Origin of the sequence: Pseudomonas sp. GL-R-19 (assembly GCF_019956375.1) — a bacterium.
Taxonomy (GTDB): Bacteria; Pseudomonadota; Gammaproteobacteria; order Pseudomonadales; family Pseudomonadaceae; genus Aquipseudomonas.
On the sequence record NZ_JAHBDJ010000010.1, the window covers coordinates 1 to 57,537 of the forward strand.

Here is a 57,537-nt window from a genome sequence, read left to right on the forward strand (position 1 = left end):
GCGAAAAGCCGCAGCCGACAGTTACGCGCCTTGGAACACAAGGCGCGCAAGCTGGGCATGCAGTTGGTGATGGCTGGATAATTTTTAGAGCAAAAACAATGGGTTATTTTTTGTTTGATAAGAGCTGCCGCAGGCTGCGATCTTTTGAGCATCCCGCCAAACGATCAGAACAGGTACGATACCCGTTATCTTTTTCCAGTCCTGTTTTCGGAGTTGCCCATGAGCGCCGTCAATCGCGCAGCGGTGGAAGCCGTCCTTCGCCAATACACCGACCCATACCTGAACCAGGACCCGGTCAGCGCCGGGTGCGTGCGCAACATCGACATCCAGGGTGACCGCGTCAGCGTTCAGCTGGAATTGGGATACGCCGCCGGCCTGTTCAAGAGTGGTTGGGCACAAATGCTGGAAATGGCTATTCAGGGGCTGGATGGCGTAGCCAGTGCCAAGGTCGACATCACCAGCGTGATTGCTGCACACAAGGCCCAGGCACAGATTCCGGGCCTGGCGAACGTTAAAAACGTGGTGGCCGTGGCGTCTGGCAAGGGCGGCGTGGGCAAATCCACCACGGCGGCCAACCTGGCCCTGGCCCTGGCCCGCGAAGGCGCCAAGGTCGGGATTCTCGATGCAGACATCTACGGACCGAGCCAAGGCATCATGTTCGGCATCCCTGAGCGCACCCGCCCTGAAGTCAAGGATCAGAAGTGGTTCGTGCCGCTCAAGTCCCATGGCGTCGAAGTGATGTCCATGGCGTTCCTCACCGATGACAACACACCGATGGTCTGGCGTGGTCCGATGGTCTCCGGCGCCTTGTTGCAATTGGTGACCCAGACTGCCTGGGGCGACCTGGACTACCTGGTCATCGACATGCCGCCAGGCACCGGTGACATCCAGCTGACCCTGGCGCAGAAAGTGCCTGTGGCCGGTGCGGTCATCGTGACCACTCCGCAGGACCTGGCATTGCTGGACGCGCGCAAGGGCGTGGAAATGTTCCGCAAGGTCAACATTCCGGTGCTGGGCGTGGTGGAAAACATGGCCGTGCACATCTGCTCCAATTGCGGACATGCCGAACATCTGTTCGGTGAGGGCGGTGGCGTGAAACTGGCCAACCAGTATGGCGTCGAACTGCTGGCCTCGTTGCCGCTGTCGATGGTCATCCGCGAACAGGCCGATGGCGGCAAGCCAACGGTGATCGCCGAGCCTGACAGCCAGATCGCCATGGTCTACCAGGAACTGGCCCGCCATGTCGGTGCGCGGATCGTATTGCAGGAAGCGTTGACGCCGGCGATGCCGAACATCAGCGTCAGCGACGACTAATAAGCTGAAATACGAATCCCTGTAGGAGCGAGCCTGCTCGCGATGGTGTATCAGTCGACACCGCGACGCCTGACACACCTTCGCGAGCAGGCTCGCTCCTACAGTTGTTCTTTGTCGCGTCTTAGATCCGTAACCCGCCATCCATCTCCAGAATCCGACCGGTGTAATAGTCGTTCTCGAAGATGTACGCCGCCGAATGGGCGATTTCCTCAGGCTTGCCCATACGCTTGAGCGGGATCCCGGCGGTCATTTTTTCCAGCGCTTCAGGCTTCATGCCCAGAGTCATTTCGGTTTCGATGAAGCCCGGTGCAATCCCGGCGACGCGAATGCCGTAGCGCGCCAGTTCCTTGGCCCAGGTCACAGTCGCCGCAGCGACACCGGCCTTGGCTGCCGAGTAGTTGGTCTGACCGACGTTGCCTGCGCGGGAAATCGACGAGATATTGATGATCGCGCCGCTGTTGTTCAGCTCGACCATTTTCGCCGCGACTTCACGGGTGCACAGGAACACGCCGGTCAGGTTGACGTCGATGACCGCCTGCCACTGGGCCAGGCTCATTTTGGTCATTTCGCCATCCTTGACCTTGAGCAACAGGCCGTCGCGCAGGATCCCGGCGTTGTTGATCAAACCATGAATCGCGCCGAAGTCTTCAGCGACCTGGGCAACCATGTGGGTCACTTGCTCTTCGTTGGCCACGTTGCACAGGTAGGCGCGGGCCTCGACACCTTGCGCCTTGCAGGCCGCGACGGCATCGTCGAGTTTTTCCTGATTGAGGTCGACCAGCGCGAGTTTCGCGCCAAGGCCTGCGAAATACTCGGCCATGGAACGGCCCAAACCCTGGCAACCGCCCGTGATAATGATTACTTTGTCAGTGAGTTGCATTCGCATGCCCCCGGTAGCAGATCTGAGTGGTTTCCTTGTAGAGAGCCTCTCGATCTGCGCCTGACGTGGCCCGGCTGCACATGAGAACTGCCCCGATGGCGTGCTGGGACTTTCACCAGCAGCTCGTCCGTTTTTATGACGGATTCTATTTAAGGAGTCATAAATTGAGCGTTGAAGCGGCTAAGCATGCACGAGAATTGCTCCTCAAGGAATACCGTGGGGTGCTCTCGACGCACTCCAAATCGATGCCCGGTTTTCCATTCGGCTCCGTGGTCCCGTACTGCCTGGACGAGCAGGGCCGGCCGCTGATCCTGATCAGCCGCATCGCCCAGCACACTCACAATTTGCAGAAAGACCCGAAATGTTCGCTGTTCGTGGGCGAGCGTGGGGCTGAAGATGTCCAGGCCGTTGGTCGGCTGACTTACCTGGCTGAGGCACAGCAGCTCGAAGACGAAGCCGCCATTGAAGCCGCCTCCGAGCGTTACTACCGCTACTTCCCCGAGTCGCAGGGCTATCACAAGGCCCACGATTTCGACTTCTGGGTGCTCAAGCCAGTGCGCCACCGTTACATCGGCGGTTTTGGCGCGATTCATTGGGTCAACGACCTGACCCTGGCCAACCCGTTCGCCGGCAAGGCCGAAGTGAGCATGGTCGAGCACATGAACGCCGATCACGCCAAGGCCATCGCCCATTACGTCGAGCTGGCCGGACTGCCGAAAAACGTACCGGCGCAAATGGCCGGTATCGATAGCGAAGGCATGCACCTGCGTATCGGTCAAAGCCTGTACTGGTTGCCGTTTCAAGCGCCTTGTAATACGCCGACACAAGTTCGCGAGGCCTTGGTTTCTCTGGCCCACGCCGGGCATTGGCCGAAAAATGAAGTGGCCGATGCTTGAATTCACGAAACGGCGACGTCATTTAAGGTGAACTGGCAAGGCATTCTTGCGTTGAGGAACCATTTGATGCGCCCTTTTTTGTTGCTCTTTCTGCTGTTCCCGGTGTTGGAGCTGTTCGTATTCGTCAAGGTGGCAGGGTCTATCGGGTTTTTCCCGGCCCTGCTGCTGATCATTCTCGGCTCGATGTTCGGCGTGTTCGTGCTGCGCGTCGCCGGCCTGGCCACGGCCCTGCGTGCCCGTGAAAGCCTGAACCGCGGCGAGCTGCCGGCCCAGACCATGCTCGAAGGCCTGATGCTGGCATTGGCCGGTGGCCTGCTGATTCTTCCCGGTTTCATCAGCGATGCGATCGGCCTGTTCATGCTGCTGCCGTTCAGTCGTCGCCTGCTGGCCAATAAAATGCGCCAGCGCGCCGAAGAGCAGGCGATGCGTCAGCGAGCGTTTGCCGACGACCTCCAGGCCCGTGGCGGCCCGGTGCCTCGCGAGCCGCTGGGTCGTGAACCCAACGTGATCGAAGGCGAGTTCGAACACCGCGATACCAAGTAATACGCACATCGACACGGCACCTTCGGGTGCCGTGTTCGTTTGCGGGGGCAGCGAACTGAAATTTTTTCGATCCCCGCCCTTGTAATAAGCTTATGCGCCCTTATGTAACGGTCACCGCAAGGTTTCTGGCGAACACGCCAGACAGACTTCCGCGGTTCGTTGACGAACCGCACCCGGCACCGCCGGACTTTGTTAAACCCGCCGGGACTACACCGGCCGATGAAAACCACAATTAGGAGAGATCGACAATGAAGCTTCGTCCTCTGCATGACCGCGTCGTCATCCGTCGCAGCGAAGAAGAAAAGAAAACCGCTGGCGGTATCGTCCTGCCAGGTTCGGCTGCTGAAAAAGCCAACAGCGGCGAAATCCTCGCTGTCGGCACCGGCCGCGTACTGGAAAACGGTGAAGTGCGTGCACTGTCCGTGAAAGTGGGCGACAAGGTTGTGTTCGGTCCTTACTCCGGCAGCAACACTGTGAAAGTCGACGGCGAAGACCTGCTGGTAATGAGCGAGAACGAAATCCTCGCTGTTATCGAAGGCTGATACCCCCGTCCATTTTCCGCTACTACAAAGTATTTAAGGAATATCGATCATGGCTGCTAAAGAAGTTCTGTTTGGCGATTCCGCCCGCAAGAAAATGCTCAAAGGCGTCAACGTCCTGGCTGACGCGGTAAAAGCGACCCTGGGCCCGAAAGGCCGTAACGTGATCATCGAGAAGAGCTTCGGCGCTCCGACCATCACCAAGGACGGCGTTTCCGTCGCCAAAGAAATCGAACTGGATGACCGTTTCGAAAACATGGGCGCGCAGCTGGTCAAAGACGTTGCCTCCCGTGCCAACGATGACGCTGGTGACGGTACTACCACCGCTACCGTCCTGGCTCAATCGATCGTCAACGAAGGCCTGAAAGCCGTCGCTGCCGGCATGAACCCGATGGATCTGAAGCGCGGCATCGACAAGGCGACCATCGCCATCGTCAAAGAGCTGAAAAACCTGTCCAAGCCATGCGCTGACACCAAGGCTATCGCTCAGGTAGGTACCATCTCCGCCAACTCCGACAACTCCATCGGCGACATCATTGCCGAAGCCATGGAAAAGGTCGGTAAAGAAGGCGTGATCACCGTTGAAGAAGGCACTGGCCTGGAAAACGAACTGTCGGTTGTAGAAGGCATGCAGTTCGACCGTGGCTACCTGTCCCCGTACTTCGTCAACAAGCCGGAAACCATGGTTGCCGAGCTGGACAACCCGCTGGTTCTGCTGGTCGACAAAAAGATCTCGAACATCCGCGAAATGCTGCCAGTGCTGGAAGCCGTTGCCAAAGCTGGCCGTCCACTGCTGATCGTTTCCGAAGACGTTGAAGGCGAAGCCCTGGCGACTCTGGTCGTGAACAACATGCGTGGCATCGTTAAAGTCGCAGCCGTCAAGGCTCCAGGCTTCGGCGACCGTCGCAAGGCCATGCTGCAGGACATCGCCGTTCTGACCGGCGGTACCGTTATCTCCGAAGAGATCGGCCTGAGCCTGGAAAGCGCCACCCTGGAAAACCTGGGCAGCGCCAAGCGTGTGACCATCTCCAAGGAAAACACCATCATCGTTGACGGTGCTGGCGTAGCAGGCGACATCGAGTCCCGCATTGCTCAGATCCGTGCTCAGGTTGCCGAAACTTCCTCGGACTACGACCGTGAAAAACTGCAAGAGCGTCTGGCCAAGCTGTCCGGCGGCGTTGCAGTGATCAAGGTTGGCGCTGGTTCCGAAGTAGAAATGAAAGAGAAGAAAGCCCGCGTTGAAGACGCCCTGCACGCAACCCGTGCAGCCGTTGAAGAAGGCGTGGTACCTGGCGGTGGCGTTGCGCTGATCCGTGCTCTGGAAGCAATCCTCGACCTGAAAGGCGACAACGCCGACCAGGACGTGGGTATCGCCGTTCTGCGTCGTGCCATCGAAGCACCGCTGCGTCAGATCGCTGCCAACAGCGGTGACGAGCCAAGCGTTGTGGTCAATGAAGTCAAGAACGGCAAAGGTAACTTCGGTTACAACGCTGCGACTGGCGAATACGGCGACATGATCGAAATGGGTATCCTGGATCCGACCAAGGTCACCCGTTCCGCGCTGCAAGCTGCATCGTCGATCGGCGGTCTGATCCTGACCACCGAAGCTGCTGTTGCTGATGCACCGAAGAAAGACGGCGGTGCTGGCGGCGGTATGCCAGACATGGGCGGTATGGGCGGCATGGGCGGCATGATGTAAGCCAGCCTTACCCCTGTACGAAAAAACCCCGCCTGCGAAAGCAGGCGGGGTTTTTTATGGCCCGGATTCCGATGGTCACATCGATCTATTGTGGGAGCGAGCCTGCTCGCGAAAGCAATGTGTCAGTCAACATCATCGTTGAATGTTGAGCTGCTTCGCGAGCAGGCTCGCTCCCACATTATTTGATTTGTGCTTCAGACGGCTACAGGTTCTGCAGTGGTCCCGCGTTCAGTCCTCAAAGCCGGTCGATACAGAACGTAGTAATACGATCCCAGACAAATCAGCCAACAGAACACCGCCGTCCACACGTTGTGCGAGAAGAAGTGCGCACCCTGCATCATTCGTCCGATGGAGAACACCGAGCCGAGGGCGAAGGCGAAGACAAACGCTGCGCGAGCCATGCGCGGGCGACGGTCACGCAATACGAAAAACAGGGCAAACAGGGTGAAACCGGTGGCCGCATGGCCGCCGGGCCAGCAACGTCCCGGTTTTTCGGTGTGCGGGCGATGGCTCAACAGTTCGCTGTACGTCTCGTGACCGCCGAATTGCTCTAGGCTCCAGGGGCATTGCACCGCGGTCACCGCTTTCATGGGCGTGACAAAGGAAGTCGCCAGGCCCAGGGACAGCACCAGGCAACCCAGTTCGCGCTTGTACGGCTTGAGTTTTGCCATGAAAAACGAAGCGATATAGCCGAGGACGGCGAACACCGAAAATGCAATGACGACCTGCTTGGCGCGGGTATGCAGGATGTTTTCCAGGAAGTAACTGTGCCGTCCGATGAAGTCTCCCGCGACCGGGTCGTAGAACAGCTTGGCAAGGTCCATGTCCAGTGAGGTCAGTTCGAGCAACACCAGAACGATCGCCGCAACGGCGGGAACCCCCAGGCACACCCGGAAGTTGAGCGGGCGAGGGGCAGGGCGGACAGCGGTTGATGACATGGTGGATCCTGAACAAAGGAACAAGCCCCGGGGCATCAGCCCGGGGCGATTCGGTTAACGTTCGCCGACTTGACCGGCACCCTCCTTGGGCGCCTTCCAGCCAAGCAGCTGTTGCTTGAAGCCATAACTGGCGGTTTGGTAATAGGTGATTGCGCGGGTAATCAGCGGGTCATCGGCGCTGGACCGGGACTCGCGGCTTTCGGTCAGTGCGTCATCGTGACGACGCAATCCCTGGCGAGGGCTCAAAATCGCCAGGTCCTTGCCGTCGAACAACCCCAGGTGCTGGTAGTTACCGACCACCACTCGTGGCGGCAGCGGGTTGTCCTGCAACAGGTTACGGCCAAAGAACGTCGACTCATAATCCAGATTGAGCAAGCCCAGCAACGTCGGCGCCAGATCGATCTGGCTGGCCAATTGCGCAGTTTCCCGAGCTTCGATCAACTTGGGCGCATAGATGAACAGCGGAATCTGATAGTTGGCGATGGGCAGGTCTTCCTTACCGGCGCTGCCTGCGGTGTGGTCGGCGACAAAGACGAAGATTGTATTGTCAAACCAGGGCTTTTGACGCGCCTGATCGAGAAACTGACCAATGGCGTAGTCGGTGTATTTCACCGCGCCGTCACGGCCGTTGCCGGACTTGATGTCGATGCGGTTGTCCGGATAGGTGTAAGGGCGGTGGTTGGACGTCGTCATCAGTTGCAGCAGGAATGGTTGCTGCCTGGCATAGTCGGCATCGGCCAGTTTCAGTGTCTGGTTGTAGAGATCCTCGTCTGCCATGCCCCAGGCATTCTTGAAGTGAATCTCCGACTCCTTGACGCTGCTCTGGTCCACGATGCGGTAGCCATTGCCGCTGAAGAACGCATTCATGTTGTCGAAGTAACCGCGACCGCCATAGACGAACACACTGTCGTAGCCCACGGCATTGAGTTGCTGGCCAAGGCTGGCAAAGCCGCTTTCGCGCCCCACGCGCTTGACGATCGAGCGACCGGGTGTCGGCGGAATCGCCAGGGTGATGGCTTCCAGGCCGCGATCGGTGCGGGTGCCGGTGGCGTAGAAATTATTGAAGTACAGGCTCTGCTTGCGCAGGGCATCAAGGTTGGGTGTCAGGTTGCGGGTATCGCCGTTGCTGCCCATGTACTTGGCGCTGAAGCTTTCAATGGTAACCAGTACAATGTTGGGCTTGCGCGGTGCGCCCGGGTTATCGATCTGCCGGCGAATGTCCTGCGGGTCCTCACCCACGAAGCGGGCATTGGGTTCTGCCAGTTCGGCGTGAATCTGTTGGGCAACCACGGCCGATGGCAGCGTGCTGTAGAATTGCGGGTAGTCCAGTTCGTTGTTACGGAACGCGGCGAAGAATTGGTAGGGGCCATTGCTCGCCAGTTCGTTCTGATAAGCGTTGCCGCCCTGGGCGCGCGGAGCGTCCTGGCTGAGCAGTTGCATGCTCAGGCCGGCGACGATCAACAAACCGAGTGCATTGAGCAAGCGACCACGTAGCGGCGGCAACGGCGCATCGAGTGCAACAGTGAACGCTTTACGTAATGCAAGACTCAGGACCACGGCCAGCACGGCGAGGATGCTCAGCAGCGTGCCGATCGGGTATGACTCCAGCAGGTTGTTCAATACTTCGTCGGAATACACCAGATAGTCGACGGCGATGAAATTGAAGCGAACGCCGAATTCATCCCAGAACAGCCACTCGGCCACCGAGGTGAACAGCATCGCGAACAGACTGACCGTCAGCAGACCTTGAAGAAACCAGCGGTGCCCACGACTGCGCCACAAGACCGGTGGGCACAGCAATAGGTAGAGGCCCATGGGCAATGCTGCGTAGGCAATGAAACCCATGTCGTACAGCAGGCCGATGCCGAACACCGACAGGAAGCCGCTTCCGGCCTCATCCAGATGAGTGAGAAGCAGGACTGTTCGAGTCAGAAAAAAAATCACCAGCCAGGAGCCAGTCACCAGTAGCAAAAAGCGCATGGGTGCCGTCTTCAAATAGTCCATTTTTTGCATTCCTTTTTATCAACCGCATGAAAGTCTCGGCTGACCACTGTAGTCAGCGCGTGAATCGATAGTGAAAAACTTGTCAATCATACCTATCAGTTGATCGAATTGATTCACCCATGGCCTTCCCCTAGCCGTGGGCCACACTTGGCCTTAAGCTGCGCGGGCCATGACGGCCGTTACTGTGGACGGAGAGATACCCATGCGAATTCTATTGGTTGAAGACAACCGCGATATCCTGGCCAACCTGGCCGATTACCTGGGGCTCAAAGGCTATACCGTGGATTGCGCGCAGGACGGTCTTTCGGGTCTGCATCTGGCGGCCACCGAGCATTACGATTTGATCGTGCTCGATATCATGCTACCCGGCATCGATGGCTACACCCTGTGCAAGCGTCTGCGCGAAGATGCCCGACGCGATACGCCGGTGATCATGCTCACGGCCCGCGATCAACTGGATGACCGTCTGCAAGGCTTCAAATCCGGCGCCGATGACTACCTGATCAAACCGTTCGCCCTGTCTGAGCTGGCGGCGCGTATCGAAGCGGTCATGCGCCGTACCCAGGGCGGCGGACGGCGGACCTTGCAGGTCGGCGACCTGAGCTACGACCTCGACACCCTGGAAGTCACTCGCGAAGGCCGCTTGCTGAAACTCAACCCGGTCGGCCTGAAGCTGCTGGCCGTGTTGATGCAGAAAAGCCCGCATGTATTGCGCCGTGAAATTCTTGAAGAAGCGCTCTGGGGCGACGACTGCCCGGACAGCGACAGCCTGCGCAGCCATGTCCACCAACTGCGCCAGGTGATCGACAAGCCGTTCGCCAAGCCATTGCTGCAAACCGTGCACGGTGTGGGGTATCGCTTGGCCGAGGGGCGTGATGGAGTTTAAGCAGAGCCTTTCTCAACGCATCATCATTGCCTTTGCGCTGATGAGCGCACTGGTGGCGGGTGCCTTTGCCATGGGCATTGTGGCGACCGTGCACCTGGTGGAAGAAAAACTGATTTCGGCAGGTCTGGGTGGCGACTTGCAGCGCCTGTTGCTGATGGACAATGTCACGGACTGGCGCCATCGTCCCGAACCGGACCAATTGTTCTACTTCAGCAGCGGGCCAGGCGATTTCAGATTGCCCAAGGATTTGCGGCACCTGGAGCCGGGTTTCCATGAAGTGTTCCGTGAAAACCTGTCGTACCACGCCATGGTCGAAATCGTCGACGGCCGACGTTACGTGCTGTTGCAGGACCAGAGCGACTTCGAAGAGCGTGAGCGGGTGCTGTTTGCCGTGGTGCTGGTGGGTTTCGTCCTGAGCCTGGCGCTGGCGGTATTTCTCGGCTGGGTCCTGGCCCGCAAGGTCATGGCGCCGGTGGTGCGGTTGGCCCGCCAGGTACGCCATCGTGATCAACTGCTCGGTTTGGCTCCTCCGTTGGCTCCGGACTATGCCGCTGACGAAGTGGGCGAACTGGCCGTGGCCTTCGACGCCACCCTCGGGCGCTTGCGTCAGGCCTTGACCCGCGAGCGGTTGTTCACCAGCGACGTTAGCCACGAATTGCGTACGCCCCTGATGGTATTGGCCAGTTCCTGCGAGTTGTTGCTGGAAAACCCCGGTATCGATCAGCGCGGCCGCGCTCAGGTCGAGCGCATTGCCCGGGCGTGCGAAGAAATGCGTGAGCTGGTGCAAACCTTCCTGATGCTGGCCCGTGCCCAACGCGAAGACGCCAGCATGTCGCCGCAGCAGTCCCTTAGCCAGGTGGCCGATGGCCTGCTCGGTCTGTGGCGCGAGCCCATTGAAAGCAAGGGGTTGAAGCTGATCTTCGAACCGGGCAACCCCGAGGCCAAGGGCTACAACGCGACGTTCTTGCACGCGGTGATGGGTAACTTGCTGCGCAATGCCTTGCATTACACCGAGCAGGGCTTCATCCGCCTGACCCTGACGGCTACGGGCTTTCTGGTCGAAGACAGTGGCGTGGGCATTCCCGAGGAAAAACGCGAGGCGATGTTCGAACCGTTCGTTCGGGGCGACGAAAAACGCGGGGAAGGCTTGGGCCTGGGGCTTTCACTGGTGCAGCGGATCTGTGAAAACCAGGGCTGGAGCGTCAGCCTGACAACCATGGAACCTAGTGGCTGCCGTTTTCAGGTGGAGTTGTCCTGAATTTGATCAGTTGAGTCGGGCGTTCAGCAAACGCTACCTGTTCTGTAAAGTCCTGTAACATTTTTGGGTTTTCCGTGACAATTTTTTCACAAGTGGATCACCTGTCGCCGACAGCCCAAAACCTAAGGTAGTTGCTATCAGAAGTTCAGGAGACCTGATGATGGACGGCCCGGTCAAACTCGATTTTTCCGAAAAGTACGACGCTCAGCACGCGCAACGCTATTTGCGCAAACATCAGGAGGGTCTCGGCCGTCGACTGTCCCATTGGCGTGACGAACAACTGGCGCGCAAGGCGCTGGCCCTGGCTGGCGAGCCTGGCCTGGTCCTCGATTTGCCGTGCGGTGCAGGGCGTTTCTGGCCCTTGCTGGCGGAAAAATCCAACCGCGTGATCGTCGGTGCCGATAACTCGGAGTCCATGCTGAAGATCGCAACCCGGGCGCAACCTGCCGACGTGGTGAAACGGGTACAACCCTTGCACACGTCTGCATTCGACATCGCTTTGCCGGACAACTCCGTCGACAGCATTTTTTGCATGCGCTTGCTCCACCACATCGGTGAAGCCGAGCATCGCATGGCCATTTTGCGCGAATTCGAGCGAGTTTCCCGTGACAGCGTGATCCTTTCGCTGTGGGTCGATGGCAACTTCAAGGCCTGGAAACGCAAGCGTTCGGAGAAAACCCGTGGGCAGGAAGGTTACCAAAACCGGTTTGTGTTACCGGTCGCTACCGTAGAAAAGGAATTTGAGCAGGCGGGGTTCCGCATCCAGGAACAACTGGACTTTTTGCCGCTCTATGCGATGTGGCGAGTTTACGTATTACGCAAGAGGTAACAGGATGGCAGTGCAGTATGCAGCAGAAACGGAAGTCGCTCCCCAGGACCGCTTCGATTACTTTTGGAATCAGCGCGGTGAATGGGTGGAAGAACCCAACGTCCGTCGCGGCGGGGAAAGCGGTGTTCAACGGGTGATGGGCAGTGATGGTCAACTGCTCTACGTCAAGCGTCAGACCGGGCATATCCATCGTAGCCTGCAGCACCCCTTCGGGCGGCCTACGGTAATGCGTGAGCATGCTGCGCTCATCGGAATGACCGAGCTTGGCGTACGGGTTCCGCAAATCGTTTTCTGTGGCGCACAACGCGATCCTGTACACAAGTGGCGTGCCTTGCTGATCACCAGGTCGCTGGACGGCTACGAGGAAATCGATCGCTGGTATGCCGGTGGCGGTCGCGAGCGTCATGGTGATGCCATAAATGAGCGAGTGCTCAAGGACCTGGCTGAAAATCTGGCTCGCATGCACAAGGGCCGTTGGCAGCACGGTTGCCTTTACGACAAGCACGTATTCGTTCGCGTGACCGGTGAGGGCGAGTCGGCCAAGGTCGAAGTGGCCCTGATCGATCTGGAGAAATGCCGACGGCGTTTGACCGCCTATCGCGCAGCTGTCCATGACATGAAGCAGTTGCGTCGCCACTCGTCGTTCAGCGCGGCAGACTGGAAAAAGCTCGTCTATTTTTATGAGACGGCGTTTGGCAGCGCTATCAAGGGTTTATAGCGATGAAACTCGAAATTGCACGAGGTTTGTTTTTGGTAGGAGCCTTGGCAGTTGCATCAATCGCGATGGCAACCTGGGAGCAACCGCGCGCCCAGGTTCTCAGCTCGATAAACGCAGAAGAACATTGTCCATTACCACGGGTTGCGAAGGCGCCCGTGGCCACTCGACCCGATCATGATCTGTTGTTGTTCATGTTCGGACTTTCTCAAGGATTGAGGTCGCAAAATTGAACCGATTGAAGCCCAAATGAAAGGCCTCGCTGATGCGAGGCCTTTTTTTTGCGTGCAGTGTAGGAGCGAGCTTGCTCGCGATGGTCGTTAACGATAGCGCGTATTTACTGGCCAAACGCGGCGCTCATGAGTCCATCGCGAGCAAGCTCGCTCCTACAAGTTCATTTGTGTCAGCGCTTATCCGGTTTGGCCAGCAACGTGTAGATGCAGGGCAACACAAACAGGGTGAACAGCGTGCCGATCGACATGCCCGTTGCGATGACCGTACCGATGTCGAACCGGCTGACCGCGCCGGCACCGGTGGCGATGATCAATGGCACCATGCCGAACACCATTGCCGCGGTGGTCATCAAGACCGGACGCAGCCGGATGGCCGCCGCTTCCTCTACCGCTTCCCTGGCCGTCAGGACCTTGTCCTTGCGTAGCTGGTTGGCGAACTGGACGATCAGAATGCCGTGCTTGCTGATCAGCCCGATCAACGTCACCAACCCGACCTGGGTGTAGATGTTTATGCTCGACCAACCCAGGAACAGCGGAATCAATGCGCCGCAGATGGACAGGGGCACGGTGACCAGGATCACCAGCGGGTCGCGGAAGCTTTCGAACTGGGCCGCCAGTACCAGGAAAATGATTGCCAGTGCCAGGGCAAAGGTGACCCATAGGGCACTGCCTTCCTGAACGTACTGCCTCGATGCGCTGGCGTAGTCGAAGGCAAAGCCGGCGGGCGCCTCTTCCCGGGCGATCTGGCGCACGAGGTCGATGGCTTCCCCCATGCTCACCAGCGGTACTCCGGACAGGGTGGCTGAGTTGAGTTGCTGGAACTGGTTCAGTTGTCGCGGTCGAGCACGGTCGGAGACGGTGATCAGGGTCGACAACGCCAACAGCTCGCCCTTGGCGTTTTTCACGTAGTAATTGTTCAGCCAGTCTGGATTGTCGCGGAACGGCCGCTCGACCTGGGCAATGACCTTATAGCTGCGACCTTCAATGGTGAATCGGTTGATCTCGGCTTCACCCAGCAGAGTCGCCAGGGTTCCCCCCAGATCCTGCATGGAAACCCCCATCTGTGCAGCCTTGGCACGGTCGATATCCACCACCACTTCCGGTTTGTCGAAAGCCAGGTCAACGTGGACAAACGCAAACTTGCCGGATTCCTTCGCACGTTTTTGTACGCGGTCGGCCACCTGCAGCAGCAATTCGTAATCGTTGGCGGCGTTGATGACGAACTGGAACGGCAAGCCTTCGCCGGTGCCCGGCAGTGATGGCAGGTTGAAGCCGAAAATCTGCAGCCCCGGGATCTTTTCCAGTTTGGCCTGTACCTTGGGCAGGATCGCCATTTGCGTGCGACTGCGCTCGCCCCATGGCTTGAGCAGGAAACCGCCGATGCCCGATTGCACGCCGTTGAAACCGTTGATCTGGAATGACGAGTAGTACTCGGGAAACGCCTTGAAGATCGAGACGAACTCGTTGGTGTAGGCGTTCAGGTAGTCGAGGTTGGTCGGTTGCGGGGCGTTGGCAATCATGAAAATGACGCCCTGGTCCTCATCCGGCGCCAGTTCCGATTTGGTGAATTTGAGAAAGACCGGAATCAGGCACAACACGATTACAGCGAACACCAATACCACCGGCCGGGTGTTGAGGGTGCCGTGAAGCAGGCTCTGGTAGCGGCGCTTGAGGTTTTCGAAAATCATGTCCAGGCGATGGGCCAGGCCACTGGGATTCTCGTCGTGACGCAGAAGGTACGCACACATCATCGGCGACAGGGTCAGGGCGACGATACCGGAGATCACCACCGCGCCGGCCAGGGTCAGGGCGAACTCCTTGAACAGCGCACCGGTCAGGCCGGTCAGGAAACCGATCGGTGCGTACACCGCCGCCAGGGTGATGGTCATCGAGACCACCGGCATGGCGATTTCCCGGGCGCCTTCGATGGCGGCATCCAGCGGTGTCTTGCCTTCCTCGATGTGGCGATGAATGTTTTCCACCACGACGATGGCGTCATCCACTACCAAACCGATGGCCAATACCATCGCCAGCAGGGTGAGCAAGTTGATGGAGTACCCCATCATCTGCATGAAGAACATGACGCCGATCATCGACAGCGGGATGGTCACCACCGGGATCACCACCGAACGCAGGGCGCCGAGGAACAGGAACACCACCACGATCACGATCAGCACCGCTTCGAACAGGGTTTTCACCACTTCGTCGATCGAGGCCTGGATGAACAGAGTGGCGTCGTAGGCGATCTCACCCTTGAGGTTCGGCGGTAGCTGGGCCTCAAGGTCCGGCATGATCTTGCGCACTTCCTTGATCACCTCCAGCGGGTTGGCACCGGGTGTCGCCTTGATGCCGATGTACACCGAAGGGGTGCCGCCAAACGAGCTGATGGTGTCGTAGTTTTCCGCGCCCATTTCCACACGGGCCACATCGCGCAGCAACACACGGCTGTCGCCATCGACCTTGAGCGCAATCGCCCCGAAGGCTTCGGCGGACTTGAGTTCAGTATTGGCGTTGATGCTGGTGACCACGTATTCGCCTTTCACCTCGCCGGCGGCCGAAAGGAAGTTGTACTGGCGCACTGCGTTGGTCACATCGCTGGCGCTGAGGCCAAAACCAGAGAGCTTCACCGGGTCCAGCCACAGGCGCATGGCAAAGACCTGGTTGCCGAGGATCTCGGCTTCGGCCATGCCGGGCAAGGTCGCCAGTTTCGGCTGGATCACCCGCGACAGGTAATCGGTAATCTGCGGGTTGCTCAATTCCTTGCTGAAAAAGCTCATGTACATCAGCACTGACGCATCGGCAGATTGTTTGCTCAGCACCGGGTCTTCAGCGTCCTGGGGCAGCTGGCTCTTGACCTCGTTGGCCTTGGCCAGCAGTTCGGTAAACAGACGGTCGCTGTTGGCGCCGACGCGCGCGTAGATCGAGATCACCGAAAAGTTCTGGCGACTCACCGAGGTCATGTAGTCGATGCCCTCGGCGCTGGCCAGGCTTTGCTGCATCGGTTGGGTGATGTAGCCCTGGATGGTCTCGGCGTTGGCCCCGGGGTAGGCGGTGGTCACCGTGATCAGGGCGTTTTCCATTTGCGGGTACTGGCGCAGGGGCAGCTTGCCCCAGGCCTGGAAGCCCAGCAGCACAATCAGCAGGCTGACCACGGTTGCGAGAACCGGGCGGCGAATGAAGGGATCGGTAAAAGCCATGGGGATTCCTTGATCAGTCCGCGCGTGGCGGGCTGTTCCGCTCGGCCAGGGTCTTGTCGTCGCTGATGGCAATGTGTGCGCCGTTGTCCAGTTTGAGTTGGCCGGCGGTCACTACTTTCTCGCCACTCTGCACGCCTTTGGTGATCATCACTTGCCCATCGCGGTGTTCGCCGGTTTCGACAAAACGCCGTTCGGCGATCAGCACCGGTTGGCCCTTGTCGTCCTTTAACGGGCTGCCATCTTCGGCCTTCTTCGGTACGGCCACATACACCGAGTTGCCGTAGAGCGTGTAGGTAATCGCGCTTTCCGGTACCACGATGCGCGGTTGCGGGTCGGGCAGGAGCACCTGGAGGCTGGCGAACATGCCTGGCATCAACTTGCCATCGGGGTTGGCCAGGGTGGCGCGGACCTGCACGTTACGGGTGCTGTTCTCGACTTTGGGGTTGATTGCACTGATGGTGCCGGGGTACTCCTGGGCGGGGTACGCCGCGACAATGACCTGCACTGGCTGGCCAAGAGCAATCTTCGGCACGGACTGCTCGGGCACGAAAAAGTCGACATACAGGCTACTGAGGTCTTGCAGGGTGGCGATCATGGTGCCGCTGGCCACATAGTCGCCGACGTCCACCTGACGAATGCCGATGGTGCCGCTGAACGGCGCGATGATGCGTTTTTTCTCGAGAGCAGCCTTGAGCTGATTGACCGTGGCCCTGCTCTTTTTCAGGACCGCCGAGAGTCGGTCGAACTCACCTTTGGAAATCGCCTGGCTGCCGACCAGCTGGCTGCCACGGTTGTAGTCCAGCTGGGCCAGCCCAAGGTCGGCCAGGGCGGTTTCGAGCAGGGCACTTTCCACGGCGCTGTCGAGCCGGACGATGGGTTGACCGGCCTTGACCTTTTGCCCTGACTCGAACTGGACATCGATGACGGTGCCATCGGTCTCCAGGCTCAGGTCCACGCCTTGCAATGCCTTGAGCGTGCCAACGCTAGGCAGGCGGGCTTGCCATGGGCGTTCGGTGGCGGTGGCCACGGCAACGCTGATGGCTGGTCTGGGCACAGAGTAGCCTTGAACCATCGTGTAGATCGAGAAGGCTTTGTACGCGGCCAGGGCCAGCACAATCAGTAGTACGACACCCAACATGATCAGCATGCGGCGACGCAGCATATCCAGTTCCTTGGAGAAAATCAGGTGAGACAGCGGAGCACGTTACCGGGAGTGTAGAGGGTAATCCAACTGCCGTTTTTACAGGTTGTGAGGTATTAGAGGGGTGAAAGCCTGAAAAGATTCGTCGCCTTGGGCCACGCCTGCGGGGTGTCCGTCATCCCGATGCAGGCGCGGCCCAAGGCGGCGATCTTTTCTGAATTACGCCATCAGATGCAGATGGTTGTCCCAGAGCCCGGCGGGTAGCTCCAGCGGTTTTGCAACAAGGTTTGTCTGGCGGCAGTCGTAGTAGCGGCAGCGCCCCTGACCCGAGGTCACGACAAAACCATCGGCCACGGCGCCGACTCCGGCACAATCGGGCAGTGGCGCATCCAGGCGTACTTCACCGCTGTCCAGGTCCCAGATGAAAAAGCGGTTGCCCCGCGGTGCGGTCAACGCCACCAGGCGCAAGTCGCTGTGTACCGCGACGCTGGCGGTGTAGTGCCCCATGGCCTGCAACTGGTGCTCGGGCACCGGGAACGCGACGAAAGGCTGACCGGGACGCTTGATCGCCAACAGCTGCGACGGCTCATGGGCCGCGCCCATGAACTGCTGGCTGGCGACAATGGTGCCGTCGCTGGCGATGGCGAGATGGCGCACGCTGTTCATCTGCTGGGCGAGGGTTTCCTTGCTCAGCAGGGTGCCGTCACGTTGCATCAGGACCAGGCTCGGTTCCATGGCGTTGAGGTTCATCTCCACCCGGCTTTCGGCCTCGGTGCGAATCCCGCCGTTGGCCACCACCAGGGTTTCGCCATCGGGCATCCACGACACCTGATGGGGACCGAGGCCGTGGGTGGAAATCTCACCGCTGTGCACCAGCCGTTCGCCTTCGAATTTATACACGCCGAGCAGGCCGCGGCCCGGATCGCTGGTGTCGTTTTCAGTGGCGTACAGCCAGTCACCGCTGTGGTGAATGACCGCGTGTCCGTAGAAGTGCCGGTTCGGCTGTGACACCACGGTTTGCAGGAGCGCGCCGTCGCGCAGGTCGATCAGGTAGCTCTCGGTACCTGGACGACGGGCGACAAACAGCGCGATCGGCAGTGTCGGGTGGTTGATGATGTCGTGGCAACGCTGGCCGACCCGGGTGGCGAACTCCTGGGTGCCATCCAGCCGATAACCGACGGCGTAATGCCGGCCATCGGTATCGTCCCGTGCCGAAAGCAACAACGGACTCCTGTCCTTTTGCTTGAACAGCTTCCAGCCGCCCAGCGTCACTGCACCCAGCAGCAAACTACCTAATGTCAGAACCTGGCGTCGCAGCATGGAACCGGCCCTCATCAGTCACCGTCGTTGGCGTTGAAGCCCAGTTGGATGCCCAATGCCTTGGCCAGATCGGCCTCGTGCAGGCGATGGACAACGTTGAGGCTGTCATACAGCTCGCTGAGTTGCTGGCGGCCGGCCTCGTCATTGAGCATGTCGGTCAGCGAGCGCTGGTTGCCGGCGAACAGTTTCAGCGAGGCGGCATAGGCGGCATCGATCTTGTCGGCCAATGGTTTCTGCTCGCTCGGCAACAGGCTGCGCAGGCCTTTGTTATCCACGCCTTCCCAGACCGTTTTGGCGGCCGCGAGGCTGGCTTCGAGGCTGGCCAGGGACGACTGGCTGCGCCATGCATCGGCCTGGAACGGTTGCGGCACGCCTTTGGTCTGACGGCCCATTGGCGTGCCGAGTTTTTTCTTCAGGGTGTCGATGGCGGTGACTTGCACGCGCAGCAGATCGGCGATCGCTTCATGGGAGTCCGCATAACGCTGGTTCGGGAATTTGCTCATTTGCGCGAGCATGCCGTCGGTGTTGTTCCAGGATTGCAGAATTTCTTCGGCCAGTTGCTTCTGGCGTTCGCCAATCGCGACCAGCAGCGGGCAGTACTTGGCCTTCTGCTGCGCATTGGCCACGTCAGGCTTGCTGTCGAACAGAATGTACTCATAGGCCGAGAGGCCCTGTACCACGACGCTGGACTTGGCCAGTGCGGCGGCATCGATCTGCGGCTGGGCGGTAACCAGTTGCTCGACCTGACGACCGACCAGGTTTTTCTTGTCCGGCCAGAACTGTACTTGCCACGAACGGTTGCCTTCGGCCAATGGCCCGATCAGCAGCGGTTGCAGTTCGGCCCAGGCTTTTTGCGCATGCAGGAAATCGGCACGAGCGGTTTCCAGGGTTTCCTTGCCTTCGCAGTAGGCGAGGGCGCTGACCGCCAATTGACGGTCGGCTTCAACCCAGCGGGTGTAGGTCGGCAGGATCACCGACTTGGCGATGGCCGCCGACGTGACCGCTTGCGGGTCCTGGGGGGAGCAGGCGCCGAGGGCGAGTGCGACAAGGCTGGTGAACAACAATTTGGGACGGAACATGTCGGGCTCCCGCGAGTGGAATGCGTGTTAAAGGGAATTCAGGAACGCCAGCAACGCAGCGCGTTGCTCGGCATTGAAAGACAAAACCTGTTTCTGCGCCGCTGTCGCCTCGCCGCCATGCCAGAGCACGGCTTCGAGCAGGTTGCGGGCGCGGCCGTCGTGCAGGAACCGGGTGTGGCCGCTGACCGCCTGTGTCAGGCCGATACCCCACAATGGCGGGGTACGCCATTGGCGGCCGCTGGCCTGGAATTCGCTACGGTTGTCGGCCAGGCCGTCGCCCATGTCATGCAGCAACAGATCGCTGTACGGGCGAATCACTTGATTGGCCAGTTCAGGTTCGGATGCGTTGGCGGCGGTGGTGTATTTCGGTGTGTGACAGGACTGGCAACCGGCCTGATAAAACAGGGTCTTGCCGGCCAGCACTTCAGGGGCGTTGACGTCACGACGGGCCGGTACGGCGAGGTTACGGCTGTAGAACAGCACCAGGCGCAGGATGTTGTCGCTGACTTCCGGCTCGCCATTGGGGCCGTTGCCACTGGGTGCCTGTTTGCAGGCCGTTTGCGCGTCCGTGCAGTCATCAAGGGGTCTCAGGCTGGTCGTGAGGCCCATATCCCCCGAAAACGCGTGAACATTTTGTTGATTGAGGTTCGGTTGTCCGGCTTTCCAGCCAAATCGTCCCAGAACGGTCTGTTGTCGGGCGTCATCCCAGACCCGGTTCGGGCGTCCGCTGATGCCGTTGTTCGCCTTGGCCTGCGCCTCGGCGTTGGCCAGGATCGCCTCCTCGGGGATCGCTTCGAGCAGGCCCAGGCCAATCATCGGCGGCGCCACGCGGGCCGAGAAACGGGTGTCGGGGTGCATCGGGCCGTAGCCTAGTTGGGTGATGTTCAGGCTTGGTTTACGCAGTTCGACTTCGGTGCCGTCCTTGAAGCGAACCGGCACGGCGGTGTAATCGACCCGCACTTTGCCTTCGGGGACCACGCCGGGTACCGACATGTCCTGGAGCTGACCGCCGTAGACGGGCTCCGGCACCACGCCGAGCCGTTCGATGACCTTGGCATACGCCGGGGCGTCGGGAATCGACAGGCGTACCAGCATCGACACGGCGTTCACATCGTCGGGAGTCGGCGGATGGCCGCGGCCGTCCTTGATGTGGCAGCCCTGGCAGGCATTGGTGTTGAACAGTGGGCCAAGGCCATCGCGAGCGGTCGTCGTCGACGGGGCGATCACCCAGGGGCTGCGGAAGAAACTGTTACCGACGCTGAAATCCACGCGCCGTGACGGTGGCAGATTCGCCGAGGGCATGGAAAACGCGTTCTGATCGGTCTTGCGCACCGTCGCACTGCCGCCGGAGCGGGCTTCACCGGGTTCTGCCCGGGTGAATTTCGGGGCGTCATCGCAGGCACTCAGGCCCAGGGCCAGAAACAGTGCGGACAAGCGAAGAGGCAGCGGGGGCATCAGATATCCTGCAAGACGAGCAAAACAAGGGCGCAAAGTCTAACAGGGGATGGGAATTTGAATAAGAGGAATTATCGTTTGCTTGATATGGGACAGGTAATTTGGCTTACCCATAACCCCCTGTAGGAGCGAGCCTGCTCGCGATTGCAATGTGTCATCCAAAACTGATGTCGACTGACATGGCCCCATCGCGAGCAGGCTCGCTCCTACAGTTGTTTGTGTTATGGCCGACAAAAAAGGCGACCCGAAGGTCGCCTTATTACTCACTCAGCCAGCGTTGATCAGAATTCGTGATCAGCGTTGTCCGGGTTCAGGTCGTTGATGCCCAGTTTGCCTGCAGCGGCTTCGATCGAACCGGTCTGCTTGACCAGCGATGCGATGGCGTCGCGGACGATCTGGTTGCCCGCGGTGTTGCCCGCGGCGATCAACTGGTCGTAGTGCTCCCCCTTGTTGGCGTGGTCGACCATGATCTGGATCTTGGCTTCGGTAGCAGCCAGGTCGTCTTTCAGTGCGGTGTCAGCAGCCGGATCAGCCTTGGCCACCAGGGACGACAGGCTGGCGCCAGTCATTTTGGTGCCGTCGACACGGGTGTATTCGCCCAGGTACACGTTACGAATGCCCTTGGCATCGTAGAAGTGCGAGTTGTGGGTGTTATCGCTGAAGCAATCCTGTTCGTCTTCCGGAGAATTGGCTTCCAGGGAAACCTTCATGCGCTCGCCCGCCAGTTCGCCCAGGGACAGGCTGCCCATGCCGAACAGCATTTTGCGCAGGCCGGTTTCAGCCGGTTCTGCTTCCAGGGTGGCGCGGTAGTTGTCGGCCACGTTCGGCTTCCAGTTACCGACCATTTCTTCCAGGTCGCTGACCAGCAACTGAGTCACGGACTTCAGGTAAGTACGACGACGATCGTTGTGACCGCCAGTGGCGCCTTTGCCTTCCAGGTAGTCCGAAGCCGGACGGTTGCCGGCGCCAGGGCCGGTGCCGTTCAGGTCCTGGCCCCAGAGCAGGAATTCGATGGCGTGGTAGCCGGTGGCAACGTTGGCCTCGGAACCGCCCAGCTCGTTCAGGCTGGCGAGTTTTTCCGGGGTGATGTCTTTGACATCGACCTTGTCTTCGCCGATCTGCACTTGAGTGTTGGCGATGATGTTGGCAGTGGCACCCGGGTTGCCCAGAGCGTGCTCGTAGGATTTGTCGACGTAGTCGATCAGGCCTTCGTCCAGCGGCCAGGAGTTCAGTTGACCTTCCCAGTCGTCAACGATGGTGTTGCCGAAGCGGAACACTTCGCTCTGCAGGTAAGGCACGCGAGCGGCAACCCAGGCAGCCTTGGCGGCTTTCAGGGTGTCGGCATTCGGCTTGGCGAGGAAGGCGTCGACGGCGATTTGCAGGGTCTTCGCGGTGGATTCGGCATCGCTGTAAACGGCGAACACGATGTCGGCGTAATGGGCGACAACGGCTTTGGCGGCGGCTTCGTCGACTTTACCGGCAGTGGCAGGCGCAGCGGCTGGAGTAGCCGGGGCAGCCGCAGTGCTGGCAGCTGGCGCAGGCGCGGCAGCTTTTTCCTGGTCTTTACCTTCGCCGCAACCGGCGAGGGAAATAGCGATGGCCAACAGACTGGCGGTAGCCAGAGGCATACGAATCATGGCGAACATCCTGCTTCGATAAGGGGGGAGTGGTGCGATGCGCACGCAAAACTGCGACATAATGCAAATCTTTCGCATTATGTGTAAAGGGTTGTACCTGTAAATATTTCTTATTCGCTGTAGGAGCGAGCTTGCTCGCGATGGACGTGAACGATGACGCGTTCATTCTGAATGAGCGTGATGCTCTCAGGTTCATCGCGAGCAAGCTCGCTCCTACAGGAGGGGTGTGTTTTTACAAAATAGCCGCATTACTGCGCTGAGCCTGTTTCAGATACGCGCTCAATTCACGCGCCGGCAGCGGCTTGCTGTAGAGATAGCCCTGACCTTCGTGGCAGCCTTCGGAGATGATGTAGGCCTCTTGCTCGGCGGTTTCCACGCCTTCGGCAATCACCTGCATGCCCAGGCTCTTGCCCAGTTGGATGATGGCCCGAACGATGGTCGCATCGTCGTCGTCATCGAGCAGGTCCTGAACGAAGCTCTTGTCGATCTTGATCTTGTCCAGCGGCAGGCTCTTCAGATAGCTCAAGGATGAATAGCCGGTGCCAAAGTCATCGATGGCGATCAGCGCGCCGGAGCGGCGCAGGCTGAGCAGGTGCTGGGCCGCCGTGCTGATGTCTTCCATCAGACCGGTTTCGGTGACTTCCAGCTCCAGGCTGCGTGGTGGCAGGCGATACATCTGCAGCAGGTTGTTGACCACCCGTGGCAGTTCGGCGTGGTGCAATTGAACCGTGGACAGGTTTACCGCCATGCGCAGGTCGCTGAAGCCCTGGTCATGCCACTCGCGTAATTGTTTGCAGGCCTGGTCCAGCACCCATTCGCCGATGGCAATGATGGTGCCATTCTGTTCGGCCAGCGGGATGAACAGGTCTGGCGGTACCATACCGTGCTCGGGGTGTTGCCAGCGAATCAGGGCTTCGACGCCCACCACGCGGTTATCGCGATAGCTGATCTGCGGCTGGTAGACGAGGTAGAACTGATTGCGGATCAGGGCATCGCGCAGGTCTTTTTCCAGCTCGCGGCGGCGGCGCATTTCGGTGTCGACGCTGGCGATATAGAACTGATAGCGATTGCGCGAACGGGTCTTGGCCAGCGTCATGGTCTGCTCGGCCTTTTGCAGCAACTTCTCGGTGCTGTCACCGTCCTCGGGGAACAGGGTGATGCCGATGGTGGCGCGCAGGCGGATCTCCTGATGATCGAGAGCAAACGCCGCTTCCAGATCATCGAGAATGCTTTGTGCCAGCTCGGCGGCTTCGTAGGGTTGCTCGATATCGGCCTGGACCAGGGCGAACTGGTCGCCACCGAGGCGGGCGAGGGCACCCAGGCGACCGCTATGACCGCGCAGGCGATCGGCCAGGGCCAGCAACAACTGGTCGCCGGTCTGGTAGCTGAACTGCTCGTTGATACCCTTGAAGTCATCGAGGCCGACACACAACACCGCGACCCGGCGCTGCAGTTTGCCGGCGTCGATGAGGATCTTGTCCAGTTGCTGCTGCAGTTGCTGCCGGTTCGGCAGTCCCGTCAGGAAATCGTACTGGGACATGCGTAACAGGCTGTTTTCGGCTTCATGGCGCAGATGGGTATTGCGTTCGATGGATTCGAGCAACTGGTTGGCGGTGTTGATCCAGATGCCCAGTTCGTTTTTCTCGTGGCCCTTGAGCAGCGGAATCTTGTGCTCGCTGGGACGATCCGGATTGATTTCCGTGAGGTGCTCGATGATCCGCGACAGCGGCTTGGTCAGCAGCCAGTGATAGACCAGATACAACACCAGCCCCATGGCGAGCGCTCGCAGTACGCCGGAAATGAAGATGATCACCGAGCTGACAATGAACCCCTGGCCGTAAGTGGCGGTATCGAGGGTGATGCTCAAATCGCCGTAATACTCGCTGTAAGGCCCGCGACCGACCAGTTGGGTGGTGAAGGTGCGTTCCTTGCCAAGAATCGGGTCGGTCAGCCAGCGACTGTGGGAGTGCTGCAACTCGCGGTTTTTTTGCGCGAGCATGGCTTCGTTGGGATGGCCGATGGAGGCCTGGCGCACGGCGTCGTCCTGAAACAGGCCTTCGATGACTTGCATGCCCATTTCCCGGTCCAGGCTATAGACAGCCTGGGTCGAGGGGTCGCGAAACATGTCGAGGATACGCTGGGCATCGCTGGCGACGGCCTGGCGTGTTTTATAGGCATCGAACACAATCTGCGCGCAGCTCAAGACCACGCCGACGATCAATGCCGACAGGAGCACGACCCGGAGTAACTTCACCGACAAGCTGTTCTTGAGTTCCAGCTTCAAAGGGTTATTCCTTGTTCCGTGCGGGTAGCATCAAGTTGCCATGAGTATTGGCAATCCCGTGATGGCAGTCAAAGGGACTATCACCCTTGGGGGATTTTGCCTTCAGCTTGGCCGATTTGCAGTTGTCTTGACGAGTTAGCCTATTAGCACTGTGTCGGTTGTCGAGTCCTTCAACTTGAGGGGCGGGGTGGAGATATTTTCCTTTTGTTTGATGTTAGTCGTCCGCGGCGTTGGGGCAAGGGGGCAAGACTTGTTTCATCATGGGAAATTGTCCTGGGTTGCTCGCTCAGGCGGCCTGATAGCCGACCTGATTTCGCGGATGTATTACTCCGTAGGAGCTGCCGAAGGCTGCGATCTTTTGATCTTGTTTGTAGGTAATAAAGCTAGAAGATCGCAGCCTCGTTGCACTCGACAGCTCCTACCGGGAAATGCGTACGCATGAAGAACCAGGCCTGCCAGCCGAGCAATTTCTTGCAGATGTCCCCAATCCCTGTAGGAGCTGGCTTGCCAGCGAAGGCGGCCTGCCAGCCGACCAATCTCCCACGCCTCTAAGCTGATCGTTCCCACGCTCCCGCGTGGGAATGCTGCCAGAGACGCTCCGGGTTACGTTATTGCGGGTGAGCGCGGTGTAGGAAAGCGCCAGAAGTTTCCCACGCAGTTTTCAGGTTGCCCGTCGGAAGCGGACTCAATAGCCTCTGACTGTCGCTGAAAACTCAGCGATCGGGTGTGAGAACCCGGCAAGTCATAGTCATCCAGTGCCAGTATCCGCATAATTGCCGCCAGCTTATCCGCTGTCTGTAAATGCGTTATGGCGGCTGTGTGCGGGCAGACTTTTGTCTGGCCGGGTGCCTATGACCGGTTTTCTCACCTCGCACATAGCTGCCACCTCTTTGCCGTGTGAGAACGGCAATGGGTGGCACCCACCGCATAGGAATATTTCAGTGGATAAGTTAATCCCCGATCCGCCCTTAAATACAGCCAAACCCTACACCCCCAACACTATGTTCATGATCGTCCCGGACATGGATACCGAATCCCTGCTGGCCCACGCTTGTGAGTCACTGGCTTCAGCCAACGTCATGGCGAGTGATTTCGCCACCTTCCTGACCGGCCCTCAGCGCAACACGGCGTTAGCCATTGCGCAGATCATCATGCTGGCGGAACTGGCGGTGAATCGTGCGTTGGATAATGTCGATCCGCAGGGATAGGTATTCAGTCAGGTTGACTGCGTCATCGTTCATCGTCGGAACGCCGCCCGGAGCAAGCTCGCTCACACAGTAGTCCGGTGTAGACCGATCCAATGTGGGAGCGAGCCTGCTCGCGAAGGGGCCCTGCCGAACGCTGAAAATCCCGGGCAAAAAAAACCCGGCTAAAAAGCCGGGTTTTCTTGACTGGCGTCGAGCTTAAGCGGTGAAGGTTTTGCCTTCGAACTGCTCAGCCACGAATTTCCAGTTGACCAGGTTCCAGAACGCTTCGACATACTTTGGACGCAGGTTGCGGTAGTCGATGTAGTAAGCGTGCTCCCAGACGTCGCAGGTCAGCAGCGGGGTGTCGCCGTTGGTCAGCGGGTTGCCGGCGCCGATGGTGCTGGCCAGGGCCAGGGAACCGTCAGCCTTCTTCACCAGCCAGCCCCAACCGGAACCGAAGGTGCCGATGGACGTCTTGCTGAACTCTTCCTTGAACTTGTCGAACGAACCGAAGGCCGCGTTGATGGCTTCAGCCAGAGCGCCGGCTGGTTGACCGCCGGCGTTTGGCGCCAGGCAGTTCCAGTAGAAAGTGTGGTTCCAGACCTGAGCGGCGTTGTTGAAGATACCGCCCGAGGAAGTCTTGACGATTTCTTCCAGGGTCTTGCCTTCGAACTCGGTGCCTGGCACCAGGTTGTTCAGGTTCACGACGTAGGTGTTGTGGTGCTTGTCGTGGTGGTATTCCAGGGTTTCCTTGGAAATGTGCGGCTGCAGTGCATCGTGTGGGTACGGCAGCGGCGGTAATTCGAAAGCCATGATGATTCTCCTAATCAGGTCAGTTGCGGTGAGCGCAAGGCCGATCACGGGCGGCCAGACAAGCGCCGGGGAGTTTGTACTCTTTGCGGCGCAGGGAGTCGGATCATAGCACCGGGGGGGCGGCATAACCACGCAACAACTGTGTGGAATAGAGGTTCCGCCAATCAGATGGCCGCGATCAGTTGCAGCGCTACGGCAAACATCATCACCGCCACCAACAGGTCGAGAATTCGCCAGGTGCTGGGGCGGGCGAGCCACGGTGCAAGCCATGCTGCTCCGAGCGCCAGGGTGAAAAACCACAGCAGCGAGGCGCTGGCCGCACCTACGACATAGGCGCCGGGCTCGGTTTGTTGGGCGCCCAGGGAGCCGATCAGCAAAACGGTGTCCAGATAGACGTGCGGGTTGAGCAAGGTCACCGCCAGCGCGCTGAGCATGACCGCCCGCAGCGAGCGTACGGTCTGGCCTTCGCCCTGCTCAAGACTCTGCTTCGAAAAGGCCCGGCGCAGTGCCTGGCTGCCGTACCACAGCAGGAACGCTGCGCCACCCCAGCGGGCGATGGACAGCAGCGTCGGGTTCTGCGCCAGCACTGTCGCCAGGCCAAATACCCCGGCGGCCACCAACAGGGCATCGCAGGCCACGCAGAGCGCCGCCACCGGCAGGTGATGTTCACGCCGCAGGCTTTGCGCCAGGACAAACGCATTCTGGGTGCCGATCGCCATGATCAGGCCGAAGGCCACGAGCAGCCCGTTCACATAACTTTGCCACATGATTTTTTACTCCGCGTTGGCTGCCAGATCCCGCAGTACTTGCAGGGCACGGTCGGCGTCGGCCTGGCCGACAAACAAATGGTCGTGGTAGTAGCCGGCAATCACGTTGCAGCTGATGCAGGCATTGCCCAATGCCGTGGCGAACGCGGCAGTCAGGCCGACCGCTTCGAGGGCCGAATGCACGTTCAAGGTGATCCAGGCGGCGATGTAGTCGAAGCTGAATCCGGCTTTTTCGGCGTGGGAACGTTCGAGAATCACGGTCAGGCCTTCCTGTTCCCGGAAGCTGCCGACAATCTCCAGATCCTTGGGCAACTTGCCGTCACGCAGGGTGCAGAACACGTATTCGCCGGTGTTGAGTTGCGGGCTCATGCTGCGCAGCAGCGTTGCCAATGAAGTTTCGCCAGCCATGTGGGCGTTCCTTGTTCCAAGAGTTCTTGCTGGTCATTGTCCTTGTGAAGGTTGTATAAGAAAAACCAATCTTGCTGATCGCTCATTAGGAAAACTGATGTTCGACTATAAATTGCTTTCTGCCTTGGCCGCCGTGGTCGAACAGGCTGGTTTTGAACGGGCGGCCCAGGTGCTGGGTTTGTCGCAATCAGCGATTTCCCAGCGCATCAAGCTGCTGGAAGCGCGGGTTGGCCAGCCGGTGCTGGTGCGGGCCACGCCGCCAACGCCGACGGAAATCGGGCGACGGTTGCTCAACCACGTGCAGCAGGTGCGCTTGCTTGAACGGGATCTGCAAAGCCTGGTGCCGGCGCTGGATGAAGAGGGCCTGCCGGAACGCCTGCGGATCGCCCTGAACGCCGACAGCCTGGCCACTTGGTGGGCGCAGGCCGTGGGGGCGTTTTGCGCCGAACAGCATCTGTTGATGGACCTGGTGGTTGAAGACCAGACCGTTGGCCTCAAGCGCATGCGCGCCGGTGAAGTGGCGGCCTGCGTCTGCGCCAGTGAGCGCCCTGTGGCGGGTGCGCGCAGCGTGTTGCTGGGGGCCATGCGTTACCGGGCACTGGCCAGCCCCGCCTTTATTGCCCGGAATTTTCCGCAAGGCGTGCGCGCCGATCAGTTGGCCCGTACCCCGGCGCTGGTGTTTGGCCCGGACGATTTCCTGCAGCATCGCTACCTGGCGTCCCTCGGCGTCGAGGGCGGTTTCGAACACCATTTATGTCCGTCCTCCGAAGGTTTCATTCGTCTGACGGAAGCCGGGCTGGGCTGGGGGCTGGTTCCGGAACTGCAGGCGCGCGAACAACTGCAAAGGGGCGTATTGCAGGAGCTGCTGCCAGATAAACCGATCGATGTGCCGCTGTACTGGCATCATTGGCGTAATGGCGGTCAGTTGCTGGGGCTGCTCACCGATCAATTGGTACGCGCATCGAAACAATGGCTGGTGCCCTTGGACTGACGCGCAGCGTCAAGACCTCACGCAATACGCAAAACGAAATATTCGGAGCAATTCATGAAGATTCTGGTTACCGGCGCAAGCGGCTTCATCGGCGGGCGCTTTGCGCGTTTTGCCCTGGAGCAGGGCCTGGACGTGCGGGTCAACGGTCGCCGGGCCGAGAGCGTGGAGCATCTGGTACGCCGCGGAGCCGAGTTCATCCCGGGTGACTTGAGCGACCCGGAACTGGCGCGCGAGCTGTGCTCGGACGTCGAGGCCGTGGTGCATTGCGCCGGTGCCGTCGGTTTATGGGGGCGTTATCAGGATTTCCATCAGGGCAACGTCCAGGTTACCGAGAACGTGGTTGAGGCCTGCCTGAAGCAACGGGTACGGCGGCTGGTGCATTTGTCGTCGCCGTCGATCTACTTCGATGGTCGCGATCACCTGGGCCTGACCGAAGAACAGGTGCCCAAGCGCTTCAAACACCCTTACGCCGCCACCAAGTACCTGGCCGAGCAAAAAGTCTTCGGCGCCCAGGAGTTCGGCCTCGAAACCCTGGCCCTGCGCCCGCGCTTCGTCACCGGGGCCGGCGACATGAGCATCTTCCCGCGCTTGTTGAACATGCAGCGCAAGGGGCGCCTGGCGATCATCGGCAACGGTCTGAACAAAGTTGATTTCACCAGCGTGCAAAACCTCAACGAGGCGCTGCTCAGCAGTTTGCTGGCCAGCGGTTCCGCGTTGGGCAAGGCTTACAACATCAGCAACGGCACGCCGATTCCGTTGTGGGACGTGGTCAATTACGTCATGCGCAACATGGACGTCCCACAGGTAACCCGCCACCGTTCCTACGGCCTGGCCTACAGCATGGCGGCGCTCAACGAGGGTGTGTGCAAGTTGTGGCCGGGGCGTCCCGAACCGACGCTGTCGCGCCTGGGCATGCAGGTCATGAATAAAAATTTCACCCTGGACATCAGCCGCGCCCGGCATTATCTGGATTACGATCCCAAGGTCAGCCTCTGGACGGCCCTCGATGAGTTCTGTGGCTGGTGGAAGGCCCAGGATATTCGTTGACGCTCGAACAACGCCCCCTGACTGAACCGGATACGGGGCTTGGGGGTCAATGGTTGAGGCTGTGGGGTTTATACTGCGCGGCATAAAGCCATCATTTGTTTCACTAAGGTTGATTCAATGTCCATGCGTAACGATGCCAACGACGACTTCGACGATGTACCGAGCCTGCGTGCAGACGTTCTCGACGACGATTTTCCGCCGACTGCCCGCACGGTCGTGCATTCGCGCACGGCGCCGGCGGTGAAGGTCAAGGCGGCGAGTACCGGCCCCCTGTGGGCGTTGGTCGGGGCGTTGATCTTTGCGTTCGCGGGCCTGGCCTGGTGGAGTTTTCAGCAGATTTCCCTGATGGAACAGCAATTGGTGGCGACCCAGGAAAGTTTCGCGCGGATCAGTGAGGAAGCGGCTGGGCGCCTGCAGGACATTTCCGGCAAGGTCGTTGCCAGCCAGACCAGTGTCACCACCGACAGCGAGGCCTTGAAGCTGCAAATCCGCCAGCTGGAAAGCAAACTCAAGGACCAGGGCGCCCAGCAGCAAGGTGTTGCCGGCCAGGCCTCGGACCTGGACAAGCGACTGGCACAAATGACTGCGCAATCCGCCGAACTGGACAAACGCCTGGCGCAGTTGACTGCCCAGGACACCGAACATCAGACGGCCAATACGCAGTTGCAGGCCCAGGTCAAAGCCTTGAGCGCTGAATTGGCCGCCCTGAAAAGTGCCCCGTCCGACTCGGAAAAACTCGACGCACAGCTCAAAAGCCTGGGCGCCGACATCACCGCACTGAAGAAGCAAGGCAACCCGAGCGCAGCCATCGAACGACTCGAGCAAGACATGATCGTGCTCAAGAGCCAGCAGGACAATCGTCCGGCCGCCACACAGGGCTCGACCAATACCGCCGAGTTCGATGCCTTCCGCAGCCAGGTCACCCGCAACATCAATACCCTTCAGGCGCAGATCCAGAACCTGCAGCAGCAACTGCGCACCCGGCAGTGATTGTCAGTGGTGTGAGTATTTGTGGCGAGGGAGCTTGCTCCCGTTGGGGCGCGCAGCGGCCCCAAAACCATTCACCGCAGTTTTTCAGTTAGAACAGCAGTGCCTCGTTTACGACTGCTTCGCCGCCGAGCGGGACGGTGCGGCGTTCCGACAAGCTCCCTCGCCACAGGCTAATCAGCGCTGGTCGATCCCTTAACTGACTTGCCCGCGATGAAGGCGACTCGCCTGCCTACCGAACCTTGTCCTCACGCCCGCGCAACAACATGTTCGGCATGGCAATCGCTGCCACCAGCCCCAGCAGCGACACCACCGCGCTGACCGTCAGCAAGTGCCGGAACGTCAGCAACAATTCAGCGCGCAAGGCGTTCTGCGCGTCACCCGGTGCGGCGTTCAAACCGTCCAGCAACACATTCCCCGAACTGCCTTCGGCAATCAGCGACGAGCCGGCCAGGTGCGCAAGACTTGAATCCTGCAACAACGCCAGCAGCAGTGCCGACATCAACGCCACACCCACGGCACCCCCCAGCGAACGGAACAGATTGGTGGTGCTGGTCGCCACGCCGATATCCCGTTGCTCGACCGAGTTCTGCGTGCCGACCAGGGAGGTCGGGAACTGCATGCCGGAGGAAATCCCGCAGAGCAACATGAACAGGCTGCTCACGACGAACGCCTGCGGCGGGCTGAACGCCATGCCAAGAATCGAGATGGGCATCAGCGCAGCACCGGTTAGGATCATCGGTTTGTAGCGCCCGGTCACGGAAGTACGGCGGCCGGCGAAATACGCGCCAATCGGCAAACCCATGGCCAGTGGCAGCAAATGCAGGGCGGCGCTGTCGGCACCGGCACCGGTGACGCTCTGAAAGCGCAATGGCATCAGCACAATCAGCGAGATGGCCTGGAAACTGGTAAAGAAAATCGTACACCAGCACAGGATCGCGTTGCGGTTGGCGAACAGATGCATGGGCAGCAACGGCTCCCGTGCGCGCCGCTCGTGGACGACGAACAGCCCCAGCACCAGCACTGCACTGGCCAGCAGCGCCAGCACTTCGGCACTGCGCCACGAATGGCCCTGACCGACCTGGGTGATGCCCAGTAACAACGCCGTCAGCCCGATGATCATCAGCACGGTGCCCAGGTAATCGATGATCGGTTTGCGTTGCGGAATCGGCAGGCCCACCAGCGTGCGGTTAGCCACCAGCCAAGCACCCAGGCCCAGCGGCAGGTTGATCAGGAACACCCAGCGCCAGGACAGGTATTCGGTCATATAGCCGCCAAGCACCGGGCCGGCCACGCTGGCCACCGCGTACATGCTGCTGAAATAGCCCTGATAATGACCGCGCTCCCGTGGTGGCACGATGTCACCGATGATCGCCTGGCTCACCGAAATCATCCCGCCGGCGCCGATGCCCTGGAAGATCCGCGCCAGTACCAGTTGCTCCATGCTCTGGGCCATGCCGCAGAACACCGACGCCAGGGTGAACAGGCCCATGCCGAACAGCATCAGCTTGCGCCGCCCGTACAGGTCGCCCAGTTTGCCGTAGATCGGCACCGCCACGGTCATGGCCACCATGTAGCCGGAAATCACCCAGGCCAGCAGGCTGACGTCCTTGAATTGCGCGGAAATGGCCGGCATCGAAACAGCGACGATGGTCTGGTCCAGTGCCCCGAGAAAGATCGCCAGCATCAGCGCGATCAGCACGCTGCGGATGGCGGATTTAGGCATTTCAGGCTGGTGGAGATTGGTCACGGGAAAACCTGCGGGCAGTGATTGACCCGCAAGTAGCAAGGCGAGCGGGGATGCTCGCCAGTGTAAGTCGATAGGAGGCTATTCGATAGCCTCATAAGGAAGCCCAACGTAGTTTTCCGCAATGGTTTTCCGACCCGCTTCAGAATCGATGAAATATTCCAGTTCCGACTCGGTAATGCGCTGGCTAAAGGCATCGTGATCATCAAAGCGGTGCAGCATGGAGGTCATCCACCAGGAAAAGCGCTCGGCCTTCCATACCCGGCGCAGGCAGATCTCAGAGTATTTCTCCAGCAAATCGGTGCGATTTTCGCGGTAGGCCTTTAGCAGGATATTGAACAGCGTACTCACATCACTGGCCGCCAGGTTCAGGCCCTTGGCACCGGTGGGCGGGACGATATGCGCGGCATCGCCGACCAGGAACATTCGCCCGTATTGCATGGGTTCGACCACGAAGCTGCGCAGCGGCGCAATGCTTTTTTCGATGGCCGGGCCGGTGACCAGTTTGTCTGCCAGTTCTTGCGGCAATCGCGACTTGAGTTCGTCCCAGAAGCGTTTATCCGACCAGTTATCGACATGATCGCTGGTGGGCACTTGCAGGTAATAACGGGTGCGTGTCGGCGAGCGCATGCTGCACAAGGCAAAGCCGCGTTCATGGCGGGCGTAGACCAGTTCTTCGTGGACCGGCGGGGTATCGGCCAGAATCCCGAGCCAGCCGAAGGGATAGATCCGTTCGAAGACTTTAAGGCTGTCGGCGGGAATCGATTGCCGCGCCACCCCATGGAAGCCGTCGCAACCGGCGATGTAGTCGCAATCGAGTCGCCAGGTCTCACCATCCTTCTCAAAAGTGACAAACGCTTCATCGGTTTTCATGCCGTGGGGAACGACGTTGGCGGCTTGATAAATCGTCTGTGCGCCGACCTCCCGACGAGCGGCCATCAGATCGCGGGTGACTTCGGTCTGGCCGTAGATCATCACGGTTTTGCCACCCGTCAGTGCGTGCAGATCGATATGGACCCGGCGCCCGTCGAGGGCCAGCTCGAAGCCGCCATGCACCAGTCCCTCGGCGTCCATGCGCTGACTCACGCCGGCCTGGCGCAACAGCTCTACCATGCCTTGTTCAAGCACGCCGGCGCGGATCCGGCCGAGCACATAGTCCGGGGCCTGGCGTTCCAGAATGACGGTATCGATACCAGCGTTGTGCAGTAATTGGCCGAGCAACAGTCCTGAAGGGCCGGCACCAATGATGGCGACTTGGGTTTTCAGCGTTTTCATTGTTGTTATGACTCGCAAGCTTCACGCGACCAGGGCCGGTGAATGATTTTTATGGATCGAGTGCTTGCATTTTTCCCTTGCGAGTCTGTCAATTGAAGGTGAAAACTGAGCCGATACCTGTACATTCTGCCAATCGGTGCGATTATCGCCCGCCATCTACTCCGAGGCCTGGATTGAAGTGATGAACAAGCCTGACCTGCCTTCGATTCCGGTGTTCAAGCTCTACGGTGAAAGCCTGGATTGGCCGACCCCGGACTTGCTGCACTGTGAAACCATTTCCAAACGCAGTCGCGAACATCATTGGGAAATCAAACCCCACCGCCACGCTGATTTGTGCCAGTTACTCTTCGTATTCAAAGGTCAGGCAGAGCTTGAAATCGAAGGCAATCGTACGCAACTGGTGGAACCGGCGATCCAGATCCTGCCACCGCTGTCGGTGCACGGTTTTCGCTTTTCCGAAGACGTGGAAGGCTTTGTCGTGACCCTGGCCGCGCCGCTGATCGCCCACCTGCAGATGCAGTTGGGACACTCGGTCAATGCCCTGGCCCAGGCTGAAAGCTACCCGGCAGGCAAGGACGCCGAGTACCTCAACAGCCTGTTCAGTGCCTTGCAGAACGAATACACCAGCCATCAACCGGCGCGGGAAATGCTCATGCATTCGCTGGTCAGTGTGATCATGGTGTGGGTCAGCCGCCAGGTGATCCAGCGTCGCACCGCCATGGCGCGACCGCAGCGGGCCCGGGAATACCTCAACGGCTTTATTCAACTGGTGGAAGAGACCTATCGCCAGCACGTCAAGGTCGAGGACCTGGCGCACCGGCTGGGGATTTCCGTGTCCCACCTCAACGGCACCTGTCGTGAGCTGGCGGGGCAGCCGGCATTGCAGATCATGCACGAACGGCAATTGCTGGAGGCCAAGCGTTTGCTGACCTACACCAGCATGACCATTTATGAAATGTCCGACGTGTTGGGGTTTTCCGATCCGACCAACTTCACGCGCCTGTTCCGGCGTCGTGTGGGGATTTCGCCCAAGGCCTTCCGCGACCGCTTGAAGGCCGATCAGGACAACGAAGCCTGACCCCCTTCGTTACCGGAGGGCGTTGAGGGTGGCGTTGTGGGGAATGCAGCGCTCGAAGTTGCAGCTCGCATATTCGCGGGGCAGGTTGCGCAGTTGCTCTACGCGCCAGGCGGCAGCGCCATACAGCCCGAGCGTGACCGCGCAGGTGATGAAAATCGCGAGGTATCTTCTTGTTTTGATGTTCATGGCGTTGACCTCTGAACGAATACCTTTCGGTATTAGTTTGAGCATAGGTCAGCGCTGGGGAGTTATCAGCAATAGCGCGGTATTCAGAACACTGATGCCCTTGTAGGAGCGAGCCTGCTCGCGATAGCAATCGTTCATTGACGAAGATGTTGACTGATCCAACGCTATCGCGAGCAGGCTCGCTCCTACAGTTTTAATCGGGTTACAGGCCCACATCCCACGCCGGTTCCTCCGGAAACCTCACCACCAGAAAATCCAGCAAGCTGCGCAACGCCGCCGGCATGTGCTTGCGCGAGGCATACACCGCATACACGTTCATTTGCCGGGGTTCGGCCGTCGGCAGCAGACGAATCAATTCGCCGCTGTGAATGTGCACACCGGCCTGATACGTGGGCAGCATCGCCACCCCGGCACCGGCGAGCGTTGCGCGCAACAGCGTGCTGGCCTCGTTGGCACTGATGTTGCCCTGCACCGGGACTGAAACCTGCTCGCCGTCCTGCTCGAAATGCCAGAGGCTTTTGCCGAAGTAGGAATGGGTCAGACAATTGTGCCGGCTCAGGTCCTCGACCCGTTGCGGCGCCGGGTACTCGCGCAAGTAAGCGGGGGAGGCGCAGATCACCGAGCGGCAAACCGTCAGGCGGCGGGCGATCAGGTTCGGGTCCAGGTCGTTGCTGGTGCGGATCGCCAGGTCGATGCGCTCATCCACCAGGTTCACGGTGCGGTCGAGCATCTGCATGTCGATGCTGACACCGGGGTAGCGTTTGACGTACGCGGCCATGGCATCGGCCAGTTGCGCCTGGCCGAAGGAGGTGCTGACGCTGATCCGCAGCAGGCCGCGCGGTGCGTCGTCCGGTTCGCTGACGGCGGCTTGCATGTCGCTGGACAAATCGAGCATCTGCCGACAGCGGGGCAGGATCTCGGTGCCGGCGGCGGTCAGGCTCAACTTGCGTGTGGTGCGATGCATCAGGCGCGCGCCGACCCAGTCTTCCAGTTCCGCCAGATACCGCGACACCACCGGTCGTGACAGCTCCAGATGATCGGCGGCGGCCGACTGGCTGCCGAGGTCGACCACCGTGACGAACACACGCATTGCTTGAAGACGATCCATGATTTGCCCGCTTTCAGAAACAAACTATGTTCAAGCATCGCATTTTTTGTACTGAGTCAGGCAACTAAGCTCTGTTCCTCTGTAGGAGCGAGCTCGCGATGGTCGTTAACGATAACGCGGGTTACCGGTTAAACGCGGCGTCTTCGATTCCATCGTCGGAACGCCGCCCGGAGCAAGCTCGCTCCTACAAAAGACATCGCCATGCAAGGCATTCGGACAACGGAGCAACAGATGATCGTTTTCACCACTTTAAAGCGCATTTTGCTGGCAAGCGTCACCCTCGGTTTCGCCGCCCATGCAGCTGCCTCGGCCCTGACGCTGGATGTCTACAATCCCGGCGAAAAAGCCATCTTCCCGGTGACCTCGGTGCTGGTCAGCGGCGAGAAAGAAGCGATCCTGGTAGATGCGCAATTCGGCAAATCCCAGGCCGAGCAAGTGGTGGAAAAGATCCGCGCCAGCGGCAAGCAACTGACCACCATCTACATCAGCCACGGTGACCCGGACTACTACTTCGGCCTCGACACCCTGACGGCCGCGTTTCCCAGGGCCAAGGTCCTCGCTTCGCAGCCGACCGTCGACCACATCAAGCGAACCGTCGACGGCAAACTGGCGTTCTGGGGCCCGAAAATGGGGGCTGATGTGCCGGGCAAAACCATCGTGCCGGACGTGCTCAAGGGCGATAGCCTGAACCTCGAAGGGAAGAAATTGCAGGTAGTCGGTCTTGAGGGCTCGCAGCCGGATCGCAGCTTTGTATGGATTCCATCGATCAAGGCCGTAGTCGGCGGTGTCGTGGTGGCGCAGAACATCCACGTGTGGATGGCTGACACGCAAACGCCACAGTCCCATGCCGATTGGTTGGCTACGCTGCATTCCATTGAAGCCCTGAAGCCGCAGACCGTGGTACCGGGGCATTACCTGGGCGAGAGCGATCGCTCCCTGACGGCAGTGCAGTTCACCGCCGCTTACATCAAGGCCTTCGACGAGGAAACCGCCAAGGCCAAGGATTCTGCTGATCTGATTGCGGCAATGAAAAAACGCTTCCCGGCACTGGGCGATGAAAGTTCGCTGGAGCTGAGTGCCAAAGTCGCCAAGGGCGAGATGAAGTGGTAACCCGCTTCAACTGAAATCCAAACAGCTCAACCCACTGGAGAACGTCATGAGCAAAATCGCAATCATTGGTGCCACCGGTCGTGCCGGTAGCCAACTGCTGGAAGAGGCCCTGCGTCGTGGTCACAGCGTTACCGCCATTGCCCGCGACACATCGAAAATCGACCTGCGTGAAGGTGTGGTCGGCAAGGCCGTCGATGCCCTTGATGCCGCTGCGTTACAAGCTGCAATTGCGGGCCATGACGTGGTTATCAGCGCGGCGCATTTCGCCACGCTACCTGCCAGCGCAGTCGTTGACCCGGTGAAAAAAGCTGGGGTAAAACGTCTGCTGGTGGTGGGCGGGGCGGGTTCGCTGCTATTGACCGATGGCACTCGAGTGATCGATAGCGAAGGTTTCCCTGAGGCTTACAAGGCAGAGGCCAGTGCCGGTGCCGAGTTCCTCGCTAACCTGCGTCAGGAAAAGCAACTGGACTGGACCTTCCTGTCGCCATCGGCCGAATTTGTCGAAGGCGAGCGCACCGGGAAATTTCGTCTCGGTCAGGATGGTTTGCTGGTGAGCAGCGAAGGGCGCAGCTGGATCACGTTCGCCGACTACGCGATTGCAATGCTCGACGAAGTGGAAGCGCCAAAGCATTCGCGGCAGCGGTTTGCGGTCGGGTATTGATCAGATTGATCACCTGTGGGAGCGAGCCTGCTCGCGAAGGCGTCAGGTCAGCCAACTGCATTTTTGAATGGTCGATCGCTTTCGCGAGCAGGCTCGCTCCCACAGGGTGGTGCACCAGGGTTTTGCGGTTTTACCGCGACTGCGCCTGCTCCACCAACCAGCCCATCAATTCACGCAACTTCGGCGAAGGTCCGGGTTTTTCGGGGAACACCAGGTAATACGCCAGCCCCGTTGTGACCTTCAAATCGAATGGCATGACCAGCCGCCCGGCGTTCAGGTCATCGCCGATCAGCGACCAGTCGCCAATCGCCACCCCCGTTCCCTGGGACGCCATCGACATCGCCAGGTCCAGTGTTTCGAAATGCTGACCCTTGCCGACATTGGTCAAATGCACATCCGCCGCTTTCAACCAGGCCTTCCAGTCCCGTTCATCGCGGGTCGGGTGGAGCAACAGGTGTTGTTGCAGATCGGCCGGTGCTTGCAGGGGCATGGGGCCTTCGAGCATCGGTCTGGAGCACACAGGCGTGAGTTGCTCATCGAAGAGTTTTTGCGACATCAATGAATCGTCCGGCGGTGTGCCATACATCACCGCCGCATCGAACTGCTCGCGATGAAAATCCACGCCGTGCTTGACCGTGGTGGTCAGTTCCACCGGCACATCCGGGCGTTCCCTTTGCCATTGCAACAGACGCGGCAGCAACCAGCGCATGACGCAGGTCGGGGCCTTGAGTTGCAGGGTTTCGCGCTTCTCACCGATCTGTTCAACGGCCTCGTCGATCAGGCCGAAAATCTGCTGGACCCGTGGCAGCCATTCCCGTCCCTCGGCTGTCAGGGCCAGGCCCCGGGCCAGGCGGATGAACAGCTCATAACCCAGATGATCTTCCAGCCCGGCGATCTGCCGACTCACCGCGCCCTGGGTGATGTGCAGCTGTTCGGCGGCCCGGGTGAAATTGCAGCACTGCGCGGTAATCAGGAAGGTGTGCAGCGCCGGCAGGGGAGGCAGTCGTTTCATTGGGATCCAAGGTATGACGTGAGGACATGGCTAGTATGACTTTTTATCCATTGTTGCGGCTACGTCTAGCCCGTTCCAATGAGGCCATTCCCGGGCCTGCGAATCCATCATAAACACAGCGCACGCCCGGCGTCTCAAACGAACAAAAAGGGCAAAGACATGGCGACGTGCGGCGAAGTATTGGTCAAGTTACTCGAAAACTACGGGGTCGAGCAGGTGTTCGGCATTCCGGGGGTGCATACCGTGGAGCTGTATCGCGGGCTGGCCCGTTCGCGCATCAACCACGTCACGCCGCGCCATGAACAGGGCGCTGGCTTCATGGCCGACGGCTACGCCCGCACCAGCGGCAAACCGGGTGTGTGCTTCATCATCACCGGCCCGGGCATGACCAACATCACCACTGCCATGGGCCAGGCCTACGCCGATTCGATCCCGATGCTGGTGATCTCCAGCGTGCAATCGCGCAGCCAGTTGGGCGGCGGTCGCGGCAAGCTGCATGAGCTGCCGAACCAGGGCGCACTGTGTGCCGGTGTCGCGGCGTTCTCCCACACCCTGATGTCGGCGGCGGAGTTGCCGGGTGTGTTGGCTCGCGCCTTTGCACTGTTCCAGGCCGGGCGTCCGCGTCCGGTGCACATCGAAATTCCATTGGACGTATTGGTCGAAGAAGCCGATGACCTGCTCAGCAGCCTGCCGGTCAATATCGACCGCGCCGGTGCTTCGCCGAGCGCCGTGTCACGCATGACCGATTTGCTGGCCGACGCCAAGCGTCCACTGATTCTCGCCGGTGGCGGGGCCATCGACGCGGCGTCCGAGCTGACTGAACTGGCCGAGCGGCTGGACGCGCCGGTCGCCCTGACCATCAATGCCAAGGGCATGCTCGCCTCCGGCCACCCGTTGCTGATCGGCTCGACCCAGAGCCTGGTCGCTACCCGTGCGCTGGTCGCCGAGGCCGATGTGGTCCTGGCCATTGGCACCGAGCTGGCCGAGACCGACTACGACGTGACCTTCGCCGGTGGCTTTGAAATCCCCGGCAAGTTGCTGCGCGTCGACATCGACCCGGACCAGACCGTGCGCAACTACCCGCCGCACGTGGCATTGGTGGCCGACTCGCGCAACGCCGCCCAGGCTTTGCTCAGCGCCCTGTCGCACAAATCCCTGGCCGAGCGCCGCAACGATTGGGGCCAGGTGCGCGCCGCTCGTCTGCGTGAAGACCTGGCCGCGACCTGGGACGCACCGACCCTGGCCCAGACCCGTTTCCTCGAAACCGTTCTGCATGAATTGCCGAACGCGGTATTCGTCGGCGACTCGACGCAACCGGTGTACACCGGCAACCTGACGTTCAACCCGGAGCGCCCGCGCCGCTGGTTTAACTCGTCCACCGGCTACGGCACCCTCGGCTACGCCTTGCCGGCGGCGATTGGCGCCTGGCTGGGTGGCCGCGTTGAAGGTGGCGCGCGTCCTCCGGTGGTGTGCCTGATCGGCGACGGTGGCCTGCAATTCACCCTGCCGGAACTGGCCAGCGCCGTTGAAGCGCGCACCCCGGTGATCGTGCTGCTGTGGAATAACCAGGGCTACGAAGAGATCAAGAAATACATGGTCAACCGTGACATCGAACCGGTCGGCGTGGACATCTACACCCCGGACTTCATCGGTGTGGCCAAGGCATTGGGTTGTGCGGCCGAAGCGGTCAGCAGTGTCGAGCAACTGCGTGGCGCATTGCGTATGGCCACCGATCGCCAGGGCCCGACCCTGATTGAAATCGACCAGGCCGAGTGGATGCAGGCGGTGTCGAAATGATGTTCCCTACAACGCTGGATGGCCTGTACATCAACGGCCAATGGTCGGCCGGCAACGAACACCTGCGCGTGATCAACCCGGCGACCGAAGCCCTGTTGACCACCGTCAATGGCGGCGACGAACGCGCGGTTGATCAAGCCGTGAGCGCGGCGACCCAGGCGTTCGCCGACTGGTCAAAAACCACGGGCGCCGAACGCGGTGCGATCCTGCGCAAAATCGCCGCCGGCGTGCAGGCCAGCCGTGAAAAGCTGATGCACTTGCAGTCGAGCAACAACGGCAAGCCACAGTTCGAAGCGGCTATCGACGTCGATGACGTGATCGCCACGTTCGAGTATTACGCCGGTTTGGCCGAAGGGCTGGACGCGAAACAGGACAGCGCCATTGAGCTGCCGACCGACGATTTCAGCGCGCGTTTGCGCCGCGAGCCGTGCGGTGTAGTCGGCTTGATCGTGCCGTGGAACTTCCCGATGGTCACCACTGCGTGGAAGCTCGCCCCGGCCCTGGCCGCCGGTTGCTGCGTGGTGCTCAAGCCTTCGGAAGTGACGCCGCTGCCGGAGCTGGAACTGGCGGCAATCGTCGCCCAGGCCGGTGTGCCGGCGGGTGTGTTCAACCTGGTGTGCGGCACCGGCCTGGCCGTTGGTGCTCCGCTGTCGGCGGACCCACGCATCGCCAAGGTGTCCTTCACCGGCAGCAACGCAGTCGGCGTGCAGGTCATGCAACGGGCGGCGGAAACCGTCAAAGGCGTGAGCCTGGAACTGGGCGGCAAATCTTCGCTGCTGGTGCTGGCCGATGCCGATCTCGACCTGGCGGTGGAAGTGGCTTGCGGCGGTGGTTTCTTCAACGCCGGGCAGATGTGCTCCGCCACCAGCCGCGTGCTGGTCGCCGATGAACTGGCCGATGAGTTCCTGACCCGCGTTAAGGCTCGCGCCGAAGCGATTCGCGTAGCCGACCCGTTCGACCCGAACGTGGAAATGGGCGCACTGGTCAATCTGGCGCAATACCAGCGCGTGCTCGGTCACATTGACCGCGGTTTGAGTGCCGGCGCCAAGCTGGTTTGCGGTGGCAATCGCCCGGCCGACCTGCCACGCGGATATTTTTTGCAGCCGACGGTTTTCACCGAAGTGCCCCAGGGCAGTGCACTGTGGAATGAAGAGATTTTCGGCCCGGTGATCTGCGTGCGCAGTTTCGCCTCGGAAGCCGAAGCGATTGCACTGGCCAACGACAGCCAGTTTGGCCTGGTCGCCAGTGTGGTCACGCGCAATGCACAGACCGCTGACCGCGTCGCCAACGCCTTGCAGGCGGGGCTTGTGTGGATCAACGCGCCACAGGTGATCTTCCCGCAGACCGCCTGGGGCGGCTACAAGCAGAGCAGCATCGGCCGTGAATTGGGGCCGTGGGGCTTGCAGGCTTTCCAGGAAATCAAACACGTGATCCGGGCCGTCTGACGCCTGTCACTGTGTAGGAGCGAGCTTGCTCGCGATGGACGTCAACGATGACGTGGGGCGCCTGAATTTACGCGGCGCCCTTGCACCTTTCGCGAGCAAGCTCGCTCCTACAGGAGGCATGCGCTGGCGTCATGGCTTCAATGAGTTTTTATCGATAGTCAGGTGTTTTACACGACCTCAGGATGAACCCGCTGGCTCAGCCAAGCCCCCGAAAATACGGGGGATAACGCTGGTCCGGTCGCGTGGATGCAACAGTTTCGACCTGCCTTATACCTACAAAAACAAAGGGAGTCCGTAATGGGCGAGCATGATCTGAACAGACGTCAATTCATCAAGACCGTGGGCGTAGCCTCGGTTGCAGCGGCAGCCATGAGCATGCCGTTCATCAAGGCCAATGCCAGCGACACACGTTTTGCCGGCAAGACCCTGCGTTTGCTGACCTGGTCCGATGACACCGGCCTGGCTGCGCTGCGCAACATCGCCGCGACCTTCGAAGACAAGTACGGCTGCAAGGTCATCGCTGACCGCACCGGCAGTACCTCGGAAATGGTCGCCAAGCTCAAGGCCGGTGGTGATCGTCCGCAATACGACGTCATCACCCTGGCAGGCGTCGGCGCCGAAGGTCTGGCCGCTGCCAACCTGCTGGAAAAACCCGACCTCAACCGCATTCCCAACCTCGTCGATGTACCGGAGAAGTACCGCACCGGCGCCAATGGCCACGGTATCGGTTACCTGCTGTGGTGCAACAGCCTGGTCTACAGCACCCGCACCCAGAAACAAGCGCCGGACAGCTACGCTTCCCTGTGGGACGCCGACCTGGCACCGAACATCTTCCTGCCGCCGCCGAACTGGACCGAGGCCATGGACCTGATCATCATCGCCGCCAAACTGGCCGGTGGTGACGAACACAACATTGAACCTGGCTTCAAGAAGCTCGCCGAGCTGAAAGATCGTGTGGTGACCCTGGGCGAAAACCCGAACCAGATCGCCGAACTGTTCCGTACCGGTTCCCTGGACATGGGCGGTCTGTACGCCCCCGCGTTCTTCCCGAAACAGATCCGCGATCCGAACTACGGCCTGGGCGCCACATTTGGCATGAAGGAAGGTTTCTACACCGACCTGATGCTGTCGGTGATGCCGAAGAATCGTCCGGGCGATACCGACATGGCCTACGCCTTCATCAACCACTCTCTGGACCCGCTGGTGCAGGGCAAGATGGCTGAAGACATCTACAACGGCCCGGTCAACGCCAAGGCGATCATCTCCGCCGAAGCACGCAAGAGCCCGTACATCCTCACGCCGGAGCAGATTGCCGAGAAGGCGATCATGCACGACAACGCCTTCCTGGCGACTGTGCATGACCAATGGATTCGTCGTTACACGGAAATCTTTTCTTCCTGATCTGAATGGCGCGGAGGTTCTTCGAGCCTCATCGCGGCACGGGTGTGACGGCTGACCGGATCCCCCCTGTAGGAGCTGCCGAAGGCTGCGATCTTTTGATCTTGATATTGATCTTCATCTGCTCCAGAAAAGATCAAGATCAAAAGATCGCGGCCTTCGGCAGCTCCTACGGGATCGAGTTAATACCCACACTCTTGCGCCAATGATCTTCCATTGACGAGACCCTTTGCTATGGAACACCAACCTCTGACTCATCCGGTGAGTGCCGCCCCCGTGCGCGCTGTTCGGGGTGTTTCGCCAACGACGCGCGCCTGGTTTTTTCTCTCGCCGTCGATGCTGTTTCTTGGCGTACTGATTGCCGCAAGCCTCTTGGTACTGCGCATGAGCGTGGGCACCAAAGGCGCGGAATGGTCCGGGTTCAGCCTGGCCAGTTACGCCCAGTTGCTGGAACCCTATTACCTCAAGTCGCTGATGCTGACCTTGCGCCTGGCGCTGATCAGCGCGGTGATCGCCGTGATCCTGGCGATCCCGGTGGCCTACACCATGTCGCGCCTGAGCTCGCCGTTCGTGCGCCGGATCTTCCTGGCGGCAGTGTTGCTGCCCTTGCTGGTCAACCTGTTGCTGCAAAGCTACGGCTGGCTGGTGATCCTCGGTCCCGGTGGCATGCTCAACCAGACCCTGATGGGCCTGGGCCTGATCAAGCGCCCGATCATGCTGTTGTACAACCAGAACGGCGTGTTGATGGGCCTGGTGCAAACCGCCTTCCCGCTGGCCGTGTTGCCGATTGCCAGCGCCATGCGCGGCGTCGCTCGCAGTTACGAAGAAGCCGCCGCGACCCTCGGCGCCAGTCGCTTCCAAGTGTTTCGCCAGGTGGTATTGCCGATGAGTCTGCCGGGGATCATTACCGGTGCGACCCTGGTGTTCGCCTACAACGCCAGCAGTTTCGTGGTGCCGTTGCTGCTCGGTGGCCGGCGTGTGCCGATGCTGGCGGTGATGGTGCATGACCAGATCGCCCCGCTGATGAACTGGCCCGCCGCATCCGCTGCCGGTGTGGTGCTGATCGTCACCACCCTCGCGATCATGACCCTGTCCGAATACATCACTGGCCGTCGTCGCCGCATGCTGGAGGCTTCGCAATGAGTACCCTGATCAAGAAGCGCCAGTCGCTGTTGCCGGGTGAAACCGGCAAGTTTGCCGGCATCCTCTCGGGCTTCATCCTGCTGTTGGCGGTGTTGCCGATCCTGACCATGATCGTCATGTCCTTCAGCGGCGCGTCGAACCTCGACTTCCCGCCGAGCAGCTACAGCCTGCAATGGTACAAGGCCGCCTGGCACACCTTCGTGTCGCCGGACGCCAGTGACGTGCTGAGCCTGGGCAAAGCCATGAGCACCAGCCTGATGGTGGCGTGCCTGACCATGATTTTCGCCACGATCATTGCGGTGCCGGCGGCCTACGCGCTGACCCGTTGCGAGTTCCGCGGCAAGGCCGTGGCGCTGCAACTGATGTCGTTGCCACTGGTGTTCCCGATGGTGGTATTGGGGCTGGCGTTGCTGCTGGTGTTCGACAGCCTGCCGTTCCAGATGACCACCTCGCGCCTGGTGATTGCCCACGTGATCCTCGCCTTGCCGTTCGTGGTGAAGAACTGCACGGCGGCGATGCTCTCCATCGGCAGTGAAGTCGAAGAGGCTGCGCAAATGCTCGGTGCTTCACCGTTGCGGGCGATTGTCGATGTGGTGGTGCCGTTGATGAAGTCGGGGATCCTGGCAGGCATGCTGCTGGCGTTCATCGTCTCGTTCAACGAGTTCACCGTGACCTACTTCCTCTACACCATCGATGTGATGACCGTGCCGATCTGGATGTACAGCCGCACCGTGTCTTCGCTCGACCCAACCGTATTTTCGTTTGCCGTGCTGATCGTGTTGATCGACTTCGTCCTGATCTGGGCGCTCGAAAAACTGGTTGGTGAAGGTGGCGTTTCGTTCTGATTTCTTGAGGTGATTCACATGTCTGGTCTGATTCTGGAAAACGTCGAGAAACATTACGGCTCGGCCTGCGCGGTAACCGATGTGAACCTGCATTTGCCCGAGGGCAAACTGGTGTGTTTCCTCGGCCCTTCGGGCTGCGGCAAAACCACCTTGCTGCGCATGATTGCCGGCCTTGAAACCCTGACCGGCGGCGAGATCCGCCTGGACGGTGAAGACATCGGCAACACCCCGGCGCACCTGCGCAATTTCGGCATGGTGTTCCAGTCCCTGGCGTTGTTCCCGCACATGACCGTGGGCGAGAACATCGCCTATCCGCTGAAACTGCGCGGGGTCAGCAAGGCTGACCAGCAGGCGCGGGTGGTGGAGTTGCTGGAACTGATCCAGTTGCAAGCGATGATCAATCGCCCGGTGGCCAAGCTGTCCGGCGGGCAACGCCAGCGCGTGGCGATTGCCCGGGCAATTGCTTCGCATCCGAAAATCCTCCTGCTCGACGAACCGCTGTCGGCGCTGGACGCCAAACTGCGCGAGTCGATGCAGGTGGAAATCCGTCAGCTGCAACAACGCCTGAACATCACCACCATCATGGTGACCCACGACCAGCGCGAGGCCATGACCATGGCCGATATCGTGGTCGTATTGGGTGAGCACAAGGTGCAGCAGGTGGGCACGCCGATTGAAATCTACCGCCACCCGGCCAACGAGTTCGTCGCGGACTTCATCGGCTCGGGCAACATCTTCCCGGCCACGGTGCTGGGCAACGGCAAGGTCAGCTTGCCAGGCGGCGATGCGCTGCAAGTGCCGATCTGCAGCAGCATTGTGGTCGGTGAAAAAGTGAAGATGCTGATTCGCCCGGAAGACCTGCAACTGTCGGCTCCGCAGGCGACCGCGGGCAACCGTCTACTGGGCAAGGTGACCTTCGTGCGGGATATCGGTGCGACCATCGAGACCACGGTGGAGTGTTCCGGGGTGTCGTTTACCGCGCTGAGCACGCCGTGCCAGGGCTTTGGCCTGAGCGTTGGGCATCCGGTGTCGGTGACCTTGCCGGTGGAGGCTTGTCGGGTACTGGGGGCCTGATCCAGGATTTATATTGCCTGAACTGGCCCTATCGCGAGCAGGCTAGCTCCTACATGGGGGTTGTGTACACCGGCCCATTGTAGGAGTGAGCCTGCTCGCGATGGGGCCGGCACAACCAACACAAATTCTGGATCAAACCGATAAGCGCAACCGCGCCAGATCCCGCAACGGCGGCGCCCCGAACAACCGGCTGTACTCCCGGCTGAACTGCGACGGGCTTTCATACCCGACCCGATACCCCGCCGCCGAAGCTTCCAGCCCTTCGGCCAGCATCAACCGCCGTGCTTCCTGCAGGCGCAACTGCTTCTGGTACTGCAACGGACTCATCGCCGTCATCGCCTTGAAGCGGTGATGCAGCGTCGACACGCTCAGGTTCACTTCCTTGGCCAGATCGTCGATACGCAACGGCTGTTCAAAGTTGCCGTTGAGCCATTTGATCGCCTGGCTGATGCGATGGCTCTGACTGTTGGCGATGGCGATTTCGTACAGCCGATGTCCCTGCTTGCTGCGCAACAATCGGTAGAGTATTTCTCGACGAATCAGCGGCGCCAGCATGGCGATGTCTTTTGGCGTGTCCAGCAACCGCGCCAGGCGCAGCACCGCGTCGAGCATCGCGCTGTCGAGTTTTTCGACATACAGCCCGCGCCCGGTCGGCCGGGAGGGCACTCCGAGGGGGCCGGCGTCGGCGATCAATGCAGTGATTTCCGTGGGTTCGATGTCCAGGCGCAAGGCCAGGATCGGTTCCTCGGGCGAGACATCCACCACCCGTCCACTGAGCGGCATCGAGACCGAGACCACCAGGTAGTTCAACGGGTCGTAGTTGAAGTACTCGTTGGCCAGCTGAACTTCCTTGCGCCCCTGGGCCATGATGCACAGCGCCGGTTGCGCGAGCACCGGGGCGAACTCGTGGGACTGGCTGTGGCGGGACATGAACAGTGAGCCAATGGCGGTCGCATAACTGCCATCTTCGGCGGTGTTACGGCGAATGATCGCCGCCAGTTCCGCGCGCTGGTGCTCCAAGTCTGGGTTCAGCGGCGCTTCAGAGTGATCGAGCGACGACATGCAAGGCATCCTCGGCAAGGCATGAGTAATGGGCAGAGCATAAGTTTGTGCAAGCCGCAGCGGTAGACACATCCTGCCCGATGCTTGCCTGATTCTGCTCGGGGTTGGTTTCGTTCCCAAGCACGGCCAACGCACAGGCGCGCTTCAACTAACGCCGATAACCCCGTAGGAGCTGCCGAAGGCTGCGATCTTTTGACCTTCACTTTCAAAATCAAAAGATCGCAGCCTTCGGCAGCTCCTACACAAAGCTCGTATGGCAGAACCGTGACAGGGTTTTACTGCTTGTTACAGGCTGGCGATGCAGTTTCGCAGGATTGTGCAACGCGCCGGCAGGAATCGACTAACGAGACAGGCGTCGCGGCCCTTAACCTTTGATCCTGTCGCAGCCCGTCCCCCGGGCTGCCACGCGACTCCCCGGGAGGGTTGAACATGTCCAAGCAGATCCCTGTCAGTCATATGGCCTTCGTTCGAGCGCGCACCGGGCGCTCGGCGGAACTCGGTGTACGCCTCAGCGCCCTGATCGAACCGTCCCGCGCAGCGCCTGGCTGCCTGAGCTTTGCCTTGCAGCATTCGCAGTGCGATCCGCAGCTTTGGCTGGTCTCCGGTTTCTGGAGCAATCAACAGGCCATGACTGCGTACTTCAGCACGCCGGCGATGGAGATTTTTGCCGAGCTGGTGCAGGAGCTGGTGGTCAACAGCCTGGATTTCCACACCTTCAAGGATGTCTCGGCGGCGCAGGCCCTCGATCAGTCCGCAGTGGCGGTACACAAACTGGCCGGTTGAGGGTTTAATGATGGCATTCTCAACCAGCCAGGATGTCGCGACATGGCACGTAAAGCCTTTGATCACTTCGAAGCTGTTTCCGCTGTAGTACCGGGCGAGGGTGGTTACCACGCCGCTATCGCCGTCAAAGCCCTGGGTGGTGCCGGCGCTCCGCGTTTTCACAAAGTGCTGGAAGGCCAGATCTTCAAGACCGCTCACGAGGCCGATGATGCGGCCGCCAAGGAACTGACCCACCTCAAGGACGTCAAGGAAAACACCGACCTGCTCTGGTGATTCTCATCGCCCCGGGCGGTACATCTTGAACAACGCCTCGGGCCCCAGCTGGAAATAATCCGCTGGCCCGCCGCCGCGCAGAATCGGTTCTGCCGCGGCGGTGTCGTATATCCCATCCTTCAACAGCCATTTGGCGATATGCACGGCGACCACTTCGCCGAGGATCAGCCAGCTGGGCACCACATTGCCGTCCGCCCGTTGCAACTGGATGATCTGCGTGACCTTGCACTCGAAGGACACCGGGCTCTCGGCCACCCGCGGCACCTGAATGACCTTCGAGGCAACGGTCGTCAGCCCGGCCAGTTCGAATTCGTTGACTTCAGGCCCGACCATGGCGCAGCTCTGGTTCATCTGCTCGGCCAGCGGCCGCGTGGCCAGGTTCCAGGCGAACTCGCCGGTCTGTTCGATGTTGTTCAGGCTGTCTTTGCGCCCGATACTGGAAAACCCGATGATCGGCGGAATGTAGTTGAAGGCGTTGAAGAAGCTGTAGGGCGCGAGGTTCAAGTGGCCCTCGGCATTCTGTGAAGAGATCCAGCCGATGGGGCGCGGGCCGACGATGGCATTGAACGGATCGTGGGGCAGGCCGTGGCCGTTGGCGGGTTCGTAGAAGTGGATGTCGTCGGGCATGGAGTAATTCCAGGGCGTAGTTCGGGTGGCGTTCATAGTGCAAGGATGAACCGCTGAATTCCAGTCGACTCTACCCTCTGTGGGAGCGAGCTTGCTCGCGATGGTGTATCAGATAAGTTGGTGTCGACTGACACTCCATCGCGAACAGGCTCGCTCCCACAAGGGGTTATGTTGATTCAATAAAAAAGGGGCAGACCCCGGTGAGATCTGCCCCTTTTCCTTGAGGCTTGATTTAGTCCGTGACAATCCGTGAATGCTTGCGGGTGTCTTTCATGGTGACGTACACCAGCAACGACACGGCAATACACGCGGTCACGTACCAGTAGTAACCCGTCTCCATGCCGATGCTCTTGAACCACAGCGCGATGTATTCGGCGGTGCCACCGAAGATCGAAACGGTCAGTGCGTACGGCAGGCCCACGCCCAGTGCGCGGATTTCGGTCGGGAACAGTTCGGCCTTCACCACCGCATTGATCGAGGTGTAGCCACTGACGATGATCAGCGCCGCCATGATCAGGAAGAACGCGCCCCACCAGGTCTGGATGGTGTGCAGGGTGGTGAGGATCGGCACGGTGAACAGGGTGCCCAGGATGCCGAAGGCAATCAGGATCGGCCGGCGACCGATTTTATCCGAAAGCCCGCCGATCACCGGTTGCAGGCACATGAACAGGAACAGTGTGGCGGCGGAAATGGTGGTGGAGTCGGAAATGCTCATGCCGACGGTGTTCACCAGGTATTTCTGCATGTACGTGGTGTAGGTGTAGAACGCCAGGGTACCGCCCATGGTCAGGCCGACCACGGTCATCAGTTCCTTGGGGTGACGCATCAAGGTGCGCATCGCGCTTTCCTTGGCTTTTTCTTTCTTGGTGAAGGACTCGGTTTCTTCCATGCCACGACGCAGATAGAGCGCAACCACGGCACACAGCGCGCCGATGGCGAACGGGATGCGCCAGCCCCAGGCGTACAGCTCTTCGGTAGTCAGGAAGTTCTGCAGGACAATCAGCACTGCCAAAGCGATGAGCTGGCCAGAGATCAGGGTCACGTACTGGAAGCTGGAGTAGAAGCCACGACGTTCCTTGGTCGCCATCTCGCTGAGGTAGGTGGCGGAGGTGCCGTATTCGCCACCCACCGACAGGCCTTGCAGCAAGCGCGCGAACACCAGCAGGATCGGCGCACCGATGCCGATGACTTCGTAACTCGGGCTCAGGGCGATCAGCAGCGAGCCGAAGCACATCAGGTACACCGAAGCCATCAGGGCCTTTTTGCGCCCGACCTTGTCGGCATACAGCCCCATCAGCCAGCCACCGATCGGACGCATCAGGAAGCCCACGGCGAAAATCGCGGCGGTGTTGAGCAGTTGGGCGGTGGTGTCGCCTTTGGGGAAGAAGGTCTTGGCGAAGTACAGGGAGAAGGCGGCGTAGACGTACCAGTCGTACCACTCGACCATGTTGCCGACGGAACCGCTGAAAATCGATTTGATGCGACTGGCGGTGGTTCTTTCCTTGGCCGGTGCGGCAGCCGACCCAAGCGGCAGGGAGTTGGAGTTATCCATTGAAGGATCCTTCATTTAATTGTTTTTGTGGAGCGCGAATAAACGCAGCCTGCAAGGGCTATAGCAGGAGCTGTGCCAAGGGGGAGAGGGGCGGTTTAGAGGGGTGGTGGTGTTTCGGTGAGCGGAAATCCGCTTGTCTGTAGTTGGTGGTGAGCGGAAAATTGCTCAAGTGTTGCTGTGGTTGTACCGGCCTCATCGCGAGCAGGCCAGAGCAGACGCCACAAAAATCAGGCCTCGGGCAAAAACATCTCCCGGCTCAACCCATGCCGCTGCATCTTTTCATTGAAGGTCCGGCGCGGCAGTTGCAGTTCTTCGAGCACCGCTTTCACATCGCCCTTGTGCCGGGTCAGCGCGGCACGCAGGCATTGCGCTTCGAACGCTTCCTGCTGCGCTGCCAGTGACTGGCCGGGCTCGATGCCCAAGGGCTCCGGCTCACCCAACCCCAATACCTGACGCTCGGCGACGTTCGCCAGTTCGCGCACATTGCCCGGCCAGTCGTGGCTCAGCAGGTGACTCAACTGTGCGCCGCTCAACGGTGGAAATTTACGTCCCAGCCGTTCGGCGGCGTTTTGGGCAAAGGATTCGAACAGCAGCGGAATGTCTTCCCGGCGTTCGCGCAAGGGCGGCAGGCGTAGTTCTGCGACGTTCAAACGATAGGCCAGGTCTTCGCGAAAACGTCCGGCCCGCGCTTCGTCGAGCAGGTCCGGTTTGGTCGCGGCGATGATGCGCAGATCCACGCGGATGCTCTGGTTCGAACCCAGTCGTTCAAGCTTTTGCTCTTGCAACACCCGCAGCAATTTCACTTGTTGGGCCAGGGGCATGCTTTCGATTTCATCGAGAAACAGCGTGCCGCCGTCGGCGTACTCCAGTTTGCCGATGCGCTTGCCGGACGCCCCGGTGAACGCGCCGCTCTCGTGACCGAACAGCTCGGCCTCGAACAATTGCTCGGGGATGGCCGCGCAGTTGAGTGCGACAAAGGGTTTGTCGGCCCGTGGTCCGAAGTCGTGCAGGCAGCGGGCGACCAGTTCCTTGCCGCTGCCGGTTTCACCGCGGATCAATACGTTGACCGGCAGCGCCGCCAGATCGAGAACCTGCCGACGCAGGTTTTGCAGGCCACGGGACACGCCTAGCAGCGTGGCATCCAGTTTGGCGCGGTTGTCCGCCTGTTCGTGCAGCGCGCGGTTTTCCAGCACCAGCCGACGCTTGTCGAGGGCGCGGCGCAGGCTGCCGAGCAGGGTTTGCGGGCTGAAGGGTTTCTCCAGGAAATCGTAGGCGCCGTCGCGCATGGCCTCGACGGCCATCGGCACATCGCCGTGGCCTGTCAGCAGGATCACCGGCAAATCGGCATCCCGGCGTTGTACTTCGGCCAGCAGTTCCAGGCCGGTCATGCCGGGCATGCGCACGTCGCTGAGAATCACCCCGGCAAAATGCCTGGGCAATTGCGCCAGGCATTCATCGGCGCGGCTGAACAGCTGCACCTCGAAACCCGACAGGCTCAACCATTGCTCGACGGCACTGCGGATGCTGCTTTCGTCGTCGACCACGATCACTGAGTTCAGCATGCTTCATGCACCTCCAGGTCGATGGGCAAGGTCAGGGTAAACACGGCACCTTTGTCATGATTGCCGGCACTCAGGCGCCCGCCGGATTCGTGAACGATGGCAAAGGATACGGCCAAACCGATCCCCAGGCCTTCGCCCACCGGTTTGGTGGTGAAGAACGGATCGAAGACCTTGGACAGGTTCTCTTCGGCGATACCGCCACCGTTGTCGATCACGCTCAGGCGCCACAATTGCTCGTCGGCTTCGAGGCGGATCTCCAGGCGTTTGCAGGGTTTGTCCTGCATCGCATCGAGGGCGTTGCGCAGCAGGTTGATCAGCACCTGTTCCAGGCGAATCGCATCGCCACGCACCCAGGCCGGGCGGGCCAGGTGCAGCACAGTGCTGACCTGTTCGTCGCGCAACCTTGTGTCGAGCAGTTGCAGCGACTGGTCCACCACCGCCGCAAGGTCCAGGCGTTCGCGCAAACCGCTGGGGCTTTTGCGGGCGAAGGTTTTCAGGTGGCCGGTGAGGGCGGCCATGCGCGTGAGCATCTCATCCACCGGTTTGAGTGCCTTGTAGGCGTCGTCGACGCGGCCGTGGTCGAGCAGCAGGCGCAAGGTTGCCAACTGCATGCGCTGGGCGGTGAGCGGCTGGTTGATTTCGTGGGCCAGGGCGGCGGACATCTGCCCCAGCGCCGCGAGTTTGGCCGATTGCACCAGGCCTTCCTGGGCGGTGCGCAGGTCGCGGGTGCGTTCTTCTACCAGTCGTTCGAGTTCTTCGCGACTGCGCTGGCGCATTTTCGCCAGGCGCCAGCGCTGGTTGAGAAACAGCAACAGGAACACCAGGGTCAGCCACAACCCGGCCGCGGCAAGCGCGGCGTTGCGGCTGTCTTCGAAGGCGACCTGCGGGCGCCGCAGCAGGTGCAGGGTCCAGCCCTCGGTGCTCAGCGGCAGGGATTCCCACAAGTAATCCGCCTTGCCGTCCGGGCCGTCGACCCGGGTCAGGTCACTGTTGTCGTCGAAGCGCCGCAACGATTGAAACTCGAGCGGCGTCAGCGGCTGTTTGTCGTATTGGCGGGTAGTCTTGAGTTCGGCATGATCGCTGTCGCTCAGCGGCTTGAGCAGGCGATAGCGCCAGCCCGGCTGGTTGGCGATGAAGATGATCCCGCGTGCGTCGCTGACCAGCAGCGTGTCGCTGCCCTGACGCCACTCCCGCTCCAGTTCGGGAAACTCCAGTTTCACCACCATGGCGCCGAGGAACTGGCCGCCATCATCGCTGACCGCGCTGGAGAGGAAGTAGCCGGGAATCCCGCTGGTCACGCCCACGGCATAAAAGCGCCCGGTGCCTTGGGTGCGGGTCTGGTTGAAATAGGGACGGAAACCGTAGTTGTGACCGACATAACTACTGGGCAAACGCCAGTTGCTCGCCGCGATGGCGAGGCCGCTGCGGTCGAGCAATTCCAGGGTCGAGGATTCGGCGGCGCCATTGATCTTTTCCAGTTTGCGGTTCAACGCATCCTGCTGCTCTGGGCTCACCGCCCCCTTGAGCGCCGAGCGCAGTTCCGGGTCCAGCGCCAGCACGGCGGGCAGGGCGCGGTAACGTTCGATCAGGGTATGCAGGGACGTGGCGTACAGCGCCAATTGCTGATTGGCACGGGCCGCGTCTTCGACCATTGACTGGCGTACGGCGTGGCGCACGGCCAGGGTCGCGGCGATGGCGGCGCCGGCGATGATCAACAGGGTGTAGAGCGCCAGGCGTAGGGTTCGGGATGTCGGCAGCATGCAATGAACAACAGGTGAAAATGGGGGAAAGCACCATAGCATGTGAACGGTGATCCACACTCACCGAAACGCCTGCGCCAATGTTTCCCCCTTGGCTCAAATCACCAGCGTGTTCTTGCGCCGCTGCACGGGTGGCGGATCAAACAAGTCGTTCTCATCGAACGCAATGGTGTACCAGATGCGATAGCGTTGTTCCCGGCGCAACGGTTTTTCTTCCGGCGGATTGCCCTGCAGCATTTTTTTCGCCAGCACGGTGTGTGTCGGCCGGCCGGCGGCGTCGTAGAACTGCTGGTCGTGGTAACCCGATTCGCGGATCGAGGCGTCATTGATGTAGCGATAGGCGCTGGCGAAGTAAGGGCGATAGATCCGCACGGTTTCGCCTTTGTTGTTGTACTCGACCCGTTCGCTGACCCGCCAGCGTCGGGCCGCCTGTTCTTCCTTGGGCCGGCCGTTTTCGTCCGGTTCGAGTTCGCCTTTGTCGTTCACCACCCAGGCCAGGCCGGGTTCGACTTCCTGCTTGCTTTGCAGGGAACGGCCGAAGCCATCCCAGCAGGCGATGGCTGCGCGGATTTGCAGCTCCGGATCGCCGGGGTAGCGGTCAGCCTGCAAGGTCACGACATGCACCGGGTCGCGATGTGCGTCGTCGAGGTATTGCTGGAGTTGCCGCTCGTTCGCCGAAGGATTTTGCAAGCCTTCGAGGTGCACGCGAGCCCGGCTGCAAAGGTGGCCGTCGGGCAATACAAAACCTTCAGCGCGGGCCCAGGCCAGCCAGGGCGCAGGAGCTGCAGCTGGTACTTTGCCCATCCAGCTGAAAGGGGCAGAGAATGTGGCGGTGGCGTAGTGACCGATCGCCTTTTTCTTGTCATCGATGGCACCCGCGGGACTTCGGTCCTCGGGCGGCAAGTAGTTACGCAGGGAGTGAAAACCAACTTTCTCGCCCAGTTCGGTGCCATAGAAACTGGTCACCAGTATTTCGCCGAACGCGTTATAGCGTGCCTCCTGGACGTTTTGATTGGGGTCGATGATGCTGGCAGGCAAAAACGAGCAATAGTCGACGCCGATGATGCGTGTGGTGCAACCATCCGGCAGCGTAACGGCGCTGCTCAGGCACCAGTGCTCGTCATACGCGACGGAGGTGATGCCATGGCTCTTGGTCTGCTGGAATTTTTCGACGTTATAGAAACCTTCCGGGCCGTGGTAAGTAGGGAAGCTTTTTCGCACGGACCACAGGTAATTCCTGGCATCGGTCGGGTCTTCGGGGTCGCCCGCAGGTGCCGCTGGCAAGAACAGATTCATGATGTGGTAACCGACTTCCGGCGATTCGAGTTTCTCCTTTAGGTTGAACGGCATGTCGCCATTTTCGTCCTTGAGCTTGTCATAGGCGCTCAGGGCGGTGGCGTCCAGTTCGGCGGTTTCCTGATGGTCGGGCAGGGCGGTGACGATCAGGTTATCCGGCTCCAGTAATTCGCCTGTGGCCGGATCCTGATAGCGTTGCAGCGACAAACCGGTCAGCACCGCTTTGGCTGCCCAGGCGCCTTCGTCATCGGCCCATTCCAGGAAGTTTTCGTGGTTGATGTCGACAGGTTCGAGTTCATCCTTTTCCAGGACCAGCGCATTGGCGCGCTGACGATAGGGCAGGCCCAGACGCCAGCCGTCTGGGGCTTCCAAATGCCGATACTCGGCTTTGGCCTCGGTCAGATACCAACATTGTTGTGCTTCGTCGTGGGCGTCCAGCCACCATCTGTTTTCGTAGTCTTCATCGCTCTCATCGCCGGGCTGATCGACGCGGAAGGGCGGGCTGTCCTTGTCTGTTTTGCGCCGGGCGTAGTGCACGATAAAACCGTGGGTCAGGCTGCCGAATTTGTCCCACGCCAGATTGAGGGTGTGCTGCACCAATGGGTCGTCCGCCAGCTGCGGCTCGTATTGGTAGGCAATGCTTTCCAGTGCCAGTGACTGCAACACGGCATAGGGGTGATTCTTGCCTTTGGGGCGCAATTGGCGAATGAGAAAGCGGGTCTCCTGCACGGTATAGGGCACGGCTGTTTCGGGATCATCGTCGGCGGCAAACACCTCCGCGCGCAACACCGAGCCGCTAAGGGTGCGGGCCATCTCGCGGGCGAGGTCTTCATCAGGGCTGATCACGCGTCCCGCTGCGTCGCTGAGGTGATACTCGTGCAGCAGCGTCGTGCGCAGCGGCTCTGCGTTCGTGTCACCGTCGTAGTAACCGTCGTCGCGCATGTCGATGGCGCGGCCGGTATGGAACCAGGTTTTACTCAGAATCGGCGCGGTGAAACCCGGGTTGGAACGCTCCGCCATCGAAGCCTCGGTATCGGTTTGCAACAGCAGGCCGAAACCCCGGAACTCACGTTCGAAATTGTCGTAAAAACCCTGGCGATAGCTGAAGCCCTGGGTCAGTCGATTGCCGGTGATTTCATCGAGTTGGGTCTGCCGGCTCACCAGGTGCATGGCAAACGGCAGATGAGACACCGGGGCTTTACCGGTCGCGATCAATTCGGCTTTTTCGTCCAGCCACTCCTGGGCCGAGCTGCGGTAATTCACCCCCGTCACGGCACCCATGTTGTTGTGGCTGGCATTCACCAGATACGGCTTGGCGCTGACAAAATCGTAGCGCCAGTGCCGGGGTTCCATGTGTGGCACGGTCAGGATCAGGCTGGAACATCCCAGCCCCTGCAGGTCGGCGATGCTCACCTGGCAGAAGCGGTCGTAACGCACGCCTTGCGGCCATGGCATTTTCACATAGTCCTCTTCGAAGCCTTCGCCGCCGTGATTCATGTAGATCCGAAAACCGTCGGACTCCAGGTAGATCAGGTCAACCGCGCCCGAGCCGTCCAGGTCCGCCAGCCGCACGCGCGACGAATCGAACTCTGCATACTTGAAATTCAGCTCGCAAAGGACGAAACCTTTGCCGAATTTTCCATGACCCAGATTCGGCCAGCATTTGACTTCGTTGTGGCGGATGCGGATCAAGTGT

At 60.2% G+C, this 57,537-nt stretch carries 49 protein-coding genes (1 of these 49 only partly in view); 25 read left to right on the forward strand and 24 right to left on the reverse strand.

Annotated elements, in window-relative coordinates; all coding sequences use genetic code 11:
- Positions 1-219 precede the first annotated feature (219 nt).
- Positions 220-1,314: an iron-sulfur cluster carrier protein ApbC gene (gene apbC, locus KGA83_RS05805; RefSeq protein ID WP_218426935.1), complete on the forward strand. Its 1,095-nt coding sequence runs from the start codon at positions 220-222 to the stop codon at positions 1,312-1,314.
- A 121-nt stretch (positions 1,315-1,435) separates the two neighbouring features.
- On the opposite strand, the gene KGA83_RS05810 is transcribed toward apbC, so the two are convergent.
- Positions 1,436-2,194, reverse strand: coding sequence for an SDR family oxidoreductase (locus KGA83_RS05810; RefSeq protein WP_102671225.1), 759 nt, complete (start codon positions 2,192-2,194; stop codon positions 1,436-1,438).
- 164 nt (positions 2,195-2,358) lie between these two features.
- Here KGA83_RS05810 and KGA83_RS05815 point away from each other — a divergent pair, with 164 nt between their 5' ends.
- The 4 genes from KGA83_RS05815 to groL all read left to right on the forward strand — a co-directional run bounded on the left by KGA83_RS05815 (position 2,359) and on the right by groL (position 5,871).
- The gene (locus KGA83_RS05815; protein WP_223529038.1) at positions 2,359-3,090 is read left to right on the forward strand and encodes a HugZ family protein; all 732 of its coding nucleotides are present in this window, start codon (positions 2,359-2,361) and stop codon (positions 3,088-3,090) included.
- A 66-nt stretch (positions 3,091-3,156) separates the two neighbouring features.
- Positions 3,157-3,633: an FxsA family protein gene (locus tag KGA83_RS05820; RefSeq protein ID WP_108215015.1), complete on the forward strand. Its 477-nt coding sequence runs from the start codon at positions 3,157-3,159 to the stop codon at positions 3,631-3,633.
- A 248-nt stretch (positions 3,634-3,881) separates the two neighbouring features.
- Complete coding sequence (locus tag KGA83_RS05825) at positions 3,882-4,175, forward strand: co-chaperone GroES (protein WP_007985847.1); 294 nt, start codon at positions 3,882-3,884, stop codon at positions 4,173-4,175.
- Positions 4,176-4,224: 49 nt separating this feature from the next.
- Positions 4,225-5,871 (forward strand): chaperonin GroEL, encoded by a 1,647-nt coding sequence (groL, locus tag KGA83_RS05830; RefSeq protein ID WP_108215016.1) that lies wholly within the window; start codon positions 4,225-4,227, stop codon positions 5,869-5,871.
- A 194-nt stretch (positions 5,872-6,065) separates the two neighbouring features.
- Here the strand turns inward: groL and KGA83_RS05835 are convergent, their stop codons facing one another.
- Entirely contained in the window at positions 6,066-6,809 is a 744-nt protein-coding gene (locus KGA83_RS05835) for a phosphatase PAP2 family protein (protein ID WP_223529041.1), read from the reverse strand.
- A gap of 54 nt (positions 6,810-6,863) precedes the next feature.
- Complete coding sequence (locus KGA83_RS05840; protein ID WP_108215018.1) at positions 6,864-8,813, reverse strand: LTA synthase family protein; 1,950 nt, start codon at positions 8,811-8,813, stop codon at positions 6,864-6,866.
- Between the two features lie 202 nt (positions 8,814-9,015).
- Between KGA83_RS05840 and colR the strand changes: the two genes are divergently transcribed.
- The 5 genes from colR (at position 9,016) to KGA83_RS05865 (ending at position 12,734) form a co-directional block, all read left to right on the forward strand.
- Positions 9,016-9,699, forward strand: a complete 684-nt coding sequence (gene colR, locus KGA83_RS05845; RefSeq protein WP_020799911.1) for a two-component system response regulator ColR — start codon at positions 9,016-9,018, stop codon at positions 9,697-9,699.
- Positions 9,689-10,957: a sensor histidine kinase gene (locus KGA83_RS05850; protein ID WP_108215019.1), complete on the forward strand. Its 1,269-nt coding sequence runs from the start codon at positions 9,689-9,691 to the stop codon at positions 10,955-10,957. The genes colR and KGA83_RS05850 overlap by 11 nt, the downstream gene beginning before the upstream one ends.
- Positions 10,958-11,117: 160 nt before the next feature.
- Complete coding sequence (locus KGA83_RS05855; RefSeq protein WP_108215467.1) at positions 11,118-11,786, forward strand: class I SAM-dependent methyltransferase; 669 nt, start codon at positions 11,118-11,120, stop codon at positions 11,784-11,786.
- 4 nt (positions 11,787-11,790) lie between these two features.
- Positions 11,791-12,504, forward strand: a complete 714-nt coding sequence (locus tag KGA83_RS05860) for a lipopolysaccharide kinase InaA family protein (RefSeq protein WP_108215020.1) — start codon at positions 11,791-11,793, stop codon at positions 12,502-12,504.
- A 2-nt stretch (positions 12,505-12,506) separates the two neighbouring features.
- A complete protein-coding gene (locus tag KGA83_RS05865; protein ID WP_108215021.1) occupies positions 12,507-12,734 on the forward strand; it encodes a hypothetical protein in 228 nt (75 codons plus the stop codon).
- A gap of 170 nt (positions 12,735-12,904) precedes the next feature.
- Here the strand turns inward: KGA83_RS05865 and KGA83_RS05870 are convergent, their stop codons facing one another.
- From KGA83_RS05870 to KGA83_RS05900, 7 genes are all read right to left on the reverse strand, one after another.
- Positions 12,905-15,931, reverse strand: coding sequence for a multidrug efflux RND transporter permease subunit (locus KGA83_RS05870; protein ID WP_223529044.1), 3,027 nt, complete (start codon positions 15,929-15,931; stop codon positions 12,905-12,907).
- A 13-nt stretch (positions 15,932-15,944) separates the two neighbouring features.
- The gene (locus KGA83_RS05875) at positions 15,945-17,093 is read right to left on the reverse strand and encodes an efflux RND transporter periplasmic adaptor subunit (RefSeq protein WP_108215023.1); all 1,149 of its coding nucleotides are present in this window, start codon (positions 17,091-17,093) and stop codon (positions 15,945-15,947) included.
- A 198-nt stretch (positions 17,094-17,291) separates the two neighbouring features.
- The gene (locus tag KGA83_RS05880; RefSeq protein ID WP_115947402.1) at positions 17,292-18,392 is read right to left on the reverse strand and encodes a DUF1513 domain-containing protein; all 1,101 of its coding nucleotides are present in this window, start codon (positions 18,390-18,392) and stop codon (positions 17,292-17,294) included.
- Between the two features lie 14 nt (positions 18,393-18,406).
- Positions 18,407-19,471, reverse strand: a complete 1,065-nt coding sequence (locus KGA83_RS05885; RefSeq protein WP_108215025.1) for an imelysin family protein — start codon at positions 19,469-19,471, stop codon at positions 18,407-18,409.
- A gap of 27 nt (positions 19,472-19,498) precedes the next feature.
- Positions 19,499-20,926, reverse strand: a complete 1,428-nt coding sequence (locus KGA83_RS05890; protein ID WP_223529047.1) for a di-heme oxidoredictase family protein — start codon at positions 20,924-20,926, stop codon at positions 19,499-19,501.
- Positions 20,927-21,207: 281 nt separating this feature from the next.
- On the reverse strand, positions 21,208-22,563 hold the full coding sequence (locus KGA83_RS05895) for an imelysin family protein (RefSeq protein ID WP_223529050.1): 1,356 nt from the start codon (positions 22,561-22,563) through the stop codon (positions 21,208-21,210).
- Positions 22,564-22,795: 232 nt separating this feature from the next.
- The gene (locus KGA83_RS05900; protein WP_223529053.1) at positions 22,796-24,847 is read right to left on the reverse strand and encodes a putative bifunctional diguanylate cyclase/phosphodiesterase; all 2,052 of its coding nucleotides are present in this window, start codon (positions 24,845-24,847) and stop codon (positions 22,796-22,798) included.
- 941 nt (positions 24,848-25,788) lie between these two features.
- Between KGA83_RS05900 and KGA83_RS05905 the strand changes: the two genes are divergently transcribed.
- Positions 25,789-26,055, forward strand: a complete 267-nt coding sequence (locus tag KGA83_RS05905) for a DUF6124 family protein (RefSeq protein ID WP_056726117.1) — start codon at positions 25,789-25,791, stop codon at positions 26,053-26,055.
- Positions 26,056-26,250: 195 nt separating this feature from the next.
- Here the strand turns inward: KGA83_RS05905 and KGA83_RS05910 are convergent, their stop codons facing one another.
- The 3 genes from KGA83_RS05910 to KGA83_RS05920 form a co-directional block, all read right to left on the reverse strand.
- Positions 26,251-26,847 carry a superoxide dismutase gene (locus KGA83_RS05910; RefSeq protein ID WP_223529056.1) on the reverse strand — a complete coding sequence of 199 codons (597 nt, stop codon included), beginning with the start codon at positions 26,845-26,847 and terminating at the stop codon, positions 26,251-26,253.
- A gap of 164 nt (positions 26,848-27,011) precedes the next feature.
- Positions 27,012-27,614 (reverse strand): LysE/ArgO family amino acid transporter, encoded by a 603-nt coding sequence (locus KGA83_RS05915; protein WP_108215031.1) that lies wholly within the window; start codon positions 27,612-27,614, stop codon positions 27,012-27,014.
- Between the two features lie 6 nt (positions 27,615-27,620).
- Positions 27,621-28,022 (reverse strand): ACT domain-containing protein, encoded by a 402-nt coding sequence (locus KGA83_RS05920; protein WP_115947379.1) that lies wholly within the window; start codon positions 28,020-28,022, stop codon positions 27,621-27,623.
- 97 nt (positions 28,023-28,119) lie between these two features.
- Here KGA83_RS05920 and KGA83_RS05925 point away from each other — a divergent pair, with 97 nt between their 5' ends.
- The 3 genes from KGA83_RS05925 (at position 28,120) to KGA83_RS05935 (ending at position 31,050) form a co-directional block, all read left to right on the forward strand.
- Positions 28,120-29,013, forward strand: coding sequence for a LysR family transcriptional regulator ArgP (locus KGA83_RS05925; protein WP_108215033.1), 894 nt, complete (start codon positions 28,120-28,122; stop codon positions 29,011-29,013).
- Between the two features lie 54 nt (positions 29,014-29,067).
- Positions 29,068-30,060, forward strand: coding sequence for an NAD-dependent epimerase/dehydratase family protein (locus KGA83_RS05930; RefSeq protein ID WP_108215034.1), 993 nt, complete (start codon positions 29,068-29,070; stop codon positions 30,058-30,060).
- A gap of 117 nt (positions 30,061-30,177) precedes the next feature.
- Complete coding sequence (locus KGA83_RS05935; RefSeq protein WP_223529059.1) at positions 30,178-31,050, forward strand: ATPase; 873 nt, start codon at positions 30,178-30,180, stop codon at positions 31,048-31,050.
- Positions 31,051-31,279: 229 nt separating this feature from the next.
- Here the strand turns inward: KGA83_RS05935 and KGA83_RS05940 are convergent, their stop codons facing one another.
- Together KGA83_RS05940 and pobA are read right to left on the reverse strand one after the other, a co-directional pair.
- Positions 31,280-32,797, reverse strand: a complete 1,518-nt coding sequence (locus KGA83_RS05940) for an MDR family MFS transporter (protein WP_223529062.1) — start codon at positions 32,795-32,797, stop codon at positions 31,280-31,282.
- Between the two features lie 78 nt (positions 32,798-32,875).
- Positions 32,876-34,060 (reverse strand): 4-hydroxybenzoate 3-monooxygenase, encoded by a 1,185-nt coding sequence (gene pobA, locus KGA83_RS05945; RefSeq protein ID WP_177413218.1) that lies wholly within the window; start codon positions 34,058-34,060, stop codon positions 32,876-32,878.
- A 190-nt stretch (positions 34,061-34,250) separates the two neighbouring features.
- Between pobA and KGA83_RS05950 the strand changes: the two genes are divergently transcribed.
- The gene (locus KGA83_RS05950; protein ID WP_108215038.1) at positions 34,251-35,147 is read left to right on the forward strand and encodes a helix-turn-helix domain-containing protein; all 897 of its coding nucleotides are present in this window, start codon (positions 34,251-34,253) and stop codon (positions 35,145-35,147) included.
- A gap of 9 nt (positions 35,148-35,156) precedes the next feature.
- On the opposite strand, the gene KGA83_RS05955 is transcribed toward KGA83_RS05950, so the two are convergent.
- Complete coding sequence (locus KGA83_RS05955) at positions 35,157-35,333, reverse strand: hypothetical protein (RefSeq protein WP_162837843.1); 177 nt, start codon at positions 35,331-35,333, stop codon at positions 35,157-35,159.
- A 202-nt stretch (positions 35,334-35,535) separates the two neighbouring features.
- On the reverse strand, positions 35,536-36,441 hold the full coding sequence (locus tag KGA83_RS05960; RefSeq protein WP_218279784.1) for a LysR family transcriptional regulator: 906 nt from the start codon (positions 36,439-36,441) through the stop codon (positions 35,536-35,538).
- Between the two features lie 231 nt (positions 36,442-36,672).
- Here KGA83_RS05960 and KGA83_RS05965 point away from each other — a divergent pair, with 231 nt between their 5' ends.
- Both KGA83_RS05965 and KGA83_RS05970 read left to right on the forward strand, forming a co-directional pair.
- Positions 36,673-37,551 (forward strand): MBL fold metallo-hydrolase, encoded by an 879-nt coding sequence (locus KGA83_RS05965; protein WP_223529066.1) that lies wholly within the window; start codon positions 36,673-36,675, stop codon positions 37,549-37,551.
- Positions 37,552-37,597: 46 nt separating this feature from the next.
- Positions 37,598-38,212, forward strand: coding sequence for an NAD(P)-dependent oxidoreductase (locus KGA83_RS05970; protein WP_223529069.1), 615 nt, complete (start codon positions 37,598-37,600; stop codon positions 38,210-38,212).
- A gap of 130 nt (positions 38,213-38,342) precedes the next feature.
- Here KGA83_RS05970 and KGA83_RS05975 read toward each other — a convergent pair whose 3' ends face one another.
- Positions 38,343-39,224, reverse strand: coding sequence for a LysR substrate-binding domain-containing protein (locus tag KGA83_RS05975; protein WP_223529072.1), 882 nt, complete (start codon positions 39,222-39,224; stop codon positions 38,343-38,345).
- A 159-nt stretch (positions 39,225-39,383) separates the two neighbouring features.
- Here KGA83_RS05975 and KGA83_RS05980 point away from each other — a divergent pair, with 159 nt between their 5' ends.
- From KGA83_RS05980 to KGA83_RS06010, 6 genes are all read left to right on the forward strand, one after another.
- Positions 39,384-41,021 (forward strand): 5-guanidino-2-oxopentanoate decarboxylase, encoded by a 1,638-nt coding sequence (locus tag KGA83_RS05980; protein WP_223529074.1) that lies wholly within the window; start codon positions 39,384-39,386, stop codon positions 41,019-41,021.
- Positions 41,018-42,466: an aldehyde dehydrogenase family protein gene (locus KGA83_RS05985; RefSeq protein WP_223529076.1), complete on the forward strand. Its 1,449-nt coding sequence runs from the start codon at positions 41,018-41,020 to the stop codon at positions 42,464-42,466. Before KGA83_RS05980 ends, KGA83_RS05985 begins: the two co-directional genes overlap by 4 nt.
- A 297-nt stretch (positions 42,467-42,763) precedes the next feature.
- Entirely contained in the window at positions 42,764-43,867 is a 1,104-nt protein-coding gene (locus tag KGA83_RS05995; protein WP_108215047.1) for an extracellular solute-binding protein, read from the forward strand.
- A 231-nt stretch (positions 43,868-44,098) separates the two neighbouring features.
- Complete coding sequence (locus tag KGA83_RS06000) at positions 44,099-45,007, forward strand: ABC transporter permease (protein ID WP_108215049.1); 909 nt, start codon at positions 44,099-44,101, stop codon at positions 45,005-45,007.
- Positions 45,004-45,852 (forward strand): ABC transporter permease, encoded by an 849-nt coding sequence (locus KGA83_RS06005; protein WP_108215050.1) that lies wholly within the window; start codon positions 45,004-45,006, stop codon positions 45,850-45,852. The genes KGA83_RS06000 and KGA83_RS06005 overlap by 4 nt, the downstream gene beginning before the upstream one ends.
- A gap of 18 nt (positions 45,853-45,870) precedes the next feature.
- Positions 45,871-46,926, forward strand: coding sequence for an ABC transporter ATP-binding protein (locus tag KGA83_RS06010; RefSeq protein ID WP_223529079.1), 1,056 nt, complete (start codon positions 45,871-45,873; stop codon positions 46,924-46,926).
- Positions 46,927-47,058: 132 nt separating this feature from the next.
- On the opposite strand, the gene KGA83_RS06015 is transcribed toward KGA83_RS06010, so the two are convergent.
- Positions 47,059-47,988, reverse strand: coding sequence for an AraC family transcriptional regulator (locus tag KGA83_RS06015; protein ID WP_108215053.1), 930 nt, complete (start codon positions 47,986-47,988; stop codon positions 47,059-47,061).
- Between the two features lie 429 nt (positions 47,989-48,417).
- On the opposite strand from KGA83_RS06015, the gene KGA83_RS06020 reads away from it, so the two are divergent.
- Both KGA83_RS06020 and KGA83_RS06025 read left to right on the forward strand, forming a co-directional pair.
- A complete protein-coding gene (locus KGA83_RS06020; RefSeq protein ID WP_108215054.1) occupies positions 48,418-48,771 on the forward strand; it encodes a putative quinol monooxygenase in 354 nt (117 codons plus the stop codon).
- 42 nt (positions 48,772-48,813) lie between these two features.
- The gene (locus tag KGA83_RS06025) at positions 48,814-49,044 is read left to right on the forward strand and encodes a hypothetical protein (protein ID WP_108215055.1); all 231 of its coding nucleotides are present in this window, start codon (positions 48,814-48,816) and stop codon (positions 49,042-49,044) included.
- Between the two features lie 3 nt (positions 49,045-49,047).
- On the opposite strand, the gene KGA83_RS06030 is transcribed toward KGA83_RS06025, so the two are convergent.
- The 5 genes from KGA83_RS06030 to KGA83_RS06050 all read right to left on the reverse strand — a co-directional run.
- Positions 49,048-49,671: a flavin reductase family protein gene (locus tag KGA83_RS06030; RefSeq protein ID WP_108215056.1), complete on the reverse strand. Its 624-nt coding sequence runs from the start codon at positions 49,669-49,671 to the stop codon at positions 49,048-49,050.
- A 232-nt stretch (positions 49,672-49,903) separates the two neighbouring features.
- Entirely contained in the window at positions 49,904-51,223 is a 1,320-nt protein-coding gene (locus KGA83_RS06035; RefSeq protein WP_108215057.1) for an MFS transporter, read from the reverse strand.
- 227 nt (positions 51,224-51,450) lie between these two features.
- Positions 51,451-52,785 carry a sigma-54-dependent transcriptional regulator gene (locus tag KGA83_RS06040; protein WP_108215059.1) on the reverse strand — a complete coding sequence of 445 codons (1,335 nt, stop codon included), beginning with the start codon at positions 52,783-52,785 and terminating at the stop codon, positions 51,451-51,453.
- Positions 52,779-54,545: an ATP-binding protein gene (locus KGA83_RS06045; RefSeq protein WP_223529080.1), complete on the reverse strand. Its 1,767-nt coding sequence runs from the start codon at positions 54,543-54,545 to the stop codon at positions 52,779-52,781. The genes KGA83_RS06040 and KGA83_RS06045 overlap by 7 nt, the downstream gene beginning before the upstream one ends.
- Before the next feature lie 96 nt (positions 54,546-54,641).
- Positions 54,642-57,537: the 3' portion of a SpvB/TcaC N-terminal domain-containing protein gene (locus tag KGA83_RS06050; protein ID WP_223529082.1), read on the reverse strand. The gene runs 1,739 nt beyond the window's last position; 2,896 of the gene's 4,635 nt are visible here — the last part of the coding sequence; the start codon falls outside the window, past its right edge — the gene reads right to left on this strand; its stop codon occupies positions 54,642-54,644.

Bases quoted from the DNA above. Each gene is read 5' to 3' on its own strand.
- apbC (WP_218426935.1), top strand. From the start codon at position 220: ATGAGCGCCGTCAATCGCGCAGCGGTGGAAGCCGTCCTTCGCCAATAC.
- KGA83_RS05810 (WP_102671225.1), bottom strand. From the start codon at position 2,194: ATGCAACTCACTGACAAAGTAATCATTATCACGGGCGGTTGCCAGGGT.
- KGA83_RS05820 (WP_108215015.1), top strand. From the start codon at position 3,157: ATGCGCCCTTTTTTGTTGCTCTTTCTGCTGTTCCCGGTGTTGGAGCTG.
- KGA83_RS05825 (WP_007985847.1), top strand. From the start codon at position 3,882: ATGAAGCTTCGTCCTCTGCATGACCGCGTCGTCATCCGTCGCAGCGAA.
- groL (WP_108215016.1), top strand. From the start codon at position 4,225: ATGGCTGCTAAAGAAGTTCTGTTTGGCGATTCCGCCCGCAAGAAAATG.
- KGA83_RS05835 (WP_223529041.1), bottom strand. From the start codon at position 6,809: ATGTCATCAACCGCTGTCCGCCCTGCCCCTCGCCCGCTCAACTTCCGG.
- KGA83_RS05840 (WP_108215018.1), bottom strand. From the start codon at position 8,813: ATGGACTATTTGAAGACGGCACCCATGCGCTTTTTGCTACTGGTGACT.
- colR (WP_020799911.1), top strand. From the start codon at position 9,016: ATGCGAATTCTATTGGTTGAAGACAACCGCGATATCCTGGCCAACCTG.
- KGA83_RS05850 (WP_108215019.1), top strand. From the start codon at position 9,689: ATGGAGTTTAAGCAGAGCCTTTCTCAACGCATCATCATTGCCTTTGCG.
- KGA83_RS05855 (WP_108215467.1), top strand. From the start codon at position 11,118: ATGGACGGCCCGGTCAAACTCGATTTTTCCGAAAAGTACGACGCTCAG.
- KGA83_RS05860 (WP_108215020.1), top strand. From the start codon at position 11,791: ATGGCAGTGCAGTATGCAGCAGAAACGGAAGTCGCTCCCCAGGACCGC.
- KGA83_RS05865 (WP_108215021.1), top strand. From the start codon at position 12,507: ATGAAACTCGAAATTGCACGAGGTTTGTTTTTGGTAGGAGCCTTGGCA.
- KGA83_RS05870 (WP_223529044.1), bottom strand. From the start codon at position 15,931: ATGGCTTTTACCGATCCCTTCATTCGCCGCCCGGTTCTCGCAACCGTG.
- KGA83_RS05875 (WP_108215023.1), bottom strand. From the start codon at position 17,093: ATGCTGCGTCGCCGCATGCTGATCATGTTGGGTGTCGTACTACTGATT.
- KGA83_RS05880 (WP_115947402.1), bottom strand. From the start codon at position 18,392: ATGCTGCGACGCCAGGTTCTGACATTAGGTAGTTTGCTGCTGGGTGCA.
- KGA83_RS05885 (WP_108215025.1), bottom strand. From the start codon at position 19,471: ATGTTCCGTCCCAAATTGTTGTTCACCAGCCTTGTCGCACTCGCCCTC.
- KGA83_RS05890 (WP_223529047.1), bottom strand. From the start codon at position 20,926: ATGCCCCCGCTGCCTCTTCGCTTGTCCGCACTGTTTCTGGCCCTGGGC.
- KGA83_RS05895 (WP_223529050.1), bottom strand. From the start codon at position 22,563: ATGATTCGTATGCCTCTGGCTACCGCCAGTCTGTTGGCCATCGCTATT.
- KGA83_RS05910 (WP_223529056.1), bottom strand. From the start codon at position 26,847: ATGGCTTTCGAATTACCGCCGCTGCCGTACCCACACGATGCACTGCAG.
- KGA83_RS05915 (WP_108215031.1), bottom strand. From the start codon at position 27,614: ATGTGGCAAAGTTATGTGAACGGGCTGCTCGTGGCCTTCGGCCTGATC.
- KGA83_RS05920 (WP_115947379.1), bottom strand. From the start codon at position 28,022: ATGGCTGGCGAAACTTCATTGGCAACGCTGCTGCGCAGCATGAGCCCG.
- KGA83_RS05925 (WP_108215033.1), top strand. From the start codon at position 28,120: ATGTTCGACTATAAATTGCTTTCTGCCTTGGCCGCCGTGGTCGAACAG.
- KGA83_RS05930 (WP_108215034.1), top strand. From the start codon at position 29,068: ATGAAGATTCTGGTTACCGGCGCAAGCGGCTTCATCGGCGGGCGCTTT.
- KGA83_RS05935 (WP_223529059.1), top strand. From the start codon at position 30,178: ATGTCCATGCGTAACGATGCCAACGACGACTTCGACGATGTACCGAGC.
- KGA83_RS05950 (WP_108215038.1), top strand. From the start codon at position 34,251: ATGAACAAGCCTGACCTGCCTTCGATTCCGGTGTTCAAGCTCTACGGT.
- KGA83_RS05955 (WP_162837843.1), bottom strand. From the start codon at position 35,333: ATGAACATCAAAACAAGAAGATACCTCGCGATTTTCATCACCTGCGCG.
- KGA83_RS05960 (WP_218279784.1), bottom strand. From the start codon at position 36,441: ATGGATCGTCTTCAAGCAATGCGTGTGTTCGTCACGGTGGTCGACCTC.
- KGA83_RS05965 (WP_223529066.1), top strand. From the start codon at position 36,673: ATGATCGTTTTCACCACTTTAAAGCGCATTTTGCTGGCAAGCGTCACC.
- KGA83_RS05970 (WP_223529069.1), top strand. From the start codon at position 37,598: ATGAGCAAAATCGCAATCATTGGTGCCACCGGTCGTGCCGGTAGCCAA.
- KGA83_RS05975 (WP_223529072.1), bottom strand. From the start codon at position 39,224: ATGAAACGACTGCCTCCCCTGCCGGCGCTGCACACCTTCCTGATTACC.
- KGA83_RS05980 (WP_223529074.1), top strand. From the start codon at position 39,384: ATGGCGACGTGCGGCGAAGTATTGGTCAAGTTACTCGAAAACTACGGG.
- KGA83_RS05985 (WP_223529076.1), top strand. From the start codon at position 41,018: ATGATGTTCCCTACAACGCTGGATGGCCTGTACATCAACGGCCAATGG.
- KGA83_RS05995 (WP_108215047.1), top strand. From the start codon at position 42,764: ATGGGCGAGCATGATCTGAACAGACGTCAATTCATCAAGACCGTGGGC.
- KGA83_RS06000 (WP_108215049.1), top strand. From the start codon at position 44,099: ATGGAACACCAACCTCTGACTCATCCGGTGAGTGCCGCCCCCGTGCGC.
- KGA83_RS06005 (WP_108215050.1), top strand. From the start codon at position 45,004: ATGAGTACCCTGATCAAGAAGCGCCAGTCGCTGTTGCCGGGTGAAACC.
- KGA83_RS06010 (WP_223529079.1), top strand. From the start codon at position 45,871: ATGTCTGGTCTGATTCTGGAAAACGTCGAGAAACATTACGGCTCGGCC.
- KGA83_RS06015 (WP_108215053.1), bottom strand. From the start codon at position 47,988: ATGTCGTCGCTCGATCACTCTGAAGCGCCGCTGAACCCAGACTTGGAG.
- KGA83_RS06020 (WP_108215054.1), top strand. From the start codon at position 48,418: ATGTCCAAGCAGATCCCTGTCAGTCATATGGCCTTCGTTCGAGCGCGC.
- KGA83_RS06025 (WP_108215055.1), top strand. From the start codon at position 48,814: ATGGCACGTAAAGCCTTTGATCACTTCGAAGCTGTTTCCGCTGTAGTA.
- KGA83_RS06030 (WP_108215056.1), bottom strand. From the start codon at position 49,671: ATGCCCGACGACATCCACTTCTACGAACCCGCCAACGGCCACGGCCTG.
- KGA83_RS06035 (WP_108215057.1), bottom strand. From the start codon at position 51,223: ATGGATAACTCCAACTCCCTGCCGCTTGGGTCGGCTGCCGCACCGGCC.
- KGA83_RS06040 (WP_108215059.1), bottom strand. From the start codon at position 52,785: ATGCTGAACTCAGTGATCGTGGTCGACGACGAAAGCAGCATCCGCAGT.
- KGA83_RS06045 (WP_223529080.1), bottom strand. From the start codon at position 54,545: ATGCTGCCGACATCCCGAACCCTACGCCTGGCGCTCTACACCCTGTTG.